Raw genomic sequence first — 54497 nt, 5'->3', positions numbered from 1 at the left:
GTGCGGCAAGCTGCGTGGGCGCGAGGCCCGACCGGGTCCTGGTAGCGAGGCGGAACTCGCTGTCCTTGAGCTTCAGGGTCACGCTGCGCCCGGCGAGCCCCGCCGCCTTCATGCGACGTGAGACTTTCTCCGAAAGCCGCCACAGGATGGGCTCCAGGTCTTCGAAAGAGCGCAGGTCCGTCTCGAAGGTCGTTTCGGCCGAAATGCCCTTCGTCTCCCGCTCCGGCGTCACCCGCCGCGTATCCTCACCCCAGGCGAGGCGCACCAGGCGCTGCGCATCACGGCCCAGCGCCTCGAACAGGACCTTTAGCGGTATATCCCTCAAATGGGCGATCTGCGTCACGTCGACTTTGGCGAGGCGCGCCTGTGCCGATGCCCCAATGCCCGGGATCATTCCGACGGGCTTTTCGGCTAGGAAATCCGCGGCCTCCTCGCGTCCGATGATGGAGAAGCCCCGCGGCTTCTGGAGGTCCGAGGCGATCTTGGCCAGAAACTTGTTGTAGGACAGCCCGACGGAAATGGTGATCCCGATTTCCTTCTCCACCTTGTGAGCGAAGCGGGCAAGCGTCAGGGCGGGACTGCCGTGATGAAGGCGCTCCGTGCCGGTGAGGTCCAGGAAGGCCTCGTCGATGGAGACTGGCTCCACAAGCGGCGTCAGCTCCAGCATGAGCTGGCGCACCTCGTGCCCGGCCTTTCGGTATTTCTCTCCATTCGGCTTGATGACCGTGGCGTGAGGACAGAGCTTGAGCGCCTGGAACATGGGCATGGCGGAGCGCACCCCGAAGGTGCGGGCGACATAGCAGGCAGTTGACACGACGCCCCGTTTGCCGCCGCCGATGATGACGGGCTTGTCCGCAAGGCTAGGATCGTCCCGCTTCTCGACAGCCGCGAAAAAGGCGTCGCAGTCCACGTGGGCGATGGAGAGCGTGTCGCGCTCCTTGTGCCGCAACAGGCGAGGGGAGCCGCAAGCCTTGCACCGGCTCGCCAGGGACTCGGCGGCCGGCGTCAGGCAGTCGCGGCAAAAGGGGGCCTCGCTCATGGATTGTGTTACTCGAACTCGGTTGGCGAAAGGGTTCGGTGCGCCTCCATGATGCGCTCGGGCGTCGTGTTCATCGCTTCCGCCAGGACCAGAAGCAGCGGCTCGTCGGCAGCAACATAATCGAGGATTCCTGCCAGGAAGCCCGGCGCGGCAGCGGCGGAGCGGATCGTGTCCGGCTGCAGGCCGGAAATGGAAAGGAACCGGGTCAGGGCTTCTTCATTGCTTGTGATGTAGGAAAACGCACCTAAGGCGACGTTTTCCGCCTCATCCCGGCTGATTCTTTTGGGGGTAAGTCTCATGTTGGGAGTTTGCTTTTCGTCAATAGGTTCAATCTAGATTCATCATCCGACGAATATACGGGCCGGTGAAGTCGGTTTTTGGGGCCCTGGGACAGAGGCTATGAAGAAGACAGTGCTTATTGTTGAGGACAACGAACTCAACATGAAGCTCTTCAACGATCTGCTCGAGGCTCACGGCTATGCCACCCTCAAGACGGGCCATGGCATCGAAGCCATGGAGCTGGCAAGAGAGCACAAGCCGGACCTGATCCTCATGGACATCCAGCTTCCGGAGGTGTCGGGGCTGGAGGTCACCCGCTGGCTCAAGGCAGACGACGACCTGAAGGCGATTCCCGTCATCGCCATCACGGCCTTCGCCATGAAGGGGGACGAGGAGCGGATTCGCGAGGGCGGCTGCGAGGCCTATCTTTCGAAGCCTATCTCGGTCGCCAAGTTCATCGCGACCGTGAAAACCTATCTGGAAGAAGGCAGTTCGGCAGCCTGAGGGGCTCCCGAGGCCGCTTCTGCCGGAGGGCTTCGGGGCGATTCTCACCGTTGACAAGGTGTCGCATTAACTTTTTTTGGAAAATGAAGCTTTTGGGTCACAACGGTGCTTGCATCGTGCAAAGCTTCTAATATTGTTCAAGCCAAGTTTCCGCCCTAGCGGATCAGAAATGCCCTACGGATGCTCAGGTCCGCCGCATCTCCTGGGAGTTCGTGGGCTCGGCCAGCCTGGGAACGGATCGTTGCCTCCTCAACACCGTTCCCAGCTGGCCACCTTACAAGGATTGCTTGAAAACTTTTCAACAGGCGCCGCAGGGCGCCTTTTTTATTGGGTTGCCTTGTCCTGTGAGTGACCGCGCGAAGCGTCCGCGCATCTTCATCTTGTGTCCCCAACTTCGCCGGGCCTATCAATAGAAATAACGAGTGACGCTCGGGAAGTTCGAGGCGGCTCTGTCTCTTCCGATGATCGTCCGGGCGATCATTCTCCGGCCGCATGACGCAGCACAGCCAGACGGGATACGAACCATGGACCAGCCAACACCTTCGCTCCCTCCGAAATCTGCGCTGACGCGCTTTTCCGTGGCCCCGCTCTCCACCGTGACCCGGCATCTGGCCGATGTCGCCTCCGGACGGGCCCCGGCGGATCTCGTCATCACCGGAGCCTGCGTACTCTCGACCTACAGCGAGCGAACCGCTCCCGAGCGGGAAGTGTGGATCGCCGGCGGTCGCATCGCCGCGGTAAAGCCGGCGGGAGCCTATCGTCAGGCGGCAGGATCCCCCGGCCGTATCCATGATGCGAAGGGCGGCATCATCGCGCCCGGGCTGGTCGATCCGCACATCCATATCGAAAGCAGCATGATCACGGCTTGCGCCTATGCGGAGGCGGCGCTGCTCAACGGCACGACGACGATCTTCTGCGACAGCCATGAGATCGGCAATGTCATGGATGCTGAAGGCATCGAGATGATGCTGGAGGATGCCCGCCATGCTCCGCTTTCGATCTTTCTCACGGTTCCGAGCACGGTGCCGGCGACCTCTCCCGATCTGGAGACGGCCGGAGGAGACCTGACGCCTGCGAAAATCGCGGCCCTGTTCGACCGCTGGCCGGAGGCGGCAGCTCTCGGCGAGAAGATGGATTTTGTCCCCGTGACCATGGGTGACGAGAGGAGCCACGCCATCCTTGCGGCCGCTCTCGAGCGCGGCAAGCCGGTGTCGGGTCATATCTACGGCCGCGAGTTCGTGGCTGCCTATGCGGCGAGTGGCGTGACCGACACTCATGAGGCCATCGACCGGGACATCGCCGACGACCTGCTCGACGCCGGCATCTGGATCTTCCTGCGCGGCGGACCGCCCACGACTCCGTGGCACTCGCTTCCGGAAGCCATCAAGACCATCACGGAGCTGCGCGCTTCCCACAAGCGCATCTGCGTCTGCACCGATGACCGCGACGCGGATGACCTGATGATGTTCGGCATGGACTGGGTGACCCGGGAGGCTCGCCGCGCCGGAATGGGCCGCGAGCAGGCCTGGAGCATGGGGTCCCTCCATCCCGCCACGCGCTTCGGGATGGAAGGCGAGATCGGTGGTTTGGGTGGCGGACGCCGGGCCGACGTGGTGCTCCTGAACGACGATCTGGAGGTGCAGAACACATGGTATGGCGGCGAGCTCGTCGTCGAGGACAAGAGGGTTACGCCCGTTCTCGACCAGGCCCTGTCCAACCGCTATCGCTATCCGGATAAGGCCTATCGGACAGTGCACGTCCCGAACCCGCCGAAGCTGATTCCTGACCTGCCAGCGGAGGCATGCACGGCCAATGTGATCCGGGTCGCGCTGCCGGGCATCGTGCTGTTCCATGACAAGGTGAAGCTCGAGAAAGAGGAGGGCTGGGAGGCTCTGCTCTCGAAAAACGATCTCACTTTCGTGACTGTCATCGAGCGTCACGGCCGCACGGGCGGCGCAGGCGTGGCCCATGGCTTCCTCAAGGATTTCGGCCTGAAAAGCGGCGCCGTCGCGAGCAGCGTCGGTCACGATTCGCACAACCTCATCGTCGCCGGCACCAATGAGGCCGACATGCGGGTCGCTCTCGACGCGATCATCGAGGCTCAGGGCGGCGTCTGCGTGGTGGACCAGGGGCAGGTCATCGCCATGGTGCCTCTCCCCATCGCAGGCCTTCTCTCCGATAAGCGCGTGACGGATGTGGCGGCTGAGACCCGCGTCCTGAAGGAGGCTTGGGAGAGGGCAGGGTGCAAGATCCCCTACATGGGCTTCAACCTCATCCCGCTCTCCGTGATCCCAGAGATCCGCATCACCGACAAGGGATTGGTGCTGGTGCCGGAGATGAAGCTGGTGCCGCTTTACGACGAGTAATGCTTCAACGTGGGGCTCCTTCGATCCGCCCCAGAGCCTCTCTCATGGCGGCGGCGAAGGCGGGCTGCCCGTAGAGGTCATTGTGACCTGCCTCGGGGATGGTGCGGTCCAGGATCAGATTCGGAACCGCCTGGCGCAGGGGCTCGGTGCGCCGTGCCGGCACGATGGTGTCTCTGCCAGCCGCGATCAGGGCCGCTGGCGTCCGGGTGTCGCGCACGAGTTCGATCACCGGCATCTGATGGCGCAAAAGCAGGCCGACGGGCGCCCACGGGAAGTGCTCCTTCGCCAGACCAGCCAGAGTGTCGAAGGGTGTGACCAGGATCGTCCCCTGGACCGGGCGGTGACGTGCCAGGTCGGCCGCGACGCCGCTGCCGATGCTGAACCCGACCGCCACCGTGGGCCGGGTGCGCTCCGCATTCAGGTAATCGAAGATAGCGAGCGAGTCCGCCAACAAGGCCCTGGCGCTCGGCTCTCCTGTGCTGGGCGGGTAGCCTCTGTAGTGGAAAGCGACGACTTCATGATCGGGAAAGAGGTCGTGCAGGTAGAGAGCCATGGCCTCCGCATTCCAGGCATTGCCGCCGAAGCCCAGAAGGAGAGGCGGTGACACGGCTTGGGAGGATTGAGGTTTCAGGCGCACACCGACGAGGCGTTCGCCGTCCGCGGTTGCGAGTTCAAGTCGCTCGGCGGAGGTCGGAAGCGTGGGGCGGTTGGCTGCCGCGATCTGGGTTGGAAACAGCAGTCCGGTCTGCCAGAGAAACACCATTCCAATGAGGCCGGCGAAGATAAGGGCGCCAGACGCCAAGACCATCATCAACATCTTCCAGCCCTGGCTCATGCCCTGTTCAACGCTCCGCATCCGAGCTTTTCTGCCGCGCCAGATCCTGCCCGCGGGCTAACAGGTCCTCAAGGTCCTTGCGGAACTGCTCGAATGCGAAGCGGAGCGCGAAGATCTGGCCGAAAGCCTCACTCGACAAGGACCGCACGGAGGGCTCGGACCGCAGGACTTCCGTGCAGCTCACGAAAGTCTGCAAGGCGGTCCTGAAGGCATCCGGGCTCGGAGGCGGGATCCGATCCTTCAGCGACTTGGCCAGATCTGCGAGCAGCCTGTAGGTCTCTTCGCGCAAGACCGTCAGCGAGGGGGTCAGCCTGTCCCGGAGGGGGGCGGGAAGGGGATTGGCGGCGGCGCGGCCGATCATCACGAGATCGTGCCGCACCCGGTACAGCGTGCGGATGAGGGGTTCGGGATCCGCCTCGTCGGTCAGGTGGCTCCGGCGCTCGCGGGCGGCCTCGTCGGCCGCATTCTCCGCCTTCTTCAGGGCCGAGCGGATCTGCGGGTGGAGCCTCTGCAGGGCCGAACGGCCTTTCGGACCCGCTGTCAGCTCATCCATGAAAATGGTGACCAGCTCAGCATTGAGCGAGACGACCTTGGCTGCGGCCTCTGTCATGAGGCTATGCGCCCGGGCCGGAAGGACGAAAAGGGCGACGGCCACGCCGACGACATTGCCGAGCGTGATTTCGGCCACTCGACCCAGAGCCGCGGCGAGGGGGCCGATGTCCTGGCCCAGAGGCGGCAGAAGCATGATGAGAGACGTGACCGGGGCGACCCGGAAGCTCGGGTTGACGGCAGCCAAGAGAGCGAGCGGGAAGAGGGCGGCGACGACTGCAAGGCCGAGGTCCATGGCCGTGCTGTGCGGGATCATGGCTGCGACGGCCCCGCCGTAGATCGCCCCTGCAAGGGTTCCGGCGAACCGGTCGAGCGCCGCCTTCAGGGAGCCGCCGATACTGGCCTGCATCACGATGACGGCGGTGATTGCCGCCCAATAGCCCTGAGGCAGGTCGAGGGCGCGGGTGATGGCGAAGGCTACGGCCCCAGCAATCGTAACCCGCAGCGCCAGCTTCATCTCCGCCTGGCGCCCGCCGATCCGGTCCGCCGCCTCTCTGAGCCGTGCAAGGGAAGGCATGTGATTCTCCAGGCGAGGATCATAGCCGGTCGCGGCCCGTGCGGTGGCGCACGGCAGACGTGCCATTTCGCCGTACTGCAGTTTCTTGTAAAAGCGATTAGAGGTCCGGTTTCGACCAATAATAAATTCCCGCTTGGGGGCCTGCCAGTGACCGATGTTCTCGAGAAAGCAAGAAAGCTCTTGGCCCGAAAGGGCGTAGCCCTGGCGGCAGCGCTTCTGGTCCTTGCCATCGTGGCGGCCTCGATCGCGCTGCCGAAGCTCCTGGCGGAGTCCGTTCCCGAGATCACCTATTCCGCATTTTCGCGCGAGCTGGCCGAGAAAAAGGTTACGAAGGTCCTGGTCGAGGGGAAGGGGCTCTCGGTTACGATTGGCGACAGGACGGCCTTTGTCCGCCTGCCCAGCGGACTGGTGAGTACCGAGACCATCGACCGGATGACGGCAGCCGGCGCGGAGGTGGATTTCACGAAGCCCGGATTCGATCCCGCCCATGTGGCTAGCATCCTGGTTCCGTTGGTTCTGGTGGGAGCGGTGCTGGTGCTTCTCGCCGTCCAGACGGATTTCAAGCCGGCCTCACGATGGCCTCGGGTGATCCGGAACATTCCCGATCGTTTCGACAATGTGGCAGGTCAGAACGAGGCCAAGGCGGAGCTGCAGGAGGTGATCGCCTTCCTGAAGGACTCGGAAGCCTTCACTAAGGTCGGGGCGCGCATTCCCCGCGGCCTCCTGATGATCGGTCCGCCCGGAACCGGCAAGACCCTGATCGCGAAGGCGCTTGCCGGAGAAGCGGGCGTGTCTTTCCTCGCAGTGTCGGGCAGCGACTTCTCCGCGCCGCTCGTGGGTGTTGCGAAGGGGCGTGTTTCCAAGCTCTTCCAGCAGGCCCGCAAGCGCGCGCCCTGCCTCATCTTCATCGATGAGATCGACGCCATCGGCCGCAAGCGCGGTGGCGGGGGCTCATCGGCGGCGGATCGCGAGTTCGAGGGAACGCTCAACCAGCTGCTCGTGGAGATGGACGGCTTCAACACGACCGAGGGCGTGATCGTCATCGGAGCCACCAACCGGGTGGATGTGCTCGATCCTGCCCTCCTTCGTCCGGGCCGCTTCGACCGGCAGGTCCATGTCGGGCTTCCCGATATCGCCGGCCGCGAGGCGATCCTCGAAGTGCATGCGAAGAACGTGAAGCTCGCGCCGGGTATCGATCTGTCGACCATCGCAAGGGGAACTCCAGGTTTCTCGGGCGCCGATCTCGGCAATCTCCTCAACGAGGCCGCGATTTTCGCTGCCCGTGAGAACGCCGCAGCGATCACTCGCGATCACCTGGAGGCTGCTCGCAACAAGATCATCATGGGCTTGGAGCGGCGTACGCTCGCGATTTCCCCGGAAGAGCGCCGCCTCGTCGCTGTGCACGAAGCGGGCCACGCTCTCTGCGCCTGTCTCGTCTCGGGATCCGACAAGGTTCACAGCGCCACCATCGTGCCCCATGGCCAGGCGCTTGGTCTGGTCATGAGGCTGCCGGAGCATGACCGCTTCTGCATCCCGGTCGAGAAGCTGGAGGCCGACCTTGTCGTCGCTATGGGCGGCCGCGCGGCGGAGGAGGTGGTGTTCGGCCCGAAGAAGGTCACCACGGGTGCGGCGAGCGATATCGCCCAGGCCACAGATATCGTGACGCGCATGGTCACGGAGTGGGGCATGAGCCCCGCGATCGGCATGGTCCGAGTCGCGCGCCAAGGCGAGAACCTGCCGCGCGAGGTCGAGCAGGAGATCCGTCGCATCATCGAGGAGATGTACGACGCGGCGAAGGCCTGTATCGAGGAGAACCGGGACCGGCTCGATGCCCTTGTCGATGCGCTTCTCGAGCACGAGACCATCGACGGCGACGAGGTTCGCCGTATTGTGGCGGAGCAGGTCGAGAGGCTTGCCGCCTGAAGCGGCCCGTCAAGCCTCTTGCGTGCTCAGTACCTGCAGTGCCGATCCACAATCGGCGCAGGTTCCGAGTTCCGGTGAAGCGATGATCTGCGACGTGCCGCATTCCGGGCAGCCCTTGAGCGCCATCCGAAGGGAGCTTTGCATGCGCGTTGCACTCTCACGGAACGCCTCACTGGCCTGAACGATCTGTTCCATCACGGCCGCCTCCTTCCGAGGAGCTGTGATGGTGCGCTTGCGAGGACGTGCCGTCAATCGGGCAGGGCGTCTTCACGGATCGGAATGCGGGGCAGTCCGGAAGGGGTGGTGCGTTCGGACACGCGGCCCTAGGATTCGACCATATTCTGGCGAAGCCACTGAACGATGTCGGCACTCTCCAGCAGCGGCCGGCCGTCGATCACGAGGCAGGGTACCTGCGATTTCCCGGTCAGATCGGCAAGCTGGTCCTGCGCCCCGTCTACTTCGGTGATCTCGATATAATCGATCCGGTCCCTCAGCCCGTTCGCGTCGATGAAGTCGCGCACTTGAGCGGAATAGGGGCATTGCCACCGATGGAAGAGCTGGAGGTCCAAAGCAGGATTCCTTTCAGGGGAGGGATTGTGCCCGATCACTTGAGCGAGCGTCGGCGCCAGCGCAGGAAGGCGGCGATCCCGACGATAATCGCGGCGAGGACGATGATCCCGGCGATGATGGTCAACCAGATCAGGCCGCCTTCCATGGATGATCTCCGCTCAATGTCCTTCGCCAACGCCCTTCGTCGGCGGCCTGTTCCTTGCACGCTCTGCAGCTTGTGACCCTGGATGTTTCCCTTAGATATCGAGAAAGCGAAACGGCAGAGCGCGAGATGAGCAGGATACGATGGCAGCAGGACGGTGTGGCCGGCGTGCCGCTCAACCGCCATATTGGATCCGTTGGTGCGGTGGAGGTAGGAAGCGTAGCCTATGACGGCTCCAACCGCTTCTGGATCTGGTCCACGCCCCTGCAGGAGGACGCCTGGGGCTATGGCCAGACGGAACAGGCTGCCAAGGCCGCCTTCGAGGCGTGGCTCACGCCATGGTTGGGAAACTTCAGGGACTTCTTCTAGACGCCCGAACGGTGAAATCCGGCTGATCGTCAGGTCCGCATTCTGTTGCGTCTGCTTGAACTTAGTGCCCGTTTGAAAATAGGCGCCTACCCCAACATGCAGGGAGAGCGGCCGATCCGGTGCGCTAAATGTTGTGCCATCGGGCAATTCTCAAACGGGCTCTAAGACCAGTCCGGTCCCGCTGCTGGCATTGCGCGAAGCCCGGAACAAGCGGCGCTGCTGTCATGTTGTCGCCGGGCGGAGTTTGGAGGCTCTATGAATCATGTCGTTCTCCTAGGAGACAGCATCTTCGACAACGGGGCTTACGTTCGGCGCGGCGAGCCCGACGTGGTGACCCAGGTGCGGGCGAGGTTGCCGCGTGGAGGACAGGCGACACTGGCCGCCGTCGATGGAGCCGTTACGGCAAATGTTGCAGGCCAGCTGAGCAGGATGCCACCGGATGCGACGTATCTCGTTGTGAGTGTCGGCGGCAATGACGGGCTCGGGAACCTGTCGGTCATGCGGGAAGGTGTGCGCTCCGTGGCGGAAGCCATGGAGCGCCTGTCGGCAGTGCGGGAGGCATTCGCCGCCGACTATCGGAGGATGATCGATGCCGTCCTGGCGCGCCGCCTGCCGGTCGCGGTCTGCACCATCTACAATGCCCGCTTTCCCGACCCGCAGGAACAGCGCCTTGTCCTGACGGGCCTTGCCATCTTCAACGATGTCATCACTCGCGAGGCCTTTGCCCGGCGGCTTCCACTCATCGATCTACGGCTGATCTGCAACGAGCCCGACGATTACGCTAACCCCATCGAACCCTCTGCCAAAGGCGGTGATAAAATCGCCGCGGCGATCGTTCAGGCGACCGCCGGGAATACGACCCTGCCGAGATCTCAGGTCTTTGCAGAGTAGCGCCCTCAGAGCGCCAGCAGAGCGGTGATCAGCAATGCAAGGGCAACGACGCCGCCTGCGAAGCCGAGAACGGTCAGAATATTCGTGCGGTGATCCGGGTCCATTATGCCTCCGTAAAGATTGTGAGCCCGTTCAACGCCGGAAAGCCTGGATGGTGTCCGCGTGACCGGATTTCAACGGATCCTATGCGCTTGGGCCACAGGCTCGTGACGATGTATTCTCAGGCTCCGGACAGGCATGGAGGGTAGGATGAAGGCTGAAGCAAGGCTTAAGGAGCTCGGGTTGCTTCTGCCCAAGCCGCTGCAGACGCCTCCGGGAATCGTTCTGCCGTTTCCCTGGGTTCATGTGCGCGGCGACCGCGCTTTCGTCTCGGGTCACGGCCCTCAGGATGCCGATGGCTCTCTGGCTGGACCGTTCGGAAAGGTGGGAGACACGATCTCAATCGAACAGGGGCGGGAGATCGCAAGGAAAGTCGGCCTGTCGATGCTCGGCAGCCTCAAGCGCGAGCTGGGCAGCCTCGACCGGATCACAGGCTGGTGCCGGGTCTTCGGCATGGTGAACTGCGCGCCGGGCTTCGACAGGCCGCCGACCGTTATCAACGGCTTCTCGGAGCTGATCCTCGACGTCTTCGGGCCGGAAATCGGTCGGCACGCCCGTTCCGCTATCGGCGTTGCGGGACTGCCGTTCAACATCGCCGTCGAGGTCGAGGCGGAAGTGGCGATCTCAGTCTAGCGGTCTCGATCTATCAGGCCGGCTCCGTATCGATCCCGGCTTCCGCGAGATCCTTGAAGCCGCCGATATTGAACACGGCGGTGTAGCCCATGTCCTGGAGGGTCTGGCCGGCAAGGGCGGAGCGCCCTCCGGATGCGCAGTGCAGCAGGACCGTCTTGTCCTTCTGGAAGGCCGGATTGTGGTACTGGCTTTCCGGATCTGCCCGGAATTCCAGCATCCCGCGCGAGACGTTCAGCGCACCCTTGATCCGGCCCGTCTGCTGGACCTCCGTCGGGTCGCGGACATCCACGACGAGCACATCCCCGGAGCGCATCCTCTCGGCCGCTTCGGCAGGGGACAGCTTCGGAACGGCAGAGTTTGCCTCCGCCAGCATATCTTTGACGTTTCTGGGCATCCGCTCTCTCCAGCTTGCGCAGCAACAAGAGGGAGGCTCCGTCCGCCGCGGATTCTTGTCAACGGCGCATAAGGGAGGGGGGATCTGCCGGAAGAGCAAGAAGGCTGTTCCCCGATGGGAGGATGCATGCGAAGCAGCTTCCAGGCGCATAAAAAGCCTGTCCTGGCTTGCGGCCCTAAATCGTTGCATTCGAACGAGAATTGATTGGAGTACGGGAAACTTTCCGGCAGCAGCGGAATTGATCGAGCTGAAGGGTAAGCCCCCTTCATGCGAGGTCGCCCATGAAAAAGCTCACACTGCTTGCCGGCGCTGCTCTCATCACCTTTGCAAGCGTTGGTTCGGCTCATGCCCAACGGGCCTATTACGGCCATGGCTGGCGCCACGGTTATCACCACCACTATTATCGCGGAAATCGCTGGAACACCGGCGGCGCGCTGGCCGCAGGCCTGATCGGCGGTGTCCTGCTCGGCGGGCTTATCAGCGCAGCGACAACCCCGGCCTATTCCTACCCGGCCTACTACAGCTATCCCACCTATAGATACGGCTATGCTTACCCGGCCTACGGCTATTCCTATCCGGCCTACCCTTACAGGGCTGCTTATTACGGCTACGGCCGAAGCTATGGTTACGGTCCCTACTACGGCTACCGCGCTCCGGTCGTGAGGCGGGTGGTCTACCGCCCACGGGTCGTCTACCGCGCACCTGTCGTCTACCGTCCCGTCCGGGCCTATCGGGGCCGCGTCGTTTACAAGCAGCCGCGCGCCGTTCGCGCCCTGTATCACCAGCGCAGCCCGCGGGGTCGCATCGTTCGCACCGTCCGGCGTGATGTGGTCACCACCGGCGCCATCCGCGGCAAGCGCAAGGCGGTGAGGGCGCATTCTCGCCGGTAGCAGGCTTGAATTTTTCGGGACGGGCTTCTCTCGTCTCGAAAAGGAACCGCCCCAATGGGGGCGGTTTTTATTGGGGCCAACGGGTGTTCCGACATCCCGCTGCGGCATGCGCATTCAGGCGATCATGATCGCCGAGGCGGTCATGGACGAGAACTCATCCATCGCCAGCGCCGATGCTTGAAGATCGATATATGTGTCGTCGCCATAAGCCTGGAGACCCGCATCGACCAGTGCCAAGTTGCCGTCGGTCATTCCTGCGATAAGGTTGGCGGAACCCGCCCTCTCATTTGGGTTGAGGACAAGCCCATGATCGGCATCCAGTAGAACGGGCCCGCAGATCCACCAGCCTGTTCCCCAACAAAAAACCGCCCCGATAAAGAGGCGGTTTCTCAATCTCAGGCCGTTTGGCTCGGAAGATTTACTTAATCTTGGCTTCCTTGAATTCGACGTGCTTCTTGGCGACCGGGTCGTACTTCTTGAAGCTGAGCTTCTCAGTCATCGTGCGCGAGTTTTTCTTCGTCACATAGAAATAGCCCGTGTCGGCGGTGGAGACGAGCTTCACTTTGATCGTTGCGGCTTTGGCCATGGCGGACCTCTTTGTTCGGTTAAGCGGTTCCGGTTGGCTTGAGCCTTGGCCGAAACGCAAAGGCCGGGCGAACCCGGCCGGAAAATCGTGACGATCCCATGCCCCATTATGCCGGGTTCGTCAAGGGTGAATGGTGCGGGAGAGGGTGCTCCGCGTAGCTGCCGCCTCGGAAATTCGGTGGGCGCGGGCATCCGTGTTTACGGGCATTCCGGCGTCGGATAGGCCTAGTCGATCCATGATTGGGATGGAAAAGCCATGATCGAGATCGCTGCTACCTTTATTGGGGTCCTCCTGGCCCAGATCTCGCCGGGCCCGAACCTGATGGCAGTCTCGTCCGCCGCGCTCGGCAGCGGGCGCGGAGCCGGAATCGCAACGGCGGCCGGGGTCGCCACAGGCGTGGTCATCTGGGCGATTCTCTTCGCTTTCGGCGTCGGAGCGCTGCTCCAGGCCTTTCCGCAGACGCTCACGGCCATGCGCTTCCTCGGTGGAGGCTATCTGATTTACCTGTCCCTGAAGGCCTTGCGTACGGCCTTTCACGGGTCCGGGGGCGGTCCGCGGCTAAGCAAGCCGAAATCCGGCTGCAGGCCGCCTATCGGCGGGGCCTTCTGGTTGTCATGACCAATCCCAAGGCCGCGATGATGTGGGTAGCTGTCTCCATGTATCTTGCAGCCTCCAGCCTCTCGACACCGCAGTTCCTGGCCTTCGGGCTAGCTGCTTCCGCCTCGGCCATGACGATCTACGGCGCTTATGCGCTGCTCTTCTCGACGGGCTTCGCCATGCGGGCCTATGCCCGATTCTTCCGGTTCGTCGAGGGTATCTTCGGGGCGGTTTTCGGGATGATCGGCGCCAAGCTCGTCATCGACGGAGTGCGCGAGGTCAGGGGCTGACGCTTACAGCTCTTCCCGCACGAAGCGGCTGCGCTTCTGGTAGAAGAAGGGCACCGGAAGATGGTGTCCGAAACCCGCTGCGATGCGGGCCTCCAGCTCGCCCAGGATGATTGTCGTGATCGGAGGCAGGTCCAGGGCCTTGGCCTGATCGATCGTCACCCATGTCAGCTCAACGAGTTCGGCTTCCGGGCTGACAATGCCGTCGACCTCTTCGGCGATGGCAGTGCGGTCGACAGCGAAGAATCGGGTATCGAAGCGCCTCACGCGTTTCGGGGGCGTAATGGCGCGGCCGATGAAATGGAGCGCTTCGAGGTCGGGGTAGACGCCCCGCTCCAGAAAGGATGCCCAGGCGGTGCCGTCTGGCACGCTCTCCGGGTTGCCATACTCCTTCGTGCCGAGAAGCAGCCCCGTTTCCTCGAAGGTCTCGCGGATCGCGGCCAGAGCCAGCGCGCGGCAGCGCTGCGTCGAGGGGCGGGTCACCCGCGCCATGAGCGCCTGCTCCGCCCGTGGGTGGAGCGCGCCGGTCACCGTCATGGACCGGTCGCCGACCTCGATCCGCCCTCCGGGGAAGACGAACTTGCCCGGCATGAATTTCAGGCCCGCATGGCGCTTGCCCATGAGAACCTTCGGGGTCTTGGGCTTGCGGTCGATGATGATGAGGGTAGCGGCGTCGACGGGACGAAGGGCCGGTGCCTTGGGGTTAGACTCTGCGGAAACGAGGCGATCCATCCTCGCCAAGGTCTCGATATCCGTCACGTGCGTTGTCCTCGTCGGCGTTCTTTTTGGCTCGGGCTGCTTCGAACCCGTGCATACCTAGCGCGTATTGGAGCCCCACGACAGCGCCTTTGACGGGCTGGAGCAGGAGAAGACATAGGATCAGCGTCAAGGTCGGCCAGATCGCGAGATGCGCCCACATGGGCATCTCGAATCTCGTCTCGGTCACCAGGATTCCGTAGCCGATCAGGTGGCCGACAATGAAGATGACGAGGTAGGGCGGAAGATCGTCGGCCCGGTGGTGGTGGAACTCGGTGCCGCAGGAATCGCACTGGTCTACCACCTTGAGAAAACGTCCGAAGAGGCGACCCCGGCTGCAGGCAGGGCAGTGGCCGGCCAACCCTCGCCGCATGGCGGGGATGGCCTTCACGTCGCCAGAGGTCGTTTCACGGGTCTGAGGCATCGTCGTTCCTTACCGGCCGTGGCTCTGCCGCCTGGCCTTCACTTTCACCGAAGTGCGGCGGCTTCTGTCCGCCGTCTTCTGTCCGCCGCGCATCTTCTGGGATCCTTTCTTGGAGCCGGAGGGACTGCCTGTGAAGCGGCCCTTCGTCAGCAGCTCGAAGCGCAGCGCACCTGCGACGGGGGCAGCCTCGACCAGCCTGACCTCGACCCTATCGCCGAGACGGTACGTCTCGCCCGTGCGCTCGCCCTGCATGGAATGGGTGCGCTCGTCGTAGCGATAATAATCGTCTCCGATGGTGGAGGCCGGCACGAAGCCGTCCGCCCCGGTCTCGATCAGCTTGATGAAGAGACCCGCCTTCGACACGCCCGAGATCTGCCCCTCGAATGTGGCCCCGATCCGGTCGGCGAGGAAGTGGGCGATCAGGCGGTCGATTGTCTCACGCTCTGCCGCCATGGCCCGTCGCTCGGCGGCCGAGATACGGGCGCTGACCTCGATCAGATCCGCGCGGGTGGTGTCGGGCGGAAGGCCGTCCTTGCCGAGCTTCAGCGCCGTAATCAGCGCCCGGTGCACGACGAGATCGGCGTAACGGCGGATGGGGGAGGTGAAGTGAGCATAGCGGCGCAGGTTCAGACCGAAATGGCCATAGTTCTCCGCCGAGTATTCGGCCTGGGATTGGGAGCGAAGCACGACCTCGTTGATGAAGAGCTGGTGCTCCGAGCCCTCGACGCTACGCAGGATCCGGTTGAAGAGCTCAGGTTTCAGGGCTCCCTGTGCGGGGAGCTTCAGGCCGATGGAGGCCAGCACTTCGCTCAAGGCCCGCATCTTCTCGAGCGACGGCTCGTCGTGGACCCGGTAGATCAGCTCGGATTCAGCCTTTTCCAGGCTCTCGGCCGCAGCGACATTGGCGAGGATCATGAACTCCTCGATGAGCCTGTGGGCTTCCAGCCGCTCGGGCACGAAGACCCGGTCCACCGTCCCGTCGGGCTTGAGCACGATCTTGCGTTCGGGGAGATCGAGGAAGAGCGGTTCGCGGACGTCGCGCGCATTGCTGACTGCGGCACAGGCTGCCCAGAGCGGCTTCAGGATCGGCTCGAGGATCGGTTTTGTGGTCTCGTCCGGCCGTCCGTCGATGGCGGCTTGTGCTTGGCTGTAGGAGAGCTTCTCGGCCGAGCGCATTATTACCCAGTGGAACGTATGGCTCTTCTTGCGGCCGTCTGCGCCGATCACCATCCGGACTGCCAGGGCAGGGCGGTCCTCACGCGGTCTTAAGGAGCAGAGGTCGTTCGAGATCCGCTCCGGCAGCATGGGCACCACGCGGTCCGGGAAATACACGGAATTCCCGCGCTCCAGTGCCTCCCTGTCCATCGCCGATCCCGGGCGCACATAGGCCGCCACGTCGGCAATGGCGACCGTGACGATGAAGCCGCCCTCGTTCTTCGGGTCGTCGTCAGGGACCGCATGGACGGCGTCGTCGTGGTCCTTGGCGTCGGGCGGGTCCATGGTGACGAGGGGAAGATCCCGCCAATCCTCGCGGTCGGCCATGGAAACCGGCTTCACGCTCTCGGCCTCGTCCAGCACCGCCTTCGGGAACTCGTTCGGGATGTTGTGAGCGTAGATCGCGATGAGGCTGACGGCCTTCTCCGACTTCACCGACCCCAGGCGCTCCACGACCTTGGCCGTCGGCAGGCCGAAGCGGCCGTGCTTCGTGACCGAGGTGGCGACGAGATCGCCATCCTGGGCTCCGGCCTCGTCGCCGGGCCTGATCTGGAGCTCCTGGTCCCGGGCCTTCTTGTCGGTGGGCACGAGCCGACCGCCGCCTTCGGGCAGGGCACGAAAGATGCCGAGAACCTGCGCCGGTTTCTTGGCGATGATCTTCGTCACCCGGCCCGCGTAGCGATGGATGTCGCCTTCCTTTAATGGGTCGACCCGAAGCAGCGCCCGGTCGCCGACACCCGCCGTCGGCATGCCGGGGCGCGGCTTGCGGGACGGCATGATGATGATGGTGGGAATGGAGCCGTGCTCTTCCTCGTCCCACTCGGTGGGCACGGCGATGAGTTCGCCATCCCGGTCGCGCTTGACGATGTCGGCCAGCACGACGGGGGGCAACTGGCCCGCCTTGTGCATCGTCTTGCCCCGGCGGTCGAGGACGCCCTCGATCTCGAGGTCCTTCAGCAGCTGCTTGAGCCAGATCCGATCGCTGCCCTTGATGTGGAAGGCCTGCGCGATCTCGCGCTTGCCGACCTTGCCCTGTGCATTGGCGATGAAGGCAACGACCTCCTCGCGCGAGGGAAGGGCGGCGGCTGGGTCTTTAGAGCGTTTGGCCAAGAGAGAATGCCTGTCGAATGTGTCACGCCTTGTCGCATGCAAGCTTGGCCGCGGCTAGTCCGGGCCGCTCACCTTCTGATGACGCATGGGCGGGGCGAGGGATCCATGCGCCCTTGCACGAACTGCGCAAGGCAAAAAAAAGGCCCCCTTCCGGGAGCCTTTGAGGGACCGGCCCGTGGGGGCAGAATGGACCGGTGATGCCTTGTCAACGAGCGGGATCAAGGAAGGTTCCAGAAAAAATCAGAAAATTTTTCGATTTTTTTAGGCAGGCTCGTAAGCTATTGAATTCAAAGACAAATGGGTTGGGCGGGCATCGGAAGAAGGCGGCAGGAGTTTCCATGCCGCCTTCTTCCACGTCTCAAATGTCCAGGTCCGCCTCGTCGGCGAAGGCGGCGCGCTCCTGAATGAAGGCGAAGCGGGCTTCAGGCTTGTTGCCCATCAGGCGTTCGACCGTGTCATTGGCCTCGGGCTTGTCGTCGGCCGCGACCACCACCTTCAGGAGCAGGCGCTTCTTCGGGTCCATGGTGGTTTCCTTCAACTGGGCCGGAAGCATCTCGCCGAGGCCTTTGAAGCGGCCGATCTCGACCTTGCCGCTGCCCTTGAAGACGGTCTTCATCAGCCGTTCCCGGTCCGCATCGTCCCGGGCATAGGCCGATTTCGTACCCTGGGTCAGGCGGTAGAGGGGCGGAACCGCGAGATAAAGGTGCCCGTCATCGATCAGCTTCGGCATCTGCCGATAGAAGAAGGTGATGAGCAGCGAGGCGATATGGGCGCCGTCCACGTCCGCGTCGGTCATGATGACGACCTTCTCGTAGCGCAGGTCGGCGGCCTTGTAGTGGGAGCCCGTGCCGCAGCCCAGCGCCTGGACGAGGTCCGCGAGCTGCTGGTTCTGGTGCAGCTTGTCGCGACCGGCGGAGGCCACGTTCAGGATCTTGCCGCGTAGGGGGAGCACGGCCTGGATCGCGCGGTCGCGAGCCTGCTTGGCGGAGCCGCCGGCCGAGTCGCCCTCGACGATGAAGAGCTCGGAGCCCTTCGCGCCGGCATTGGAGCAATCCGCCAGCTTGCCGGGCAGGCGCAGCTTGCGGGTTGCGGTCTTGCGGGCGACTTCCTTCTCCTGGCGGCGGCGCAGGCGCTCCTCGGCCCGGTCGATCACCCAGTCGAGGAGCTTGTTGGCCTGCTGGGGCGCAGCCGCGAGCCAGTGGTCGAAGGTGTCCCGGATCGCGTTCTCGACGATGCGGCCGGCTTCCACGGTGGCCAGCTTGTCCTTGGTCTGGCCCTGGAATTCCGGTTCGCGGATGAAGACCGAGAGCATGGAGGCGCAGGTCGCCATCACGTCGTCGGTCGTCACCGCCGCCATGCGCTTCTGCTGGCCCACGCGCTCGGCGTGGTCGCGCAGCGCGCGGAGGAGGGCGATGCGCAGGCCGTTCTCATGCGTGCCGCCTTCCGGCGTCGGGACCGTGTTGCAGTAGGAGGTGGAGAACCCATCCTCATTCGTCATCCAGGCGACGGCCCATTCGAGGGAGCCGTGGCTGCCGGGCTTGGTGATCTTGCCGGAGAAGATCTGGTCCGTGACGAGCTCCTTCCCCTCGATGTCGTGGAGGAGATAGTCCTTCAGGCCGTTAGGGAACTTGAAGGTCGCTTCCGCCGGAACGTTGTCGACGCCTTCGACCAAGGAGGGAGCGCATTTCCAGCGGATCTCAACCCCGCCGAAGAGATAGGCCTTGGAACGCGCCATCTTGAACAGGCGGCGGGGCTGGAAATGGGCATCCTTGCCGAAGATCTGATGGTCGGGCTTGAAGCGCACCTTCGTGCCGCGCCGGTTGAGCACGCGGCCGACGGTCTCGAGTTTGCCCTGCGGAGTGCCGCGGGAGAAGACCTGCCGGTACAGGGTCTGTCCGCGGGCGACCTCGACCTCAAGGATTTCTGCCAGCGCGTTCACGACAGAGACGCCGACGCCGTGAAGGCCGCCGGAGGTCTCGTAGACCTTCGAGTCGAACTTACCGCCTGCGTGCAGCGTGGTCATGATGACCTCGAGCGCCGACTTCTTCGGAAATTTCGGGTGCGGGTCGACCGGAATGCCGCGCCCGTTGTCGGTCACGGAGAGCCAGCCGCCTTCCTCCAGCTCCACCTCGATGAAGGTCGCGTGGCCCGCCACCGCCTCGTCCATGGAGTTGTCGATCACCTCGGCGAAGAGATGGTGCAGGGCCTTCTCGTCCGTGCCGCCGATATACATGCCGGGCCGGCGGCGGACGGGCTCCAAGCCCTCCAGCACTTCGATGGCGGAGGCGTCGTAGCCGGCCTCGCCCGGCGTTCCCTGCGGAGCCGTCCGGGCGACCTTTACCGCCGCATTTCTGGCCGAGGCGGCCGCTGCCCGTTTCACGGGTGCGGCGCCGCTGCCCCCGAAGAGATCGTCATTGTCGGTCATTGGGACCTTGGTCCGTCGTGATGATTCGCGTTGCTGTACTTTATATCCCATACCGTTTTTATACGTGAACAAAACGGAAACGGAAAGAAGTGTTCGAGGTCAAAGGCCACAAAAAATCGCTCCTGGGAAGCCCTCCTGCCGCCACACCCTCATCCTGACCGGGAAAGGTGAATCAATCGGAACGAAGCGGCGCCAGAGGTTTCGGCCGAAGGTTGGGGGCCGAGACGATGGCAAGCCCCCAGACCGCGCCGGTGATCAGTTCGGCGAGGGGAACGGGAAAAATCTCCTGCAACTCCCAGGCGGCGACATAGGCCAGCCAGATGGCCGTTCCGAGGCCCAGCCAGATGACGAGCAGGGTGCGGAGGCGGGCGCGCAGCAGCCCGTGGCGCAGGAGCCAGAGGCTCAGAACGGCTCCGGGCAGCAGCCCCACCACCATCCGGATCCACAGATCGGCGTAGTCATCACCGGTAATGAAGAACAGCCGGCCGAAGGGCGAGCGCGGCTCCTCGTCCGGCAGGTTGCCGAGATCGAAGACCATTCCCCATTCGAAAGTTCGCCATATGGCGTAGGAGACCGCAATCCAGAGCGGAATCCTCCATGTGGGCCAGCGCCACCACGAGAGGGACAGGATGCTGACCAGAAAGACCGCAAAGCTGGCATAGATCATTGCCCGGCCGGGAAGCTCGGTGACATAGGGCAATCCGCCGCCCGCAACCCGGTTCAGGACGCCGCAAGCGGTGATGACGACGGCCGCCAGAAGGAGGTCGCCCGAACGGCGGGCCCATTTTCGAGAATGCGCTGGGTTCATGCGGGACTAACGCCGGCGGGCGCATATCGCCGAAAGACTAATCTCCTAAATATCGTCTTTCGTAGGGGGGGCTGGAACCGTTTAGTTCCTATTCACGTTGGGAAGTTAAGCTTGCGGCTTAATGGGAGACGGGCTGACGATGACGACGCGCACGACCTTGCAACCAGCAAAGAAGCTCCATCTGGACCGTGCCGCGCGCCACGCGGGCGAGGCCTTCGCCTTCGACGAACCGGATACCGCTCCCGCCGTCAAAAGCACCTTTGGGTCGAACATCCTCTGGCTGTCCATGGCCGTGACCGCTGCCCTGGGGCTTTGGCTGGCCTTCTAGCTCACCGGATGTGAGGCTTTGGAAGTTTTTAAGGCCGGTTGAGCCCTGCTCAACCGGCTGATGCTTTCTTGGCAGCCTTCTTTGCCGTGGAAGCTTTCTTCGCAGGGGCCTTCTTGGCTGGCGCCTTCTTGGAAGCGGCCTTCTTGGCCGGAGCCTTCGCCGCTGCCTTCTTCGCAGAAGCCTTGCGGCCCCGGGCGGACTTCTTGGAGGGACCGGCAGCGCGGCGCGCGTTGAGGAGCGCGAGAGCCTCCTCCAGCGTCACCGCCTCCTGCGACACAGTCTTCGGCAGGGTGGCGTTGATCTCGCCATCGGTCACGTAGGGGCCGAAGCGCCCGGCCTTCACCACGATGGGCTTGCCCGAATCCGGATCCTCGCCCAGCGGGCGTCCCGGATCGGCCGCGCCACGGCGCGCGCCGCCTCCGCCGCTTTCCTTCGTCACGATGAGATCGATGGCCCGGTTTGCGCCGATCTCCAGCACGTCGTCGCCTGCACCCAGGTTGGCGTAGGTCTTGCCGTGCTGGACGTAGGGGCCGTAGCGCCCGATGCTCGCGAGGATAGGCTCGCCCGTTTCGGGATGGGTTGCGACCTGCCGCGGCAGCGACAGGAGCTTCAGGGCCTTCTCGAGATCGACTTGGGCAGGCGACATACCCTTCGGCAGGGAGGAGCGCTTGGGCTTCTCGCCTTCCCCGAGCTGCACGAAGGGGCCGAAACGGCCGTCCCGGAGCGTCACCTGCTGTCCGGTGTCAGGATCCTCGCCCAGCACCTTCACGCCAGGCTGGCCGCCGTTCTCCGTCGAGCCCTCGCCGTCGCCCTCGACACCGCTGGCAGCAAGCTGGCGGGTGTACTTGCACTCGGGGTAGTTCGAGCAGCCGATGAAGGAACCGAACTTGCCGAGCTTGAGCGAGAGCTGGCCGCTGCCGCAGCTCGGGCACGTGCGCGGGTTGGACCCGTCGCCCTTGTCCGGGAAGATGTGGGGGCCCAGCAGTTCGTTCAGCGCGTCCAGCACTTCCGTCGTGCGCAGTTCCTTCGTCTCGCCGATGGCGGTGGAGAAGTCCTGCCAGAACTCGCGCATGACCTGCTTCCAGTCGATCTCGTTGTTCGAGACCCGATCGAGCTGCTCCTCCAGATCCGCCGTGAAATCGTATTCCACATAGCGGCGGAAGAAGCTCTCCAGGAAGGCGGTGACGATCCGGCCCTTGTCCTCGGGGACAAGCCTTTTCTTCTCGATCTTCACGTATTCGCGGTCGCGCAGGGTCTGGAGCACGGCGGCATAGGTGGAGGGGCGCCCGATGCCGAGTTCCTCCATGCGCTTGACCAGCGAGGCTTCCGAATAGCGCGGCGGCGGCTCGGTAAAGTGCTGGGTCGCATTGATGCGGCGGCGCTCCAGGGAATCGCCCGCCTTCATGGGCGGCAGGCGGCCCTCGTCCTCGTCCCCCTCGTCGTCCTTGCTCTCGTTGTAGAGCGTGAGGAAGCCGTCGAACTTGACAACTTGGCCGGTGGCGCGCAGGTCGAGCTTGCGCGGACCCACCTGGGCCGTGATGTCTGCGGTGGTGCGCTCCAGCTCCGCCGATTCCATCTGGCTCGCGATAGTGCGGGTCCAGATGAGGTCATAGAGCCGGGCCTGCTCGGGCTCGAGATACTTCGCCACGTATTTCGGCAGGCGGCTCATGTCCGTCGGGCGGACGGCCTCGTGGGCCTCCTGGGCGTTCTTGGCCTTGGTCGTGTACTTGCGCGGCACGCCCGGCACGTAGCGGTCGCCGTATTCCTTGCCGATCACCCGGCGGGCGGCCTGTACCGCCTCCGGGGCCATGTCGACGCCGTCGGTACGCATGTAGGTGATGAGGCCGACCGTCTCGCCGCCGATATCGACGCCCTCGTAAAGCCGCTGCGCGATGCGCATGGTCTGGGCAGGTGCGAGCCCCAGCTTGCGCGAGGCCTCCTGCTGCAGGGTCGAGGTGGTGAAGGGCGGGTAGGGGTGGCGCTTGGCGGGCTTGGCCTCGATGTTCGCCACCGAGAAGGTCGCAAGCTCCAGGTCCTTCTTGAAGGCTTCGGCGTCTGCTCCGTTGCCGATGTCGAGGCGCTGGATCTTCTTGCCATCCGCGCCGACGAGGCGCGCGTCGAACACGCCGCCATCCTTCGTGGCGAGCGTGGCGATAAGCGACCAGTATTCCCTGGGCTTGAAGGTCTCGATCTCCAGTTCGCGGTCGCAGACGAGGCGAAGCGCCACAGATTGTACGCGGCCGGCCGAGCGCGCCCCGGGCAGCTTGCGCCAGAGCACGGGGGAGAGGGTGAAGCCGACGAGATAGTCGAGAGCGCGGCGGGCGAGGTAGGCATCCACCAGCGCCTGGTCGATCTGGCGCGGCTGGCGAAGCGCCGCCTGCACGGCATCCTTGGTGATGGCATTGAAGGTCACGCGCTCGACGGGCAGGTCCTTCAGCGCACGCTTCTCACGCAGGGCCTCGATCACGTGCCAGGAAATCGCCTCGCCTTCGCGATCCGGGTCGGTGGCGAGGATGAGCTTCTCGGCACCCTTGATCGCCTTGGCGATCTCGGAGACCCGCTTCGAGCCCCTGTCCTCGAGCGTCCAGATCATGCGGAAATCGGCCTCGGGGTCGACCGAGCCGTCCTTGGCGGGCAGATCGCGGATATGCCCAAAGGAGGCCAGGACCTCGTAATCCTTGCCGAGATACTTGTTGATCGTCTTGGCCTTTGCAGGCGACTCGACGACGAGGACTTTCATGGACGATTTCCCGTAAATGGCCGAGAACGGATGCCCCGCTGCACAGGCAGGGAATACCTGCCGAGGGGAGCAGCCGTGGGGCGGGATAAGTGGTTGATGATTGCGGACAAGTCAAATCGAACTTGTTCGCGCCAGTGTCATATGGTGGCGAAACCCCTGTCCAGCAAGGGTTTGAGGGCTGCCCCCGGATCATTCGCGCCGATCATCCGGGCAGGCGATGCGAGGCGGGTGAGGGCGTAGGCTTCGCTGATTTCAGGGGGCGCGGAACGGGACAGCGCCGCGGCGGCGGCAAGGGTGAAGAGCCGGTCGGCGATGAATCTTGCCTTGCTTGCCGCCTCGGGCGAGCGGAGCGCCAGGGCGATATCCCGGGCCGCGTCCGTGGCTCCCGGAAGTCCGCCCGCTTCCGCCGTGAAACGTTCGAGAACGGAGGCCGCCACCTCCGGTTCCCGGCCCGCGGCGCGGAGGATGTCGAGGGCGATCACGTTGCCCGAGCCCTCCCAGATCGCGTTGACCGGAGCCTCCCGGTAGAGCCGGGGCAGAGGGCTTTCCTCCACATAGCCATTGCCGCCCAGGCATTCCATGGCCTCGTAGAGAAGGCGGGGGGCGGCCTTGCAGATGCCGAACTTGGCCGCGGGCGTCACGATCCGGGCGAAGGCTGCCTCGCGCCCGTCCTCGCCGGCGCGGTCGAAGCTCCCGGCCGTCCGCAGGGCCAGAGCCGTCATGGCCTCGTTCTCAAGGGCGAGGTCCGCCAGCACCATCCGCATGGCGGGCTGATCGATCAGCCTCTTCTGGAACACGCTGCGGTGGCGGACGTGATGGAACGCGAGCGCCAGCCCCATCCGCACGAGCCCGGCGGAAGCCACGGCGCAGTCGAGGCGGGTCAGCTGCACCATCTCGATGATGGTGCGCACGCCCCGGCCTTCCTCGCCGATGCGCCACGCGAAGGCCCGGTCGAATTCGACCTCGGACGAGGCATTCGAGCGATTGCCGAGCTTGTCCTTCAGACGCTGCAGGCGAAGGGCGTTGAGCGATCCGTCCGGCCTGAAGCGAGGCACGAGGAAGCAGGTCAGCCCGCCGGGTGCCTGCGCGAGCACCAGAAAGGCATCGCACATGGGTGCGGACATGAACCATTTGTGTCCGGTCAGGGCATATTCATCTCCGACCGTGCCTTCCGCCCGGGTCGTATTGGCGCGCACATCCGTTCCGCCCTGCTTCTCGGTCATCCCCATCCCGAGGGTGACGGCAGATTTCTCCCAGAAGGGGATGAAGCGCGAATCGTAAGTCCGTGAGAGGATCCTCGGCAGCCACTCCTTCAGCCGCTCCGGGGCGGATGCCAGGGCCCCCACAGAGGCGTGGGTCATGGTGATGGGACAGACATGGCCGCTCTCAACGCCCGCCACCGTATAGATCCGCGCCGCCCGGGCCACATGGCCTCGGCTTGTCAGGCGGCCGGGTTCGGAGGCATCCCAGGTCGAGGAGTGGAGCCGGTCCGCCATGCTGGCCCGCATCAGCGCATGATAGCCCGGGTGAAACTCCACCGCATCGATCCGGTAGCCCCGCGCGTCATGCGTGCGCAGCTTCGGCGGGTTCTCATTGGCGAGCCTGCCGAGGTCGAGGCGCTCCGCGCTGCCCCAGGCCGCGCCGAACCCGATCAGCCCCTCGGCCTCCGGCTCGACCCCGTTGGCCTCGAGCGCATCGAGCAGCGGCCGGTCGCCTGCGACGAGATTCACGTCGCCGAAGGGCGGGGTCTGGTTGAAGATCTCGTGGGTGTCGAACGGGGGCATGACAATCGGTCCGGGAGCACAGTCCTTATTATTCTAGACCGCCGGAGCCCGTTGCGAAGAGAGCCCGCTTGCCGCTCCCTGAAAGACCGCCTATAGCCATCGCTTTAAGATGACAGACGCGCCCCGATCCGCTTTTCCCCACCGCCATCTCCTCGGAATCGAGGGGCTCTCCCCATTGGATATTCAGGCGCTCCTCGACTTGGCCGACGCCCAGGTCGAAGTGAGCCGGCAGGTCGAGAAGAAGAAATCGACTCTCCGGGGACGGACCCAGATCAACCTCTTCTTCGAGCCCTCCACCCGCACGCAATCCTCGTTCGAGCTCGCCGGCAAACGGCTCGGGGCCGACGTGATGAACATGTCGGTCGCCTCCTCCTCCGTGAAGAAGGGCGAGACGCTGATCGACACGGCGGCGACGCTCAACGCCATGCGGCCGGACCTCATCGTCGTACGTCATCACGCGGCGGGCGCGGTGCATCTCCTGGCGCAGAAGGTCGATTGCTCGGTCGTGAATGCGGGCGACGGCGCGCATGAGCATCCGACCCAGGCGCTTCTCGACGCGCTCACGATCCGCCGCAACAAGGGGCGCATCGAGGGACTCACGGTCGCGATCTGCGGCGATATCCTGCATTCGCGGGTGGCGCGTTCCAACATGATCCTTCTCGCCGCCATGGGCGCGCAGGTGCGCCTCGTCGCGCCGACGACCCTGCTTCCGCCCGGTATTGGGCGTCTCGGCTTCCCGACCTTCACCGACATGCGCGAAGGACTGAAGGACGCGGACATCGTGATGATGCTGCGCCTCCAGCGCGAGCGCATGAACGGCTCCTTCGTTCCCTCCGTGAAGGAGTATTTCCGCTTCTACGGCCTCGATCAGGAAAAGCTCGGCTTCGCCAAGCCCGATGCCCTCGTCATGCATCCCGGCCCCATGAACCGAGGTGTGGAGATCGCCTCCGAAGTGGCCGACGGCGCTCAGTCGCTCATCCGCGAACAGGTCGAAATGGGCGTGGCCGTCCGTATGGCGGTGCTGGAAGCGCTCGCAAGCCACCTGCCGAACAGGTGAGGGGAAAGAAAAGCATGACGACGCCTCTCATGATCCTTGTCGCCGGTCCATATCGTTCCGGCACAGGCGACGACCCGGTGAAGATCCAGGCCAATGTGGACGCCATGATGGAGATGGCCCTGCGCCTGTTCCGGGCCGGACACCTCCCGGTTCTCGGCGAATGGTATGCGCTGCCGCTGATCGAGTTCGCCGGCTCCGAGCGGATCGGCGATGCAGTGTTCGATGAGATCTTTCACCCGATTGCCCGCCGTCTCGTCGCCAAGTGCGATGCCTGTCTGCGGATCGGCGGACCCTCCGCAGGGGCGGACGAGATGGTCGCCCTGGCGAGGGAGAACGGCAAACTCGTTTTTCACCGATACGAAGACATTCCAGGCTGCGCGTAATGACCTCTGACCGCCCTCTGCTGTTCAAGAACGCCTGCCTCGTCGATCCCGCCAGCGGGCGAGAGGAGACGGGGGGGCTGCTCGTTCGCAACGGCCTGATCGCCGATGTTGGAGCCCAGCTCACGAGTGTCGCCGATGCGCAGATCGTCGATTGCGAAGGCCAGGTGCTCTCGCCCGGCCTCATCGACATGCGTGCCTTCATCGGCGAACCTGGCGCCGCCCATCGCGAGACCCTCAAGAGCGCGGGCGAGGCGGCGGCGGCAGGCGGCGTGACCACCATCGTGTCCATGCCGGACACGAACCCGGTTCTCGACGATCCGGCCATTGTCGATTTTGTGCGGCGCCGCGCCCGCGACAACTGCCTCGTCAACGTGCGGCCCGCCGCGGCCCTGACCAAGGGCCTGAAGGGCGAGGAGATGGCGGAGATCGGTCTGCTTAAGGACGCGGGGGGCATCGCCTTCACCGACGGCGCGCGCTCCGTCACCAACGCACAGGTCATGCGCCGGGCGCTGACCTACGCCCACGATTTCGACGCGCTGATCGTCCATCATGTGGAAGATCCCGACCTCGTGGGGCAGGGCGTGATGAACGAGGGCGAGTTTGCCGCCCGCCTCGGCCTCCTCGGCATTCCGCGCGAGGCGGAGACCGTCATGCTGGAGCGCGACATCCGCCTGGTGCGCCTCACCGGCGGGCGCTACCACGCCGCCATGATCTCGACCGCCGATTCGGCGGAGATCGTGCAGGCTGCGAAGGCAAGGGGACTTCCGGTCACCTGCGGCGTCTCCATCAACAACCTGGCTCTCAATGAGAACGACATCGGCGATTACCGCACCTTCCTGAAGCTCTCGCCCCCCTTGAGGCACGAGGATGACCGGCAGGCCATGATCGAGGCGCTGGCCGATGGGACCATCGACGTGATCGTCTCCGACCACAATCCACAGGACGTTGAGACCAAGCGGGTGCCTTTCGCCGAGGCGGCCGATGGAGCCGTGGGGCTCGAAACCCTGCTCTCGGCCGCCCTCCGCCTCGTCCATTCGGGCCGCCTTTCGTTGCCCAAGCTTCTGCGCGCCCTGACCTTGAGACCCGCGGAAATCCTTGGGCTTCCGGGCGGTCGGCTCTCGATCGGCGCGCCCGCCGATCTCATCGTCTTCGATCCGGATGCGCCTTACGTCGTCGACAAGCGCCAGCTCCATTCGCTGTCCAAGAACACCCCGTTCGACGAAGCCCGTCTCGAAGGGCAGGTGACGTTGACAATGGTTGCGGGCAGGATCGTATTCGACCGCCATACGATGTAACGAGACAAGAATGACCGATTCCGCAATCGTCCCCGAAGCAACAATCTGGGTCACCATCCTGCTCGCCTGGGTGGTGGGCTACCTGCTCGGGTCCATCCCGTTCGGCGTGATCCTGACCCGCATGGCGGGGCTGGGCGACGTGCGCAAGATCGGCTCCGGCAATATCGGCGCCACGAACGTCCTGCGCACGGGACGCAAGGGGCTGGCCGCAGCGACCCTGCTGGGCGATGCCCTCAAGGGTACGGCTGCGGTGCTGATCGCCTATGCCCTCTGGGGCGAGCAACTCGCCACCATCGCGGCTTTGGCCGCCTTTATTGGCCACCTGTTCCCGATCTGGCTGAAATTCAAGGGCGGCAAAGGCGTTGCGACCTTCATCGGGGTGCTGATCGGTCTCAAGCCCCTGGCGGCGCTGATCTTCGCCGCGGTCTGGCTGGGGCTCGCCTTCACGACGCGCTACTCGTCCCTGTCCGCCCTCGTCGCCAGTGCTGCGACCCCTGTCGTCCTTTGGCTTCTCGGTGAGCCCAGCATGGCCGGCATGGCGGTGATCCTGGTGGCGCTCCTGTGGTTCAAGCACTACGAGAACATCAGCCGCCTCCTCGCCGGCACCGAGGGCAAGATCGGGCAGAAGGGATAAGCGGGATGCGCCTGACGGACGAGCAGCGGCTCGACTGGCTCCGCCTCATCCGGTCGGAGAATGTCGGTCCGCGCACTCATCAACCAGTTCGGTGGAGCCTCCGCCGCGTTGGACGCCCTGCCGGACCTCGCCCGCCGGGGCGGGCGCCTGCTCCTGAAGGTGACGAGCCGCGCCGAGGCCGAGAAGGAAATCGCGGCCGCATCCAGGCTCGGCGTCCGCTTCATTGCCATGGGCGAACCGTTATCCGAAGGCGCTCCAGGCCACCGACACCGCGCCGCCGCTGATTGCCGTGCGCGGCTCGGCCGAGTCCCTCTCGAAGCCTTGTGTCGCCATCGTCGGCTCGCGCAACGCCTCCGCAGCAGGGCTGACCTTTACCGAGCCTTTCGCGGCAACTCGGCGAGGCAGGGTTCGTCGTAGTGTCGGGCCTTGCCCGCGGCATCGATACGCGGGCGCACAGGGCGACGCTCGGAACCGGCACCGTCGCGGTGCTCGCGGGCGGGCATGACCGGGTCTACCCGTCTGAGAACGAGCCTCTGCTGCACAAGATCGTGGAGGAGGGTGGGGCAATCGTCTCCGAGATGCCCTTCGCCTGGGAGCCTCGGGGGCGGGACTTCCCGCGCCGTAACAGAATTGTCTCCGGCCTGTCCTACGGCGTCGTCGTGGTAGAGGCGGCGCGGCGCTCCGGCTCCCTCATCACGGCCCGCTTCGCTCTGGAACAGGGGCGGGAGGTTTTTGCCGTTCCGGGATCACCTCTGGATCCACGAGCGGAAGGCACGAACGACCTCATCCGTGAGGGCGCGACGCTCTGCGCCGGGGTTGAGCACGTCACCTCCGTGCTGGAGCCTCTCATCGCTGCCGGGCCGCGCCTCGACAGCAGGGCCGAGGAGCCCTCGCATCCTGCTGGAGCCGAGGAGCTTTGGGACGAACTCGACCTGCCTGACATCGGCCGGGCTCCGGTCGGACAGGTCGCGCCTGACGAGGCTTTCGCCCAAGGCGGGAATGATGCCGCTACGGACCTAATCGGCCTCCTCGGGCCATCGCCGATCGCCATCGACGATCTCGTGCGCCAATCGGGGCTTCCGATCCGAATGGTGCAGATGATCCTGCTCGAGCTTGAGGTTGCGGGACGCCTCGAACGGCACGGCGGAAACGCCGTCTCCCTGATCGCCGGCCGGTGAGACCGGAGTCAACGGAAAGCTGGAGCAGGTTGTCCTAGGGAATGTCCTAGCGGTCCCTCTCATCGCTCTGGACAGCCCGAATCGCCTCAAGCCGCGCCATGTCGAGGAGGTATGCCAAAAGAACGAGCTGGGCCCGGCGCGCCAGATAGGACAGCTCCGCCGAGAACTCCGCGACGTACTGGGCCGTTTCCGCCGAGGACATGCCAGTCGCACCCGAATCGTCGGTCCGTTTCGCCGTGGCTCGGTCACAGGGTGGCGAGGCTTTGATGGAGCGGCGCGGGGCTTTGGACATGGAGGGCCGAACTGTCTCTATGTTTCACTCCGCCTAGTTAGCAGCACAACCAAACATAACACAAGGCTGGCTTCTTAACTGGCAGTTGCAAAATCTGCCCTCACTCCACCAACACGGCGATCAGGAGTGGCATCGAGACCAGGGCCAGCAGTGTCTGGAGGGTGAGGATCTCGGCCATGAGGGCGGCATTGCCTCCCATCTGGCGCGCTAGGACATAGGCGGCGCTCGCCGTCGGCACGGAGGCTGCGATGATGGTCACGACGATGTCGTCGCCCCTGACCCCCAGGTACTGGGCGAGAGCGACTGCCGTAACGGGAAGGAGAACGAGCTTGAGTCCGCAGGTGAGGACGTGCGGAATTCCGGGCCGGGCGAGGCGGCGGATATCCAGTCCCGCACCCACGATCAGAAGGCCGGCCGCGAGCGCAGCGCGCCCGATGATCTCGATATAGTTGGCCAGAGGCTCCGGCAGGGGCGGCGCGAGGAGATTGAGCGCGAGGCCCACAGCGCAGGACCAGATAAAGGGGTTGGTCACGAAGGAGCGCAGGATATCCCAGGGGCTTCGCTTCGGCTGGCCCGCATAGCGGATGAAGACATAGAAGGCGAGAAGGTTGAGCAGCGGCACCATGGCTGCGATCGCCACCGCGATCAGGGCAATGCCCCGCTGCCCGAACAGGCTTCCCGCCACGGCGAGCCCGACGAAGGTGTTCCACCTGGTCGAGCCCTGGAACACCGAGGTAAAGCTGGGCCCGTCGATGCCGAAACGGCTCTCCAGGAGCGGTCTCAGCGCCAGCACGAGCACGGACATGCCGAGGATGGCTCCGACCAGCGCGCCACCGACCCCGAGGACCGGCACGGAGGTGAGATCCGCGCGGGAGAGCGTGTCGATGATGAGGGCCGGGAAGAAGATCACATAGGTGCCGCGCTCGATCCCGACCCATTGCTGGTCGTTCACGAAACCCGTGGCGCGGCAGAGCCAGCCGGTGGCGATGATGAGAAAGGTGGGGATAAGGCTGGCGAAGACAGCGGACATGGGGATGAAGCCGGATGAGGAGACCGATATCCGCTGGAAAGAACTCAATCTGCAGAATACGGGCGGGCAGGAGGCGATTAGACCGGATTATCCCGGGCGACAAGCCAAGGTTCGGCTTCCATGGACAAGTCAGGCGCTCCGCCCCAATTTTAACCTTCGCTTCCCGACCGAGGCCCTATGATCCAGGTGACGAATTCGATCGCGCTCGACGAGGCGGAGCTTCAGGAGAGCTTCATCCGCTCATCCGGTCCCGGCGGCCAGAACGTCAACAAGATCGAATCGGCCGTGCAGCTGCGTTTCGACGTGCGCAATTCGCCTTCCCTGCCGGAAGACGTGAAGATGCGTTTGGAAAGGCTTGCCGGGAAAAGGCTTACGAGCGAGGGCGTCTTGATCATTACGGCCCAGCGGTTCCGCACGCAGGAACGTAACCGTGAGGATGCGCTCCAGCGCCTTCTCGACCTGATCCGGCAGGCGACCGAGCGGCCAAAGCCGCGACGCCCCACCAGACCCACGCTTGCCTCCAAGCGGCGTCGCCTGGAGGCAAAGGGTCGCCGCTCGGAAATCAAGAAAGGCCGCAGCGGAAAGCCGGGTCTCGATTAGGAGAGCCGGTTGCCGAGCGGACGGTCAACCATAGTGCCGCCGCGCGCCGACCTCCGCCGTGTCGGGTGTCGTATGCGTCGTCAGGGCGACGCCGATCTCCATGAGACCGATGATGACGTGCGGCCAGAAAACGAAATCCGCAAAGCCGAACAGCCAGGGGGATACAAGCAGGAGCAACCCGCCGATCGCATCGACGCCAAGATGGACGGGCAGGGGGATCAGGTGAGCCAGTGACAGCTCGTAATCCGTCATCAGGCTCATGATCAGGATACCGGCGCCGACGATCATCGGGACCCACTGGGCAGCCCCTCCATCGGCGAAACCGAGGACGAACGGCGCGGCGATAAGCAAGAGGCCGGTGAGATAGTCGATTACGCCGTGAACGCGGGTTGGAATGAAACGCATGGCAATCCTCGCTCGTCTCGCTCAAGTGTTGACGATCTCGTACGGGAATAAAGGCCAGCCAAAATGATTGTTCCAAAGATCTCGTGGGGGACGCCTCTTTTACCGTCGCTGAGCGTACAAATGTAACCTATGTTAGGCTTTGCTGTTCTCAGAATTAGCTTAACGGGCAGAGTATACTGCTGGATTCGAGCTCTTCAGCGGTTATGAAACAGCTTCTGCGAAGCCGCACACAACGAAAACCTCTACCCCTCTGGACAGCGGTCCCTCCCAGAGGGCATGCACTCCTACACTGGGCTGTTTCTCGATGCCGGGCTGTCAAACCCGGACGAGCCGGGCTCGGCGTGTTCCGGAAAGGGTCATCTTGGCGTTTCGACGTACAATTCAGCATCCGGCGAGATTGGTGCCCCTGTCCTTCCTGACGGCCATTGCCGTGGGAACCATTCTTCTGATGTTGCCGGTAGCCAGGGTCGGGCCTGATGGGGCTCCATTCCTGACGGCGCTGTTCACCGCAACGTCGGCGGTTTGCGTCACAGGACATATCGTGGTGGATACGCCGACCTACTGGACCGGCTTCGGTCAGGCCGTGATCCTGGCGCTGATCCAGGTCGGCGGCTTCGGAATCATGACCGGCTCGACCCTCCTCGGACTCCTCATCAGCCGCCGTCTGCGGCTTACGAGCCGCCTGCTCGTCCAGACCGAGACGCCGAGCATGGCGCTCGGCGACGTGGCCGGGGTGCTGCGGCTCGTGTTCCTGGTCACCGTGGGTGTGGAACTGGTCACGGCGACCATTCTCTCTCTGCACCTACACCTGAAATACGGACAGGGCTGGGGAACGGCGATCTGGAGCGGCGTGTTCCACGCCATCTCCGCTTTCAACAACGCAGGCTTTTCGATCTATTCCGATAGCCTGATCGGCTTCGCGGTCGATCCGCTGTTCCTGGTGCCGATCATGATCGCCGTCGTGCTCGGAGGCCTCGGGTTTCCCGTTCTCTATGAGCTTTACCGGAAACCGGGATGGCCGGGGCGCTGGTCGGTTCACACGAAGATCACACTGTTCGTCACTGCCATGCTCCTCGTCGGCGGAGCGGCGGCATTCCTCGCCTTCGAGTGGAGCAATCCAGGAACTTTCGGGCCGCTCGGCTGGGGAGGCAAGGTGCTGGGCGCGATGTTCCACTCGGTCATGACGAGAACGGCCGGTTTCAACGCCGTCGACATCGGGCTCATGCGTCCTGAGACGCTAGCGGTCAGCGACGTGCTCATGCTGATCGGAGGCGGCAGCGCCAGCACCGCCGGCGGCATCAAGGTTACGACCTTCTTTCTGCTCGGCGTAGTGGTCTTTGCGGAGATCCGCGGCGAGCCGGACGTCAGCGTTTTCCGCCGCCGCCTGCCTGCGGACGTCCAGCGCCAGGCCCTGACCGTTGTGCTGCTCGCCGTCGGGCTCGTGGTGCTGGCGACGCTTGTTCTCCTCACCGTGACCAATTTCACTCTCGATGTGGTCCTGTTCGAGGCCATATCGGCCTTCGCGACGGTCGGCCTGTCGACCGGCATCACGGACGACCTGCCGCCCATAGGACAGCTCGTTCTCGTTGCCCTGATGTTCATCGGCCGCGTGGGAACGATTACCGCCGCCGCAGCTCTTGCCCTTCGCAGCAGGCAGACGCCATTCCGTTATCCCGAGGAGCGCCCCATTGTCGGATAATCTCAGATCATCCCACCACGACGGCGTGGTGGTTATCGGCCTCGGCCGTTTCGGCGGAGCGGTGGCCGAATCCCTCGTCCGCCTAGGCCATGAGGTTCTCGGCATCGACGAGAATGCCGACCTCGTCCAGCAATGGGCGGAGCGCCTCACTCACGTCGTCCAGGCGGACACCACCAACAGCGATACGCTCCGCCGTCTCGGCGTGCACGAATTCGGACGCGCCGTCGTGGGCATAGGCACCGATGTCGAGGCGAGCGTGCTGACCGTGCTGGCTTTGAGCGAAATCGACGTGCCGGATATTTGGGCCAAGGCGATGACGACGAAGCATGGGCGCATCCTGGAGCGCACCGGGGCGCACCACGTCGTCTACCCTGAAGCCGCCATGGGCGAGCGGGTGGCTCACCTCGTTACCGGCAAGATGATCGACTTCATCGAGTTTGATGACGGCTTCGCCATTGTGAAGACCCGGGCCCCGCGGGAGGTGACGGGCAGGACGCTTGCCGAATCCGGTCTGCGCAGCCGCTATGGCGTGACTGTCGTCGGGGTGAAGCGGCCCAGGACCGATTTCACCTATGCAAAGCCCGAAACTCGCATCGAAGCGGGCGACATCCTCATCGTCTCGGGTTCCACGCGACTGGTCGAGAAGTTCGCCGCGCTGACCTGAGCGTGGTCAATCCCCGCCGCCGGGCGGATAAGCGTGCTCTCCGCCCCGGAAATCCGAGACCGTGTAGCAGCCGCCATTCTCCCGGATCGCATCCGGCCCGATGACGGCCTTCCCGTGCCCGCCGGGAATATCGAGGATGTACGTCGGCTGGCAGAGCCCCGAGATCCGCCCGCGCAGAGCGGTGAGGAGCGCCCGTCCTTCCTCGATGGAGAGACGGAAATGACTGGTGCCCGGAGCAAAGTCCGGGTGGTGGAGGTAATAGGGCTTGATGCGGTTCTCCACAAAGGCCTGCATGAGGGCGGCGAGCGTCTCCGGGTCGTCGTTCACGCCCTTCAGCAGCACGGACTGGCTGATCATCACGATTCCTGCATCCACAAGCCTGGCGCAGGCCGCCCGGGCGCCGTCCGTCAGCTCGCGCGGATGGTTGGCGTGCAGGGCCACATAAGCCGTTTTCCCGCTCGCCTTCAGGGCTTCGATCAGGTCTGCATCGATCCGCTCCGGCGCGACCACGGGCACACGAGTATGGAAGCGGACGACCTTGACGTGGTCGACGGGCGCGAGCCGCCGCATGATCTCGGCAAGGCGGCGCGGCGACAGCACCAGCGGATCTCCACCGGTAAGGATCACCTCCCAGATTTCCGGATGGTCGGCGATATAGGCGAAGGCCTTCGTTATGGCCTCCGGAGACAGGGTGCCGAGCCCCTGCGGGCCGACCATCTCCCGGCGGAAGCAGAAGCGGCAATAGACCGGGCAGACATGGACGGCCTTCAGCAGCACCCGGTCAGGATAGCGATGGACGATGCCCTCGACGGGGGAATGGGCGAGGTCGCCGATAGGGTCGTCCCGCTCCTCCGGTTTCGTCACGAGTTCCGCCGCATCCGGCACGAACTGGCGGGCAATCGGGTCATCGGGATCGTTCCGGTCGATCAGCTCCGCCATCGCCGGACTGATCGCGACGGCGTAGCGCTCGGCCACGCGCCCGATTTCGGTCATGCGCTCAGGCGCCAGAAGTCCTGCCTCGACAAGCTCCGCCGGGGTGCGGATGGGGCGCGGCGCGTTCATGCCGACGTCTCCGGGACGGGGGCCCAGAGCACCTGCTCGATGCGCGAGGCGCCGGTCGCCAGCATGACGAGACGGTCGAAACCGAGGGCGATGCCGCTGGCCTCCGGCATATGGGCGAGCGCCGCCAGGAAATCCTCATCCACCGGGTAGTTTTCCCCGTAAACCCGCATTTTCTCGGCCATTTCGGCCTCGAAGCGGCGGCGCTGCTCCTCCGGATCGGTCAATTCCCCGAAGGCGTTGGCAAGTTCCACGCCGCAGGCATAGAGCTCAAACCGCTCCGCAACGCGCGGGTCGCGGGCGGTCGGGCGGGCAAGCGCCGCTTCCGCGACCGGGTACTCGTCCAGGATCGTGGCGCGCCCGAGGCCGAGATGGGGCTCGATCCGCTCGACGATGACGCGGCTGAAGAGATCGGCCCAGGTGTCGTCCTCGGCCACCCGCAGGCCTGCCTGCCTTAGGCTCTCGGCCAGCCGGTCCCGGTCCGTTTCTCCGCTCCGACAGATGGAGGAGAGGAGGTCGATGCCGGCAAAACGCTGGAAGGCTTCCGCCACGCTCAGCCGCTCGGGCTCCTTGAAAGGATCGGTCTCCCGGCCCCGAAAGGCGAGGGTTCGGGTGCCGGCCGTCTCGGCGGCGAGGGCAAGGATACTCCCGCAGTCGCGCATGAGGCTCTCGTAACTCTCACCGGCCCGGTACCATTCCAGCATCGTGAATTCAGGATGATGCAGGGGGCCGCGTTCCCGGTTGCGGTAGACATGGGCGAAGCACACTATCCGGCTCTCTCCGGCAGCCAGCAGCTTCTTGGAGGCGAATTCCGGCGAGGTGTGCAGGAACAGCGGCGTTCTCGATCCGTTGAGCCCGATCGCTTCGGTGGCGAAGGCGTGAAGATGGGCCTCGTTGCCGGGAGAGGTCTGGAGCGTGGCGGTATCTACCTCGACGAAATCATGGCCTGCGAAAAAGCCGCGCAGCGCCCCCTGGATCCGGTTGCGCGCCAGGAGAAACGGCCGTCGGTCGGCATGGACATGCGGCGTCCACCAGGGGGAAGGGGCTTTCAGAGGCTTGTCCATTCCAAAGGGTTCCGTGAGGTCGGACTGGCGATTTGCGCCGATATAGGCTACTTGCGGCACCGAAACCGTTTTCCCGCATCGGCGGGGCTGGAGAGACCAGCCCTGCGGTGCGCCCCTATCTGTCACAAGGAAGGCTTCCCGTGAAGGTCATCGCCTCTACGCTCCGCAAAGGCAATGTCGTCGATATGGACGGCAAGCTCTATGTCGTGCTCACCGCCCAGAATATCCACCCCGGCAAGGGCACACCGGTCACCCAGCTTGACATGCGCCGTATCTCCGACGGCGTGAAGGTCTCCGAGCGCTACCGCACCACGGAGCAGGTGGAACGCGCATTCGTGGAAGACCGCGAGCACACCTTCCTCTATGAGGATGGCGAAGGCTTCCACTTCATGAATCCGGAGACCTACGACCAGGTGGTCGTGCCAGAGGACATCATCGGCGATCAGAAGCCCTACCTCCAGGAAGGCATGGCCGTAATGCTCTCGACCCACAACGGCGTGCCGATCGCCATCGAGCTGCCCGCTCGCGTGACCCTCGAGATCACCGAGACCGAGCCGGTCGTGAAGGGCCAGACGGCTTCCTCCTCCTACAAGCCCGCCATGCTCTCCAACGGCGTGCGCACCATGGTGCCTCCCCACATCCAGGCCGGCACCCGCGTCGTCATCATGACCGAGGACGGCTCCTACGTGGAGCGCGCGAAGGACTAAGGCCGGCTCGCCTGCTGTCTTCATATCTTTATTGTGATTGGCAGGACGGTGGCATCTGTCCTGCCAAATTGGAAGTTTTGCCTGATGCAGACTGAGTTAAAGAACAAATTATCCTCAGGGCATTACGACTTCATCGATTTCGGCTGCAGCAAGGGGGATTCTCTTGTTTTCGGGAGAGATCATCTAGGCGGACGGAACGGCCTTGGGATCGATATCGATCCCAAAAAGGTTCAGACGTCGATCGAAAGGGGCGAAGACGCTCTGGTCGTCGATGCAACGGAGGTGGGCAGCTACAAGAATGCCGTATCCTTCAGCATCATGGCCCATTTCCTGGAGCACCTGCCGGGCCTGCCGCTGGCCATGAAGTGCATCGAAAGTGCTGTCAGCATCTCGAGGGACTTCGTTTTCATTCGCCAACCATGGTTCGATGCTGATGGCCAGCTTCTCCAGAATGAACTGAAGCTCTACTGGTCGGACTGGGGCGGCCATCAAAACCCTATGACGACACTCGACTTCTACCGCGCTATCCGGCGCCTAAAGTCGAAAAAGCCCGTCTCATGGGCCATCGACGGAAGCAATCGAATCTACAGCAGCGCCAGCAAATTCGTTCTCCCGTTGAATGCGCCGGCCAACCGACATTTTTACGATCCTCAGAAGGACGGCAGGAAGCACTTCAGCCTATTCAACTACCCTGTTTATCAGGAAATTATTTGCGTCATACAGCTCTCCAACCGCGTCGGTACGGCTGAGATCATGAACTTTGCCCGGAATAATCGCTTTCCAAAGGGCTCATTGGCGTACCGCGTTGTGAATTCAAAACCTGTGCACCACAGAAAACTTCAGCTCATTGCTTCTTCGGAACAATGAGGAGAGCAGGGCTGCACGACCCGCGACTTGGTACTCGGGGGCTGACTGCTGCCAATTTGAATCTGTGGGTCAGGGGGTTAGGCTGGACCTTCCCTGGCTTCCCACTTTTTTCGTTCCCGAGGAGCTTGAGCTTTCGATGACCAGCGGCCCAGCGATCTCCATCAACTCTCTCGTCGCTGATGTCGGAAGTCCGCCGATCCCGGAAGCGCAGAGCTGGACGAAGCGGTATGACGGGGCCTTCGGTCCGCTCATCAACTTGTCCCAGGCCGTTCCTGGCAATGCGCCTCACGAGGAGCTCATGGAGCGGATGGCGTCCATGGCCGGTTCGCCGGCGGGCGCTCAGTATGGGCCGATCATCGGTGATGCGATGCTGCGCGAGGCCTATGCGGTCGAGCTCTCGCGCCTCTATGAGGGTCGGATCGAGCCCGCCGATACGGCGATGACCGCCGGCTGCAACATGGCTTTCTTTGCCGTAATGATGCTGCTCGCCCGGCAGGGCGACGCAGTGCTGCTGCCGACGCCGTGGTACTTCAATCACCAGATGAGCCTCGACATGCTGGGAATCGAGCCGCGCCCGCTGCCGTGCCGGCCCGAGGCGGGATTTGTACCGCGTCTGGAAGATGCGGAGGCACTGATCGACGAGAAGGTCAGGGCCATCGTGCTCGTCACGCCCAACAACCCGACCGGCGCCGTCTATCCCACCCATGTAATCGAGGCCTTCTCGGAGCTCTGCGGCAAGCGCGGAATTTATCTCGTGATTGACGAGACTTATCGCGATTTCCTGCCACAGGGCATGAATCGCGCCCACGGCCTGTTTTCCGAGGACAAGTGGCGCGATACGGCGATCCAGCTTTATTCCTTCTCGAAGTCCTATGCTATTCCCGGCCATCGGATGGGCGCGGTCACGGCGGATGCGCAACTCATCGGGCAACTCGCCAAGATTCTCGACTGTATCCAGATCTGCGCGCCGCGAACGGCGCAGGCCGCACTGCCCTGGGCCATCGAGGCCCTGAAAGGCTGGCGGGAGGAAAATCGCGCCGAGATCAACCGGCGTGCACAGGTTTTTCAGGATGCCCTCGCGCCACTGCCGGAGTGGCGGATCGAGTCCGTTGGGGCCTATTTCGCGTATCTGCGCCACCCGCTCTCCGGAGCCACGGCGCAGGCCGTCGCTGAGAGGCTGGCGACCGAACGCGGGGTGCTGTGCCTGCCGGGGAGCTATTTCGGCCCCGGTCAGGAGGGGCATCTGCGCGTGGCCTTCGCCAATGTGGGGGCCGACGTTCTCGCCGGCCTGACGGAGCGCCTGCGAGACCTGCGGGTCTGATCGCCGCCGAACACTAGCCGAATAAACGAGGGGCCGACCCTTGGCAGGACCATGGGCCGGTTGTTACTCTCGATTCCATAGATGGTCCCGGCTGGGGACCAGAGGACCGAAGCCTTGACCGTGAAAGTCGATGCGACAGAGCCAGGAGACAGACGAGCGGACCCGCTGACCGGGACCGTGAGCGCTCCCGCATGGCTGCCTGATCGCCCACAGACAACGGCAAGGAACGACATCCGCCGGCCGACGCGGAGCTATGCGGCGCTCGATCTCGGCACCAACAATTGCCGCCTCCTCATCGCGGAGCCGGCCCATTTCGGTTTTCGCGTCGTCGATGCGTTCTCGCGAATCGTCAGGCTCGGCGAGGGGCTCGGGCTCGGCAATCACCTGAGCGACGATGCCATCGAGCGCACCATCGACGCGCTGCGCGTCTGCCGCGACAAGATGATCGCCAAGGAGGTCCGGCGTGCACGGCTCGTCGCAACGGAGGCCTGCCGCCTCGCAAAGAACGGCCCGTCCTTCATCGAACGGGTGCGTAGCGACCTCGACCTCGAACTCGAGGTCGTCGACCGCAAGACCGAGGCCTACCTCGCCGTGACCGGCTGCGCCTCGCTCGCCGATCCGAAGGCCCATTCCGTCATCGTGTTCGATATCGGCGGCGGCTCGACGGAGATCGCTTGGCTCGACGGCCAGGCTCCCCATGCTTTCGCCGATCCCTGCAATCGGATCCGGGCCTGGGATTCGCTGCCCGTCGGGGTCGTGACCCTGGCCGAACGCCATGGTGGGGTCGACGTGAGCCGCACCAATTTCGAGGGGATGGTCGAGGAGGTCTCCGAACTTCTCCTCGATTTCACTCTTGCCGCGGCCGATGCCGGGCGGGCGCACAATTTCCATCTCCTCGGCACTTCGGGCACCGTCACGACTGTCGGCGGCATCCATCTGGGGTTGGCACGTTATGATCGTCGCCGCGTTGACGGCATGTGGATGCGAAACGGTGAGATCTCGACGGTGATCGAGCGCCTGCTGCACTCGAATTTCGAGCAGCGGGCCGAGAATCCGTGTATCGGACGCGAGCGCGCCGATCTGGTGCTGGCCGGCTGCGCGATCCTCGAAGCAATCCGCCGGGCCTTTCCGTCGGATCGCCTGCGCATTGCGGATCGCGGCCTGCGCGAAGGGATTCTGATGAACATGATGCGTGAGGATTCGGTGTGGCGGGAGGGAAGCCAGCGGTGAGTTCCAAATCCGGCTCTGGCGTCCGCAACCTCAAGCAGCGCGTGAAGACGGCCAATAAGCGGTCCCTGTCTTCGCAGAAATGGCTCGAACGCCAGCTCAACGATCCCTACGTCGCCCGCGCCAAGCGCGAGGGCTACCGCTCGCGTGCAGCTTTCAAGCTCCTCGAGATCGACGAGAAGTATCAGATTCTCAAGCCCGGCCAGCGGGTCGTGGACCTGGGCGCCGCGCCCGGCGGCTGGTCCCAGATCGCGGCCAAGAAGGTCGGGGCAAAGGGCAAGGTCGTCGGCATCGACCTCCTGCCCATCGATCCGATGGCGGGCGTCGAATTCATCCAGCTCGACTTTTTGGACGAGAGCGCTCCGGGCAAGCTGATCGAGATGCTGGGCGGCCCGGCCGACGTGGTCATGTCCGACATGGCGGCCAACACGACCGGTCACAAGAAGACCGATCACCTGCGGATCATCGGGCTGGCGGAAGCTGCTATCTATTTCGCCCGTGAGATCCTCGCTCCGGGCGGGGCGTTCGTCGCCAAGGTGTTCCAGGGCGGCACGGAGAACCAGCTTCTCGCTGACCTCAAGCGCGACTTCGCGGTGGTGCGCCACGTGAAACCTGCGGCAAGCCGGGCCGATTCGGCGGAACTCTATGTGCTGGCGACCGGTTTTCGAGGTGCGGCAGACCGGACGCCTTCGCCCTGACGGGCCTCCTGCGTGGTTGCCGCTCATGAAGGGACCACGCACATGACGACACATCGCATCGGCATCATCGGCCTCGGCAAGATCGCCCACGACCAGCATCTGCCTGTCATCCGTTCCAATCCCAATTTTGAGCTGGTCGCCGTGTCGAGCCAGCGCGGGATCTCGCCCGAGGATGCCGAATACACGTTTCAGGACTACCGCAAGATGCTCGCCAAGGTCCCGAACCTCGATGCGGTCGCCATCTGCACGCCGCCGCAGGTGCGCCACCGGATTGCCCGCGAGGCGCTGCTCGCAGGCAAGAGCGTGCTCCTGGAAAAGCCGCCTGCCGCCAGCTTAAGCGAGCTGGAGGATCTCAGGCAATTGGCCGACAAGGCCGGCAAGACCATCTTCACGACCTGGCACGCCCAGTACAACAAGGCCGTCGAGGAGGCGAAGAAGGCTCTCGCCGGATGGACCATCAAGCGCCTTCAGGTCACCTGGAAGGAGGACGTTCGCCACTGGCACCCTGGCCAGCAATGGATCTGGGCTCCGGGCGGCTTCGGGATCTTCGATCCCGGCATCAATGCGCTCTCCATCGTCACACGCATCATGCCGGAACCGGTCTTCATCAAACAGGCGACCCTGGAATGCCCGGCGAACCGCGATGCGCCGATTGCGGCCAATCTCCAACTCGCCACCGGTCACACGGACGGCAACCTCCAGGCCGAGTTCGACTGGCGTCAAACCGGGCCGCAGACGTGGGACATCGAGGTCGAGACGGAGGCAGGCTTTGGCCTGAAGCTCGTCCGCGGCGGAAGCTGTCTCGAGATCGACGGGCGTCTCGTGGTGAACGAGGAGCCGAAGGAGTATGAAGGCATCTACAGACGCTTCGATGCCCTCCTGACCATCGGAAGATCGGAGGTGGACGCCGCCCCGTTCCGCCTCGTCGCCGACGCCTTCATGGTCGGGAAACGGGTCGAGGTCGAAGCGTTCGAGGATTAACTCCCGCCCATTCACCCCACGTGCTTCTTCAGGAAATCCACCGTGCGTTTCCAGGCGAGATCGGCGGCTTCCTTGTCATAGCGAGCAGCATTGGTGTCGTTGTTGAAGGCGTGGTTCACGCCCTCGTACATGTGGATTTCATAGGTCTTCCCGGCTTCCTTCAGGGCCGCTTCATATGCGGAGATCCCTGCGTTGATGCGCTCGTCCTGGCCCGCATAATGGAGCATGAGCGCCGCCTCGATCTTCGGCACGTCGACAGGATCCGCCTGCCGGCCGTAATAGGCGACGCCGGCGTCGAGGTCGGGTTCATTGACGGAGAGAGTATTGACGGCCCCACCGCCCCAGCAGAAGCCGACCGCCCCGACCTCGCCGTTGCCGTCCGGCAGGCCCTGGAGGTAGTCCACAGCGGCCTTACCGTAGGAAATCACGTCCTCCTGCTCCAGCTGGCCGATCATCTCGCGGCCCTTGTCCTCGTCGGCGGGCGTACCGCCCATGGGCGAGAGGTAGTCGAGGCCGAGCGCGATGAAGCCCTCGGTCGCCATGCGGCGGGTCACGTCCTTGATATGCGGGTTGAGGCCGCGGTTTTCGTGGATCACGAGAACGGTCGGAAGGTCGTCGCCGCTTGTCGGCTTGGCGAGATAGCCTTTCAGACCGGAAGCGCCGGGAATGTCGACCATTTCGGTCGTGATCCGCGGATCGTTCTCCGGCACGGTCTGCGCGTGGGCATAATTGTTCTGGAGGATCGGAAGGAGCGCCGTTGCGCCTGCCGCACTTCCCACCAGCGCTGCGAGGCGGTCGAGGAAGGTCCGGCGGTTCATGCCGCCATGGGTGAAGTCGTCGTAGAGGTCGATGATGCGCTGATCCATGGTGGCCTCCTGGTCCTGGAGACAGGATCGTAGCGCAGGCTCAGCGGCGTTCCACTTCCTCACCAAGATTTGTAGTGCCGTCTCCTAGACCTGTGGAGGGAGGCTTGCTCTCGACGGCTTGGTGGCCCGACATCTCCGCGCCTGCCGTGGGAGACAGGTGGGCGAAGATGAAGCCGGACAAGGCGGAGACGGTCGCAACGGCCCAGAAGGCAGGCCCGAAGTCCACTGCGCCGATGGCTTCCGCGCCCCGGAAATGGGCTGCAGCCTCCACCACATAGGCCCCGAAGGCCACGCCGATGCTCAGCGCCACCTGCTGGGCGGCGCTTGAGAGGCTGGTGGCATAGCTCATGTCCCGCTTCGAAATCTCCGCATAGCCGATGGCATTCAGGCTGGTGAACTGGAGCGAGCGGAAGCAGCCGCCCACGAAGAGGATCGCCATGATGAGCCAGTAGGGCGTCCAGGGCGTAAAGAATCCGTTCAGGGCGATGAAGAGCGCGCCGATGAAGGCGTTGACGGTCAGCACCCGGCGGAAGCCGAACCGCTCCAGGATGCGCTTCGCCATGGTTTTCATGAACAGCGCGCCCACCGCCGCAATGAAGGTGAGCGAGCCGGAGGCGAGGGGGGAAAGCCCGAATCCGATCTGCAGCATGAGCGGCAGCAGAAAGGGGATTGCCCCGACGCCGATGCGGAAGAGCGAGCCGCCGACCACGCTGATCCGGAAGGTCGGGACCTTGAGAAGGCTTAGCTGCAGCACGGGATGCGGCGTCCGCCGGGCATGGAACATGTAGAGGATCACGCTCGCCGCCCCGACGATGATGCAGCCGGCCGAGATTTCCGCCGGGATGAGGTGCCGTCCGCCCGAGGCGAAGCCCAGCATCAGGAGCGCGAGGCCGATTCCGGAGAGCAGGAAACCCACGATATCCAGGGGCGGGGTATCCTCCTCCCTGACATTGGGAACGAAGATCGTGGCGAGAATGATGCCAAGGATCCCGATGGGAATGTTGATGAAGAAGATCCAGCGCCAGTCGAAATAGGTGGTGATGAAGCCCCCGAGGGGCGGACCAACGACGGGGCCTATCAGGGCCGGGATCGTGAGGGTCGCAAGCGCCTGCACGACCTCGTTGCGCGCGACGCTACGCAGGAGAACGAGGCGGCCGACCGGCACCATCATGGCGCCCCCGGCACCCTGCAGGAAGCGGGCGATGACGAAGCCTTCGAGGGAATTGGCTCCGGCGCAGGCCAGGGAACCCGCCATGAACACGCCGATAGCGGCGGTGAAGATGGTCCGCGCCCCGAACTTGTCCGCCATCCAACCCGAGATCGGGATGAAGATGGCAAGGCTCACCAGATAGGAGGTCAGGGCGAGTTTCAGCGCGATCGGATCCGTCCCCAAGTCCTGCGCGATCATCGGCAGGGACGTCGAGATCACCGTCGAGTCCATGTTCTCCATGAAGAGAGCGGTGGCGATGATCAAGGGAAGGAGGCGGGATTGGCGCATGACCTTTGGCACTTAACGCTATGCCACGAGGTTGCAAAGCGCTTTGCTGCACGGCAGATCTTCGGTGAATGCGCTCCTTCGGCGCTTTGCGAAAAGGAAAGCCCGTGCTACGGACCCGTGCCAACTCGCCAAAGCGTTATGCTTCACCCGACCGCGACCACTAAAGGAGTTGGCCATGGCCTCTGTACTTGCCGATAAGATCATCGAAGGACTGACCTTCGATGACGTGTTGCTCAGGCCGGGCCGCTCAGAGGTCCTGCCCGGCGATGTGGATATCGCCACCCGGCTCACCCGGACAATCCGCCTCAACATGCCTATCGTTGCCTCCGCCATGGACACCGTGACCGAGGCCCGCATGGCCATCGCCATGGCCCAGAACGGGGGGCTCGGGGTCATCCACCGCAACCTGGAGCCCGAGGTTCAGGCCGAGCAGGTCCGCCTCGTGAAGCGCTACGAGTCGGGCATGGTGATGAACCCCATCACCATCTATCCGGACGAGACCCTCGCCGATGCGCTCGCCATGATGAAGCATCACGGCATTTCCGGCATTCCGGTGGTGGAGCGCGGCCCCAACGGTATTAAGGGCAAGCTCGTCGGCATTCTCACGAATCGCGACGTGCGCTTCGCCAATAATCCCGGCCAGCCCGTTTCCGAATTGATGACCAAGGACCGGCTCATCACCGTGCGCGAGGGCGTCAGCCAGGACGAGGCGCGCCGCCTTCTCCACCAATTCCGCATCGAGAAGCTTCTGGTCGTGGACGACCATTACCGCTGCATCGGCCTGATCACGGTCAAAGACATCGAGAAGCAGGTGGCTTACCCGAACGCGGCCAAGGACACGCAGGGGCGGCTTCTGGTCGCCGCCGCGACGACTACGGGCGAACAGGGCTTCGAGCGCTCCGAGCGCCTCATCGACGCGGGCTGCGACGTGATCGTGGTCGATACCGCCCACGGTCACTCGGTGAAGGTGCTGGAGAGCGTCACGCGGGTGAAGAAGCTCTCCAATGCGGTCCAGGTCATCGCCGGCAACGTGGCGACGCGGGAAGGGGCCAAGGCCCTGATTGATGCGGGCGCGGATGCGGTGAAGGTCGGCATCGGCCCAGGCTCCATCTGCACCACCCGTATCGTGGCGGGCGTGGGCGTGCCCCAGCTCACCGCCATCATGGAGGCCGTCGAGGCGGCGTCGGAGGCGGACGTGCCGGTGATTGCAGACGGCGGCATCAAGTTCTCGGGCGACCTCGCCAAGGCTCTCGCGGCGGGTGCCTCCTGCGCCATGGTGGGCTCTCTGCTCGCCGGGACCGACGAGACGCCGGGCGAGGTCTTCCTCTACCAGGGGCGCTCCTACAAGTCCTATCGCGGCATGGGCTCGGTGGGGGCCATGTCCCGCGGCTCGGCGGACCGCTACTTCCAGGCGGAGGTGCGCGATACCCTGAAGCTGGTGCCCGAAGGGATCGAGGGGCAGGTCGCCTATAAGGGCCCGGTCTCGGCTGTTCTCCACCAGCTCGCCGGGGGGCTGCGCGCCGCCATGGGCTATGTGGGTGCGCCGACCCTGCCGGAATTCCGCGAGAGGGCCCAGTTCATCCGCATCACGAGCGCGGGCCTGCGCGAGAGCCACGTCCACGACGTAACGATCACGCGGGAAAGCCCGAACTATCCGACCCGTAGCTGAGCCGTCCCATGAGCCTGACCGCCATTCTTCTGCCCGTCTTCCTCCAGATCGGGCTGACCTTCGTCCTGATGGCCTGGATGGGCCGGTCGCGGGTGACCCACATACGCAAGGGGGAGGTCAAGGTGGGCGAGATCGCGCTGGGCGAGCGGAACTGGCCGAGGCGCACGCTGCAGATCGCGAACGCCTTCCACAACCAGTTCGAGCTGCCGGTACTGTTCTATGTGCTGGTGGCGCTGGCGCTGATCACCCGCAAGGCGGACCTCGCCTTCGTGATCCTCGCCTGGCTGTTCGTGGCGGCCCGGCTCGCCCATGCCTACATTCACGCCACGTCCAACAAGGTGGCCCGGCGCTTTCAGGTCTTCCTGATCGGCGCGATGGTGCTCATGCTCATGTGGCTCGTATTCGCGCTGCGGGTCCTCTTCACGGAGGCCAGCATCTAGCGCATCTGCCCTGCATTGCGGGCGGAAAAGAAGAAGGGGATGGGCGTTGACCCATCCCCGGCGCCTTAGAAGCGCTTGCCGCTCTCGAGCTGCGTCTTGGCGTCATAGGCCTTGCGCGGCGGAGGCGTCAGGTCCGCGGCGGGCGGCGTGCTGGCGCAGGCCGCGATGGCAAGGGTGAGGCCGACAGCGACGAGGCGGGTCAGACGGGAGAACATGAGGTCAAGACTCCGGAAAGAATGCGTGCGATGTGCAAGCGCTTCCTGAATCCACATCGGATCGGGCCGGAAAATAGGAAACAATGTGTCGTTTCTACGGCCAAGCTTAAGTGTGCTTTTTCGATGACACCTGCCGCCCGCCTTTCCGCCGCCATCGAGGTCCTCGGGGACATCGAAGCCCGCCGCCGCCCGGCGGCAGACGCCCTCAAGGATTGGGGCCTGTCGCACCGCTTCGCGGGCTCCAAGGACCGGGCGGCGATTGCCAGCCTCGTCTACGATTCTCTGCGCCGGAAGGCTTCGGCCGGTTGGATCGTGGGGGAGACGACGCCCCGCGCCGTGGTGCTCGGCATGCTGCGCCTGCAGCGGGATCTGTCCGTGGATGCCATCGCCCGCCTGTGCTCCGGGGAGCGCTTCGCTCCCGAGCCGCTTTCTGACGAGGAGTGGACGAGGCTTGAAGCCGCCGAGCTCTCCGGCGCTCCGGCCCATGTGGCCGGCGACTTCCCGGACTGGATCGAGCCATCCCTGCAGCGTCTCCTTGGCGGTGACCTTGTTCCCGAAATGCAGGCGCTTTCCACCCGCGCGCCGCTGGACCTGAGGGTGAACACGCTGAAGGTCTCCTCCCGTGACGAGGCGCATGATGCCCTGCCGCATCTTGGGGCCGTCGAGACTCCGCTCTCGCCCCTGGGCCTCCGGATCGCGCCGAGCGAAGACGGGCGGGGACCTGCCGTGCAGGCGGAGCCCGAATTCCTGAAAGGCTGGATCGAGATCCAGGACGAGGGCTCGCAACTGGCGGCGCTCCTGTCCGCCGTGAAGCCCGGCGAGCAGGTGGTGGACCTCTGCGCCGGCGGCGGCGGGAAGACCCTCGCGCTTGCCGCCATGATGGAGAACCAGGGCCAGATCTATCCCACCGACAACGACGCCCGCCGCCTGGCCCCGATCCATGATCGTCTGACAAGGGCGGGGGTGCGCAACGTCCAGGTCAGGACACCGCGTGCCAAGGCGGATGCGGTCTCGGATCTCGACGGCCGCATCGATTGCGTGCTCGTGGATGCGCCCTGCACCGGTGTCGGAACCTGGCGGCGCAACCCGGATGCGAAGTGGCGGCTTCGCCCCGGAAGCCTGGAGACCCGGCTGAAGGAACAGGCCGCCGTTCTCGACCGGGCGGCGGCTCTGGTGAAGCCGGGCGGGCGGATCGTCTATATCACCTGCTCGGTTCTGCCGGAGGAGAACGACGATGCCCTCTCCGTCCTGATGGAGCGCAACCCCGCCTTCTCGCCCGTCCCCGTCGACGAGGTCCTGAAGCAGGCGGGATTCGCCCATCTGAAGGACCGGGCTCGGCCAACCGCCCACGGCCTCCAACTGACGCCGCTCACGACCGGTACCGACGGCTTTTACATTGCCGTCCTGAGGCGTAAAGCATGACCGGGCCTCACATTGTTATTGCTGTCTCACCTCTCAAGGCCGTAAGCACCTCGCCATGACCCAGACCCACGACAAGATCCTCATCGTCGACTTTGGAAGCCAAGTGACCCAGCTCATCGCACGCCGTGTGCGCGAGGACGGCGTCTATTCGGAGGTCGTGCCCTTCCAGAAGGCGGCGGAAGCGATCCGCACCATGAAGCCAAAGGGCGTGATCCTGTCGGGCGGGCCGGAATCGGTGACCACGGACGCCTCGCCCCGCGCCCCGAAGGAACTGTTCGAAGCGGGCCTGCCGGTCTTCGGCATCTGCTACGGCCAGCAGACCATGGCGGCGCAGCTCGGCGGCGAGGTCGAGGGTGGCCATCACTCCGAGTTCGGCCGGGCTGAGATTGAGGTTCTGACCGAGAGCCCGATCTTTCAGGGCGTCTGGCAGGTCGGCAAGAAATATCCCGTCTGGATGAGCCATGGCGACCGGGTGACGAAGCTCCCCGAAGGCTTCCAGGTGCTCGCGGCTTCCGAGAACGCGCCCTTCGCCGTGGTGGCTGACGAGGAGCACAAGTTCTACGGGGTCCAGTTCCACCCGGAGGTGGTGCACACGCCCCAAGGGGCGCAGCTCATCCGCAACTTCGTCCGCGACATCGCGGGCTGCCGGGGCGACTGGACCATGAAGGCCTTCCGCGAGGAGGCCATTGAGCGCATCCGCGCCCAGGTCGGAAAGGGCAGGGTGATCTGCGGCCTCTCCGGCGGCGTCGACTCCGCTGTGGCGGCGGTGCTCATCCACGAGGCCATCGGAGACCAGCTCACCTGCGTCTTCGTCGATCACGGGCTTCTGCGCGCCTCGGAGGCCGAGCAGGTCGTGACGCTTTTCCGCGACCACTATAACATCCCGCTCGTCCACGTGCAGGCGCAGGATCTCTTCATCGGTGCGCTGGAAGGCGTGTCGGACCCTGAGGTGAAGCGCAAGACCATCGGCAAGCTCTTCATTGACGTGTTCGACGAGGAGGCCAAGAAAATCGGCGGGGCCGACTTCCTGGCGCAGGGGACGCTCTATCCGGACGTGATCGAGAGCGTCTCCTTTACGGGCGGCCCCTCCGTCACCATCAAGAGCCATCACAATGTGGGCGGTCTCCCCGAGCGCATGAAGATGAAGCTCGTGGAGCCCCTGCGCGAGCTGTTCAAGGACGAGGTCAGGGTGCTCGGCCGCGAGCTCGGCCTGCCCGACGCTTTCGTCGGACGCCATCCGTTCCCGGGCCCTGGCCTCGCCATCCGCGTGCCGGGCGAGATCACCCGCGAGAAGCTCGACATCCTGCGCAAGGCCGACGCCATCTATCTCGAAGAGATCCGCCATGCAGGCCTCTACGACGAAATCTGGCAGGCTTTCGCCGTGCTGCTGCCCGTCAAGACTGTTGGCGTCATGGGAGATGCGCGCACCTACGACCATGTCTGCGCACTGCGCGCGGTGACCTCGATCGACGGCATGACGGCGGATTTCTATCCCTTCGACATGACGTTCCTGGGTCGCGTCGCCACCCGCATCATCAACGAGGTGAAGGGCATCAACCGGGTGACCTACGACATCACATCGAAGCCGCCCGGCACCATCGAGTGGGAGTAGGGGTAAATATTCCTATTACCTCTAGGAAACCTCATAATCGAAGCATGTATTGAGAGCTAAGCCCACGGTTTCGTGGGCTTTTTTCTTGCCGGAGACGATAGTTCTGAATCGTTGAATCGGCAGGTTAAAACCAGCAAAAGCCGAAGGAGCGAAAGTTTTTCTTGGTACTTCTGAGGGTACGGACTTCGGCTACTCATCAAGAACGCTCTGATACCATAGCTCTCCAAAGTAACACGGTCATGGTATCGCGGACGGGCGAACCCTTTAGACTCAACGGATTCAGCCCGATTTTCGCGCGCCTTTTGATCATGGTATCGAGATGAATCAGGACTACTGGGGAATCCTGGAATAGCTAAGCTTCAATAGCTACTTAGGGCGCTTTCGGAACTTTGTTGCCGTTGACGATGTATTCGCATCGTCAACGAGCATTGGTTTCCAAATCGAACCACAATTTCCGATAGCCAAAATCAATCACGAGCCCGGCTCGGCAGCGGTACAATTCTCTCCATCAACAATCACCAAACGAAGGAGAGGTATGGAAACCGACAAGCTGAAGGTTCACAGTGGGAAGTGCTGCCTGTGCGACGTGGGTATAGCGCTCGGCTATCAGGACGATACTGGCAATGAGCTGCACACGGGCGACATCGTCGTGATCTGGCACGGTAGCTACATCGGGACAGAAGCTGAATTCTGGGATGGCGGCGACAGCCTCACCGTCGTGGTTATGAATCAGTATCAGTCCTACTCGGACGGCACGGTAAAGATCCAGGACGGCCCGCATGTGCCGTTTGTGATGGGCATCCGGGGCTGCGGCTTCAACGACCCCGAGTGGCGCGTTCGCATCGTCAAGAAGTTCCCAAACGTCGTCGCAGGCGAGCACTGGCCAGCCTACGGCTTCAGCTACGCCAAGAACGCGAATGCTGACAGCGCCGCCATCGCCGCAGCAGGTGCAGCATGATCACCAATCCTGAGACTACCAGAGTGACTGATTGAGCTGAGGGACCACTGAGTATGACCTGAACGCCAGGCGCGCCTTGCAGAGTGACACGCTACTCGCCTGGTCTCCTAGCGCAGCCTTTAGGTGGTCCCTGGTCAACGTTGAACGGTGCCCGACGATGACCTCCCGCAAGGCAATCTCGTCGGAGAAGTTCGTGAAGTGGCGATCTTCTTCGTCCGGCTTCTCGCCTCTGAGGTCCACGTAGACGCGTACTTCGTTCTCGTATTGCCAGTGAACGTACTTGGTCGAGATGATCTGCTTGAAATGCTCCCAACGATCATCTCCCGCTTTCCGAAGCAGGGCGTCACTCGGCTCGGTCAGTGTTTCGCTATATATTACTGGGTCCAGTCGTTCGTCAGGGATATCGAATCCGAGGCAGAGCCCTCGATGTCGGTCAGCGTAGTGCGCCCACTGGACTGGGTTCTTCCAGTCTCGGCTAAAGCACAGAATTCCGATGGACTCGTGTAGCCAGTCCTTCACCGCTCTGAACGCTTTGCGCACTTCTCTATCAGCGGTCGCGATCTCGAACTCGAAAGGGTCGTTAAGGTCGTGAACGCGAGCGACCTTGAGATGCCGCTTGCGGATGTCATCCAGCCCCCACTTTTGATCTATGAAGTGATAGACGCGCAACTCAGCCTCTCCCGACAATAAGCCCCTATTGAGTACCTTCTAGCGGCCGGCTAAACCACCTCAGAATCGCGTTTTGAGGTCATGGCATTTTTCATGGTAGCTTATCCACAAGCAGCACGTAAGGCATTGAAAAGAATGATCAATTTCTGTCCGGAAACAATCGAGTGGGAGTGAGGTTAATACTCCTAATAATGTCTAGGAAGCCTCACAATCGAAGCACGTATTAGGAACTAAGCCCACGGTTTCGTGGGCTTTTTTCTTGTCGACGACGATAGTTTTAGGATGATGAGTCGCGACGCTCAAACCGAGTAAAACTCGAAGGAGAGTGAGTTTTTCTTGGTACTTCTGAGGGTACGGGATTCAGCTATTCATCAGACGCGCTCCGATACCATAGCCCGTCAAAGTATTAGCATTATGGTATCGCAGCAGAGCAACGCCTTTAGAGTCAACGGATTTGGCCGATTTTTATGGCACTTTTTGTTCATGGTATCGCGGCGAATTCGAATTTCTAAGGAAACCCGGAATAGACAGCTTCTATAGGCACTTAGAACGATTTTCTTGCTCCGCCCTTATTGATGATGCAGCCACATCATCAATCGTTCAGCCGAAGTGATCGAGGGCAATAGTCAGGTCGGCACGCTGTCGCGGCGAGAACTCGGCTTCGTATGCTTTCAGGTCGGCCAGGAGGCTGCCTCGGCTTGCCGGTGCGTCCTTGTTGGTGATGTAGATCGTGAAGTCCGGGCTGCGCTCCAACTCGGCAAGCAACCGCAAGACCACCGCGCTCTCAATGATGACTGGGCGTGGTGAGTACGCGTCGACCCGCTTGGCGATGATCCTGGCGATCTCGTCGTTGCGGTACACGAGCCGACCCTGCCGCTCGATCAGGAATAGGTCGGACTCGATCAGCGACACGTTGAACCGATAGGCCAGGTAGCGTCCCATCTCGGTCTTGCCGACACCCGGCAGCCCGTCGATCGCCACGATCTTACCTGGCAGTCCGTGCAGGATCGGGCTCAAGGCTTCGACGACAGGCCGATAGTCATCTACATTTCTCAAGGCATCACCCAAAAGCCACTTTGGGGACGCGCCGGGCCCAGCGCGCCACCGCCGAGGCGGCTCCCCTTATCCCTAGGGCCAAAGTGAGTGGAAGGTCCGGCCACGATCGAATGCGCAGTCTGGGACTGCCCCTCATCTAACGTCCGAAACGCCTTGGCCGGCACCTTCCGATTTCTATCCTAGCGCGGACACGGATAATGCCAAGCACAGACGAGCGCATGGTATAGTGCGGGCTGCATTGAGGGGCTGGAATGGACGAAATTCTGCGCGTCGGTTCCGACGACATCCTCTACCGCTTGCGCCAGGAAGAAGAGGTGCGGGCCGACGAGATCCGGCGGTGGCGCCGGAATGCCTGCGGCGGGAGCATCCAGGAAGCCGACCACTACCACGACCTAGCCGGCGACGCCGCGCGGGAGATCATTCGGCTCCGTCTGAAGCTGAAAGAGGTGGGGATTGAGTACCTGCCTGGGCCGCAGGCTTAGGTTCTCAACTCCTCCCGGTAGCTATCCAGCCTATATTGCCAGTCCTTCATCACTTCGACCGTCTTCTCAATGTAGCCGAGTAGGACGGTTAGATTAATCAGGCTCCATTCCTTCAAGTGCTGCCTGTCTTTGCGATCATCCGAAAACCGGAAGGTTTCGCCATTCGGGTCGATCTCGTGGACGCACTTGATAGCAAGTCCCATCAGATCCAACTCCTCCGGCTTTGCGAGCCGCGCAGGAAGCTTTCTGAAGCCTGCCTGAGCGCGTTCCCAGTTCTTAGTGAGGTCGTGAACTTTCGCCGCCTTCATCTCCTCGTCGCTTAAGGCCAGCCCCATTTCATTCACCAGCCATTTCATGAACAACTCAAGGTTGTGCCGATAGCTGTAGCACGCAGGATAGACTAGCGTGTCAACTATGGCGCCGGGCTGCTGTGCCGCTCGGAGCAGGATTAGCGTGGCATCGAAATAGCCGAGCGCGTAATCGAAAAGATCGTATCGGCCACCATTGTCGCCGACACACGCATTCTTGCTAGAATTTTGTGTGTCGCCTCGGAATAACTCATTCTGGCGGAACTTGGATTCGGTCATCGGATCGACATACGGTAACTGCCAGGATCAGTCTACGCGTAGGGCTCCTCGGCACCCTAAAATGCGGCACTTTTTGCCATGGCATAGCTCATGGTATCGTATCCACAGGCAATCTTTAAGTGCTGGAAAACATGAGCTTTTTCTTGCAAGAAACATTTGAGTGGGAGTAGGGGTGAGTTGATCCAACTCGGTCAGGCCACCAAATCGCTGTGGGAAGCGGGGTGACTTCTCGATGACAGTCAGCAACCGCATCGTGCTCTCCAGCGACCACACCGCCATTCAGCTCCGACAGGCCATCGCCGCTCATATCGCAGCGCATGGCTGGGTGGTGGTCGATATCGGACCGACGACGCCGGAGAGCACACACTATCCTAGGTACGGCGAAGCGGCGGCGCGGCTCGTCGCGTCCGGTGATTACCGCTTTGGCATTATTCTATGCGGCACCGGCCAGGGCATCATGATGGCGGCAAACAAGGTAAAGGGCATCCGTTGCGGTGTCTGCGTCGACACATTCTCCGCCCGCATGATCCGCCAGCACAATGATGCCAACATGCTGTCAATTGGCGTGCGCGTAGTGGGCGAAGGGCTGGCGTTTGATATTGTGGATGCGTTCCTGACCGCACAGTTCGAGGCCGGCCGGCATGTGACGCGGGTAGAGATGATTAGGGCACTGGTGGGTTAGCGCCGTTCTTTGCTTCTTCACTAGGCTCAGGACCTATTAATTTGGGCTGAGGTGTGATTC

58 protein-coding genes and 2 pseudogenes (1 of these 60 running past the window's edge) are annotated in these 54497 nt (G+C 63.5%); 33 read left to right on the top strand and 27 right to left on the bottom strand.

The window, feature by feature from the left end; translation table 11 throughout:
- Together LG661_RS12105 and LG661_RS12100 are read right to left on the bottom strand one after the other, a co-directional pair.
- Nucleotides 1–1039, bottom strand: partial view of a DNA polymerase IV gene (locus tag LG661_RS12105; protein ID WP_230532155.1) — the 5' portion only. It extends 236 nt beyond the left edge of the window; the window shows 1039 of its 1275 coding nt (coding positions 1–1039); its start codon is at nucleotides 1037–1039; its stop codon lies off the left edge, out of view.
- An 8-nt stretch (nucleotides 1040–1047) separates the two neighbouring features.
- Nucleotides 1048–1338, bottom strand: coding sequence for a DUF3572 domain-containing protein (locus LG661_RS12100; RefSeq protein WP_230532154.1), 291 nt, complete (start codon nucleotides 1336–1338; stop codon nucleotides 1048–1050).
- A 100-nt stretch (nucleotides 1339–1438) separates the two neighbouring features.
- On the opposite strand from LG661_RS12100, the gene LG661_RS12095 reads away from it, so the two are divergent.
- Complete coding sequence (locus LG661_RS12095) at nucleotides 1439–1822, top strand: response regulator (RefSeq protein WP_230532153.1); 384 nt, start codon at nucleotides 1439–1441, stop codon at nucleotides 1820–1822.
- Between the two features lie 524 nt (nucleotides 1823–2346).
- The gene (locus LG661_RS12090; protein ID WP_230532152.1) at nucleotides 2347–4188 is read left to right on the top strand and encodes an adenine deaminase; all 1842 of its coding nucleotides are present in this window, start codon (nucleotides 2347–2349) and stop codon (nucleotides 4186–4188) included.
- Nucleotides 4189–4192: 4 nt separating this feature from the next.
- Here the strand turns inward: LG661_RS12090 and LG661_RS12085 are convergent, their stop codons facing one another.
- Nucleotides 4193–5023, bottom strand: coding sequence for an alpha/beta hydrolase (locus tag LG661_RS12085; protein ID WP_230532151.1), 831 nt, complete (start codon nucleotides 5021–5023; stop codon nucleotides 4193–4195).
- Between the two features lie 7 nt (nucleotides 5024–5030).
- Nucleotides 5031–6149 carry an FUSC family protein gene (locus LG661_RS12080; protein WP_230532150.1) on the bottom strand — a complete coding sequence of 373 codons (1119 nt, stop codon included), beginning with the start codon at nucleotides 6147–6149 and terminating at the stop codon, nucleotides 5031–5033.
- A gap of 147 nt (nucleotides 6150–6296) precedes the next feature.
- On the opposite strand from LG661_RS12080, the gene ftsH reads away from it, so the two are divergent.
- A complete protein-coding gene (gene ftsH / locus LG661_RS12075; RefSeq protein WP_230532149.1) occupies nucleotides 6297–8072 on the top strand; it encodes an ATP-dependent zinc metalloprotease FtsH in 1776 nt (591 codons plus the stop codon).
- A 9-nt stretch (nucleotides 8073–8081) separates the two neighbouring features.
- Here ftsH and LG661_RS12070 read toward each other — a convergent pair whose 3' ends face one another.
- Both LG661_RS12070 and LG661_RS12065 read right to left on the bottom strand, forming a co-directional pair.
- Nucleotides 8082–8267 (bottom strand): hypothetical protein, encoded by a 186-nt coding sequence (locus LG661_RS12070; protein ID WP_230532148.1) that lies wholly within the window; start codon nucleotides 8265–8267, stop codon nucleotides 8082–8084.
- Nucleotides 8268–8395: 128 nt separating this feature from the next.
- Complete coding sequence (locus tag LG661_RS12065; protein ID WP_230532147.1) at nucleotides 8396–8641, bottom strand: glutaredoxin family protein; 246 nt, start codon at nucleotides 8639–8641, stop codon at nucleotides 8396–8398.
- 272 nt (nucleotides 8642–8913) lie between these two features.
- On the opposite strand from LG661_RS12065, the gene LG661_RS12060 reads away from it, so the two are divergent.
- From LG661_RS12060 to LG661_RS12050, 3 genes are all read left to right on the top strand, one after another.
- On the top strand, nucleotides 8914–9153 hold the full coding sequence (locus tag LG661_RS12060) for a hypothetical protein (RefSeq protein ID WP_230532146.1): 240 nt from the start codon (nucleotides 8914–8916) through the stop codon (nucleotides 9151–9153).
- Nucleotides 9154–9408: 255 nt separating this feature from the next.
- On the top strand, nucleotides 9409–10044 hold the full coding sequence (locus LG661_RS12055; protein WP_230532145.1) for an SGNH/GDSL hydrolase family protein: 636 nt from the start codon (nucleotides 9409–9411) through the stop codon (nucleotides 10042–10044).
- Between the two features lie 249 nt (nucleotides 10045–10293).
- Complete coding sequence (locus LG661_RS12050) at nucleotides 10294–10776, top strand: RidA family protein (protein ID WP_230532144.1); 483 nt, start codon at nucleotides 10294–10296, stop codon at nucleotides 10774–10776.
- 13 nt (nucleotides 10777–10789) lie between these two features.
- Here LG661_RS12050 and LG661_RS12045 read toward each other — a convergent pair whose 3' ends face one another.
- Nucleotides 10790–11170, bottom strand: a complete 381-nt coding sequence (locus tag LG661_RS12045) for a rhodanese-like domain-containing protein (protein ID WP_230532143.1) — start codon at nucleotides 11168–11170, stop codon at nucleotides 10790–10792.
- Nucleotides 11171–11451: 281 nt separating this feature from the next.
- Between LG661_RS12045 and LG661_RS12040 the strand changes: the two genes are divergently transcribed.
- Nucleotides 11452–12060 carry a hypothetical protein gene (locus LG661_RS12040; protein WP_230532142.1) on the top strand — a complete coding sequence of 203 codons (609 nt, stop codon included), beginning with the start codon at nucleotides 11452–11454 and terminating at the stop codon, nucleotides 12058–12060.
- Nucleotides 12061–12174: 114 nt separating this feature from the next.
- On the opposite strand, the gene LG661_RS12035 is transcribed toward LG661_RS12040, so the two are convergent.
- On the bottom strand, nucleotides 12175–12312 hold the full coding sequence (locus tag LG661_RS12035) for a hypothetical protein (protein WP_230532141.1): 138 nt from the start codon (nucleotides 12310–12312) through the stop codon (nucleotides 12175–12177).
- 166 nt (nucleotides 12313–12478) lie between these two features.
- Complete coding sequence (gene rpmG / locus LG661_RS12030; RefSeq protein WP_027317288.1) at nucleotides 12479–12646, bottom strand: 50S ribosomal protein L33; 168 nt, start codon at nucleotides 12644–12646, stop codon at nucleotides 12479–12481.
- A 255-nt stretch (nucleotides 12647–12901) separates the two neighbouring features.
- Here rpmG and LG661_RS25090 point away from each other — a divergent pair, with 255 nt between their 5' ends.
- Both LG661_RS25090 and LG661_RS25085 read left to right on the top strand, forming a co-directional pair.
- Nucleotides 12902–13264 carry a LysE family translocator gene (locus LG661_RS25090; RefSeq protein ID WP_268995454.1) on the top strand — a complete coding sequence of 121 codons (363 nt, stop codon included), beginning with the start codon at nucleotides 12902–12904 and terminating at the stop codon, nucleotides 13262–13264.
- Nucleotides 13261–13533, top strand: a complete 273-nt coding sequence (locus tag LG661_RS25085; RefSeq protein ID WP_268995453.1) for a hypothetical protein — start codon at nucleotides 13261–13263, stop codon at nucleotides 13531–13533. The genes LG661_RS25090 and LG661_RS25085 overlap by 4 nt, the downstream gene beginning before the upstream one ends.
- Nucleotides 13534–13536: 3 nt before the next feature.
- Here LG661_RS25085 and LG661_RS12020 read toward each other — a convergent pair whose 3' ends face one another.
- From LG661_RS12020 to LG661_RS12000, 5 genes are all read right to left on the bottom strand, one after another.
- Nucleotides 13537–14262, bottom strand: a complete 726-nt coding sequence (locus LG661_RS12020) for an NUDIX hydrolase (protein WP_230532179.1) — start codon at nucleotides 14260–14262, stop codon at nucleotides 13537–13539.
- Nucleotides 14234–14710 carry a DUF983 domain-containing protein gene (locus tag LG661_RS12015; protein WP_407666702.1) on the bottom strand — a complete coding sequence of 159 codons (477 nt, stop codon included), beginning with the start codon at nucleotides 14708–14710 and terminating at the stop codon, nucleotides 14234–14236. Before LG661_RS12015 ends, LG661_RS12020 begins: the two co-directional genes overlap by 29 nt.
- 9 nt (nucleotides 14711–14719) lie before the next feature.
- A complete protein-coding gene (gene rnr / locus LG661_RS12010) occupies nucleotides 14720–17035 on the bottom strand; it encodes a ribonuclease R (protein ID WP_230532140.1) in 2316 nt (771 codons plus the stop codon).
- 358 nt (nucleotides 17036–17393) lie between these two features.
- Nucleotides 17394–19460, bottom strand: coding sequence for a DNA topoisomerase IV subunit B (gene parE / locus LG661_RS12005; RefSeq protein ID WP_230532139.1), 2067 nt, complete (start codon nucleotides 19458–19460; stop codon nucleotides 17394–17396).
- Nucleotides 19461–19632: 172 nt separating this feature from the next.
- Nucleotides 19633–20268, bottom strand: a complete 636-nt coding sequence (locus LG661_RS12000; RefSeq protein WP_230532138.1) for a hypothetical protein — start codon at nucleotides 20266–20268, stop codon at nucleotides 19633–19635.
- Nucleotides 20269–20407: 139 nt separating this feature from the next.
- Between LG661_RS12000 and LG661_RS11995 the strand changes: the two genes are divergently transcribed.
- Entirely contained in the window at nucleotides 20408–20596 is a 189-nt protein-coding gene (locus tag LG661_RS11995) for a hypothetical protein (protein ID WP_230532137.1), read from the top strand.
- Nucleotides 20597–20645: 49 nt separating this feature from the next.
- Here LG661_RS11995 and topA read toward each other — a convergent pair whose 3' ends face one another.
- Complete coding sequence (topA, locus tag LG661_RS11990) at nucleotides 20646–23336, bottom strand: type I DNA topoisomerase (protein ID WP_230532136.1); 2691 nt, start codon at nucleotides 23334–23336, stop codon at nucleotides 20646–20648.
- A gap of 137 nt (nucleotides 23337–23473) precedes the next feature.
- On the bottom strand, nucleotides 23474–25120 hold the full coding sequence (locus tag LG661_RS11985; protein WP_230532135.1) for an isovaleryl-CoA dehydrogenase: 1647 nt from the start codon (nucleotides 25118–25120) through the stop codon (nucleotides 23474–23476).
- Nucleotides 25121–25229: 109 nt separating this feature from the next.
- On the opposite strand from LG661_RS11985, the gene LG661_RS11980 reads away from it, so the two are divergent.
- The 7 genes and pseudogenes from LG661_RS11980 to LG661_RS25390 all read left to right on the top strand — a co-directional run bounded on the left by LG661_RS11980 (nucleotide 25230) and on the right by LG661_RS25390 (nucleotide 29667).
- Complete coding sequence (locus tag LG661_RS11980; protein WP_230532134.1) at nucleotides 25230–26177, top strand: aspartate carbamoyltransferase catalytic subunit; 948 nt, start codon at nucleotides 25230–25232, stop codon at nucleotides 26175–26177.
- A gap of 14 nt (nucleotides 26178–26191) precedes the next feature.
- Entirely contained in the window at nucleotides 26192–26560 is a 369-nt protein-coding gene (locus LG661_RS11975) for a DUF4406 domain-containing protein (RefSeq protein ID WP_230532133.1), read from the top strand.
- Nucleotides 26560–27855: a dihydroorotase gene (locus tag LG661_RS11970; protein WP_230532132.1), complete on the top strand. Its 1296-nt coding sequence runs from the start codon at nucleotides 26560–26562 to the stop codon at nucleotides 27853–27855. Before LG661_RS11975 ends, LG661_RS11970 begins: the two co-directional genes overlap by 1 nt.
- 10 nt (nucleotides 27856–27865) lie before the next feature.
- Entirely contained in the window at nucleotides 27866–28489 is a 624-nt protein-coding gene (plsY, locus tag LG661_RS11965) for a glycerol-3-phosphate 1-O-acyltransferase PlsY (RefSeq protein WP_230532131.1), read from the top strand.
- Between the two features lie 5 nt (nucleotides 28490–28494).
- Nucleotides 28495–28627 (top strand): annotated as a pseudogene (locus LG661_RS25400) (DNA-processing protein DprA); the annotation flags it as partial.
- Nucleotides 28628–28712: 85 nt separating this feature from the next.
- Nucleotides 28713–29238: pseudogene (dprA, locus tag LG661_RS25395) on the top strand (DNA-processing protein DprA); the annotation flags it as partial.
- A gap of 84 nt (nucleotides 29239–29322) precedes the next feature.
- Nucleotides 29323–29667, top strand: coding sequence for a DprA-like winged helix domain-containing protein (locus LG661_RS25390; RefSeq protein ID WP_407666703.1), 345 nt, complete (start codon nucleotides 29323–29325; stop codon nucleotides 29665–29667).
- A gap of 46 nt (nucleotides 29668–29713) precedes the next feature.
- Here the strand turns inward: LG661_RS25390 and LG661_RS11955 are convergent, their stop codons facing one another.
- Complete coding sequence (locus LG661_RS11955; RefSeq protein WP_230532130.1) at nucleotides 29714–29869, bottom strand: hypothetical protein; 156 nt, start codon at nucleotides 29867–29869, stop codon at nucleotides 29714–29716.
- Nucleotides 29870–30059: 190 nt separating this feature from the next.
- Nucleotides 30060–30989: an AEC family transporter gene (locus LG661_RS11950; protein WP_230532129.1), complete on the bottom strand. Its 930-nt coding sequence runs from the start codon at nucleotides 30987–30989 to the stop codon at nucleotides 30060–30062.
- 177 nt (nucleotides 30990–31166) lie between these two features.
- On the opposite strand from LG661_RS11950, the gene arfB reads away from it, so the two are divergent.
- Nucleotides 31167–31589: an alternative ribosome rescue aminoacyl-tRNA hydrolase ArfB gene (gene arfB / locus LG661_RS11945; RefSeq protein WP_230532128.1), complete on the top strand. Its 423-nt coding sequence runs from the start codon at nucleotides 31167–31169 to the stop codon at nucleotides 31587–31589.
- A gap of 24 nt (nucleotides 31590–31613) precedes the next feature.
- Here the strand turns inward: arfB and LG661_RS11940 are convergent, their stop codons facing one another.
- On the bottom strand, nucleotides 31614–31994 hold the full coding sequence (locus LG661_RS11940; protein WP_230532127.1) for an SPW repeat domain-containing protein: 381 nt from the start codon (nucleotides 31992–31994) through the stop codon (nucleotides 31614–31616).
- Between the two features lie 400 nt (nucleotides 31995–32394).
- Between LG661_RS11940 and LG661_RS11935 the strand changes: the two genes are divergently transcribed.
- Both LG661_RS11935 and LG661_RS11930 read left to right on the top strand, forming a co-directional pair.
- A complete protein-coding gene (locus LG661_RS11935; protein ID WP_230532126.1) occupies nucleotides 32395–33693 on the top strand; it encodes a TrkH family potassium uptake protein in 1299 nt (432 codons plus the stop codon).
- Nucleotides 33683–34357 carry a potassium channel family protein gene (locus tag LG661_RS11930; protein WP_230532125.1) on the top strand — a complete coding sequence of 225 codons (675 nt, stop codon included), beginning with the start codon at nucleotides 33683–33685 and terminating at the stop codon, nucleotides 34355–34357. The genes LG661_RS11935 and LG661_RS11930 overlap by 11 nt, the downstream gene beginning before the upstream one ends.
- A gap of 6 nt (nucleotides 34358–34363) precedes the next feature.
- On the opposite strand, the gene LG661_RS11925 is transcribed toward LG661_RS11930, so the two are convergent.
- On the bottom strand, nucleotides 34364–35419 hold the full coding sequence (locus tag LG661_RS11925) for a lysine-2,3-aminomutase-like protein (RefSeq protein ID WP_230532124.1): 1056 nt from the start codon (nucleotides 35417–35419) through the stop codon (nucleotides 34364–34366).
- The gene (gene epmA / locus LG661_RS11920) at nucleotides 35416–36480 is read right to left on the bottom strand and encodes an EF-P lysine aminoacylase EpmA (RefSeq protein ID WP_407666701.1); all 1065 of its coding nucleotides are present in this window, start codon (nucleotides 36478–36480) and stop codon (nucleotides 35416–35418) included. The genes LG661_RS11925 and epmA overlap by 4 nt, the downstream gene beginning before the upstream one ends.
- Before the next feature lie 185 nt (nucleotides 36481–36665).
- Here epmA and efp point away from each other — a divergent pair, with 185 nt between their 5' ends.
- The 6 genes from efp (at nucleotide 36666) to LG661_RS11890 (ending at nucleotide 42281) form a co-directional block, all read left to right on the top strand.
- On the top strand, nucleotides 36666–37187 hold the full coding sequence (gene efp / locus LG661_RS11915) for an elongation factor P (RefSeq protein ID WP_230532176.1): 522 nt from the start codon (nucleotides 36666–36668) through the stop codon (nucleotides 37185–37187).
- 84 nt (nucleotides 37188–37271) lie between these two features.
- Entirely contained in the window at nucleotides 37272–38054 is a 783-nt protein-coding gene (locus tag LG661_RS11910) for a hypothetical protein (protein WP_230532123.1), read from the top strand.
- 136 nt (nucleotides 38055–38190) lie between these two features.
- The gene (locus tag LG661_RS11905) at nucleotides 38191–39375 is read left to right on the top strand and encodes an aminotransferase (RefSeq protein ID WP_230532122.1); all 1185 of its coding nucleotides are present in this window, start codon (nucleotides 38191–38193) and stop codon (nucleotides 39373–39375) included.
- 114 nt (nucleotides 39376–39489) lie between these two features.
- Nucleotides 39490–40605, top strand: a complete 1116-nt coding sequence (locus tag LG661_RS11900; RefSeq protein ID WP_407666700.1) for a Ppx/GppA phosphatase family protein — start codon at nucleotides 39490–39492, stop codon at nucleotides 40603–40605.
- Nucleotides 40602–41300, top strand: a complete 699-nt coding sequence (locus LG661_RS11895; protein ID WP_230532121.1) for an RlmE family RNA methyltransferase — start codon at nucleotides 40602–40604, stop codon at nucleotides 41298–41300. The genes LG661_RS11900 and LG661_RS11895 overlap by 4 nt, the downstream gene beginning before the upstream one ends.
- Nucleotides 41301–41342: 42 nt before the next feature.
- On the top strand, nucleotides 41343–42281 hold the full coding sequence (locus LG661_RS11890) for a Gfo/Idh/MocA family protein (RefSeq protein WP_230532120.1): 939 nt from the start codon (nucleotides 41343–41345) through the stop codon (nucleotides 42279–42281).
- An 11-nt stretch (nucleotides 42282–42292) separates the two neighbouring features.
- On the opposite strand, the gene LG661_RS11885 is transcribed toward LG661_RS11890, so the two are convergent.
- The gene (locus tag LG661_RS11885) at nucleotides 42293–43147 is read right to left on the bottom strand and encodes a dienelactone hydrolase family protein (protein WP_230532119.1); all 855 of its coding nucleotides are present in this window, start codon (nucleotides 43145–43147) and stop codon (nucleotides 42293–42295) included.
- Nucleotides 43148–43187: 40 nt separating this feature from the next.
- Nucleotides 43188–44645, bottom strand: a complete 1458-nt coding sequence (locus LG661_RS11880; protein WP_230532118.1) for a DHA2 family efflux MFS transporter permease subunit — start codon at nucleotides 44643–44645, stop codon at nucleotides 43188–43190.
- Nucleotides 44646–44820: 175 nt separating this feature from the next.
- On the opposite strand from LG661_RS11880, the gene guaB reads away from it, so the two are divergent.
- Together guaB and LG661_RS11870 are read left to right on the top strand one after the other, a co-directional pair.
- Nucleotides 44821–46314, top strand: a complete 1494-nt coding sequence (gene guaB, locus LG661_RS11875; RefSeq protein ID WP_230532117.1) for an IMP dehydrogenase — start codon at nucleotides 44821–44823, stop codon at nucleotides 46312–46314.
- An 8-nt stretch (nucleotides 46315–46322) separates the two neighbouring features.
- On the top strand, nucleotides 46323–46754 hold the full coding sequence (locus tag LG661_RS11870; protein ID WP_230532116.1) for an MAPEG family protein: 432 nt from the start codon (nucleotides 46323–46325) through the stop codon (nucleotides 46752–46754).
- 65 nt (nucleotides 46755–46819) lie between these two features.
- On the opposite strand, the gene LG661_RS11865 is transcribed toward LG661_RS11870, so the two are convergent.
- Nucleotides 46820–46969, bottom strand: coding sequence for a hypothetical protein (locus LG661_RS11865; protein WP_230532115.1), 150 nt, complete (start codon nucleotides 46967–46969; stop codon nucleotides 46820–46822).
- Between the two features lie 123 nt (nucleotides 46970–47092).
- On the opposite strand from LG661_RS11865, the gene LG661_RS11860 reads away from it, so the two are divergent.
- The 3 genes from LG661_RS11860 to LG661_RS11850 all read left to right on the top strand — a co-directional run bounded on the left by LG661_RS11860 (nucleotide 47093) and on the right by LG661_RS11850 (nucleotide 50961).
- Nucleotides 47093–48391 carry an RsmB/NOP family class I SAM-dependent RNA methyltransferase gene (locus LG661_RS11860; protein ID WP_230532114.1) on the top strand — a complete coding sequence of 433 codons (1299 nt, stop codon included), beginning with the start codon at nucleotides 47093–47095 and terminating at the stop codon, nucleotides 48389–48391.
- Between the two features lie 55 nt (nucleotides 48392–48446).
- Nucleotides 48447–50003 (top strand): glutamine-hydrolyzing GMP synthase, encoded by a 1557-nt coding sequence (gene guaA, locus LG661_RS11855; protein WP_230532113.1) that lies wholly within the window; start codon nucleotides 48447–48449, stop codon nucleotides 50001–50003.
- Between the two features lie 535 nt (nucleotides 50004–50538).
- A complete protein-coding gene (locus LG661_RS11850; protein ID WP_230532112.1) occupies nucleotides 50539–50961 on the top strand; it encodes a hypothetical protein in 423 nt (140 codons plus the stop codon).
- 15 nt (nucleotides 50962–50976) lie between these two features.
- On the opposite strand, the gene LG661_RS11845 is transcribed toward LG661_RS11850, so the two are convergent.
- On the bottom strand, nucleotides 50977–51630 hold the full coding sequence (locus tag LG661_RS11845) for a DUF2971 domain-containing protein (protein ID WP_230532111.1): 654 nt from the start codon (nucleotides 51628–51630) through the stop codon (nucleotides 50977–50979).
- Nucleotides 51631–52230: 600 nt separating this feature from the next.
- Nucleotides 52231–52686, bottom strand: a complete 456-nt coding sequence (locus LG661_RS11840; RefSeq protein ID WP_230532110.1) for a hypothetical protein — start codon at nucleotides 52684–52686, stop codon at nucleotides 52231–52233.
- A 251-nt stretch (nucleotides 52687–52937) separates the two neighbouring features.
- On the opposite strand from LG661_RS11840, the gene LG661_RS11835 reads away from it, so the two are divergent.
- Nucleotides 52938–53168, top strand: a complete 231-nt coding sequence (locus tag LG661_RS11835) for a hypothetical protein (RefSeq protein WP_230532109.1) — start codon at nucleotides 52938–52940, stop codon at nucleotides 53166–53168.
- On the opposite strand, the gene LG661_RS11830 is transcribed toward LG661_RS11835, so the two are convergent.
- Nucleotides 53165–53755, bottom strand: a complete 591-nt coding sequence (locus LG661_RS11830; RefSeq protein ID WP_230532108.1) for a hypothetical protein — start codon at nucleotides 53753–53755, stop codon at nucleotides 53165–53167. The two genes, LG661_RS11835 and LG661_RS11830, sit on opposite strands and share 4 nt — an antisense overlap.
- 232 nt (nucleotides 53756–53987) lie before the next feature.
- Here LG661_RS11830 and rpiB point away from each other — a divergent pair, with 232 nt between their 5' ends.
- Nucleotides 53988–54437: a ribose 5-phosphate isomerase B gene (gene rpiB / locus LG661_RS11825; RefSeq protein ID WP_230532107.1), complete on the top strand. Its 450-nt coding sequence runs from the start codon at nucleotides 53988–53990 to the stop codon at nucleotides 54435–54437.
- The last annotated feature ends 60 nt before the right edge of the window (nucleotides 54438–54497 follow it).

The sequence above is a fragment of the Microvirga roseola genome (assembly GCF_020866965.1).
GTDB lineage: Bacteria > Pseudomonadota > Alphaproteobacteria > Rhizobiales > Beijerinckiaceae > Microvirga > Microvirga roseola.
The sequence above is the reverse complement of the archived record's forward strand: the minus strand, read 5'-3'. Positions and strand labels throughout refer to the sequence as shown.

Coding starts and splice junctions, on each gene's coding strand:
- LG661_RS12100 (WP_230532154.1), bottom strand. CDS start 1,338: ATGAGACTTACCCCCAAAAGAATCAGCCGGGATGAGGCGGAAAACGTC.
- LG661_RS12095 (WP_230532153.1), top strand. CDS start 1,439: ATGAAGAAGACAGTGCTTATTGTTGAGGACAACGAACTCAACATGAAG.
- LG661_RS12090 (WP_230532152.1), top strand. CDS start 2,347: ATGGACCAGCCAACACCTTCGCTCCCTCCGAAATCTGCGCTGACGCGC.
- LG661_RS12085 (WP_230532151.1), bottom strand. CDS start 5,023: ATGAGCCAGGGCTGGAAGATGTTGATGATGGTCTTGGCGTCTGGCGCC.
- LG661_RS12080 (WP_230532150.1), bottom strand. CDS start 6,149: ATGCCTTCCCTTGCACGGCTCAGAGAGGCGGCGGACCGGATCGGCGGG.
- LG661_RS12070 (WP_230532148.1), bottom strand. CDS start 8,267: ATGGAACAGATCGTTCAGGCCAGTGAGGCGTTCCGTGAGAGTGCAACG.
- LG661_RS12060 (WP_230532146.1), top strand. CDS start 8,914: ATGAGCAGGATACGATGGCAGCAGGACGGTGTGGCCGGCGTGCCGCTC.
- LG661_RS12055 (WP_230532145.1), top strand. CDS start 9,409: ATGAATCATGTCGTTCTCCTAGGAGACAGCATCTTCGACAACGGGGCT.
- LG661_RS12050 (WP_230532144.1), top strand. CDS start 10,294: ATGAAGGCTGAAGCAAGGCTTAAGGAGCTCGGGTTGCTTCTGCCCAAG.
- LG661_RS12045 (WP_230532143.1), bottom strand. CDS start 11,170: ATGCCCAGAAACGTCAAAGATATGCTGGCGGAGGCAAACTCTGCCGTT.
- LG661_RS12040 (WP_230532142.1), top strand. CDS start 11,452: ATGAAAAAGCTCACACTGCTTGCCGGCGCTGCTCTCATCACCTTTGCA.
- LG661_RS12035 (WP_230532141.1), bottom strand. CDS start 12,312: ATGACCGACGGCAACTTGGCACTGGTCGATGCGGGTCTCCAGGCTTAT.
- rpmG (WP_027317288.1), bottom strand. CDS start 12,646: ATGGCCAAAGCCGCAACGATCAAAGTGAAGCTCGTCTCCACCGCCGAC.
- LG661_RS25090 (WP_268995454.1), top strand. CDS start 12,902: ATGATCGAGATCGCTGCTACCTTTATTGGGGTCCTCCTGGCCCAGATC.
- LG661_RS25085 (WP_268995453.1), top strand. CDS start 13,261: ATGACCAATCCCAAGGCCGCGATGATGTGGGTAGCTGTCTCCATGTAT.
- LG661_RS12020 (WP_230532179.1), bottom strand. CDS start 14,262: ATGGATCGCCTCGTTTCCGCAGAGTCTAACCCCAAGGCACCGGCCCTT.
- LG661_RS12015 (WP_407666702.1), bottom strand. CDS start 14,710: ATGCCTCAGACCCGTGAAACGACCTCTGGCGACGTGAAGGCCATCCCC.
- parE (WP_230532139.1), bottom strand. CDS start 19,460: ATGACCGACAATGACGATCTCTTCGGGGGCAGCGGCGCCGCACCCGTG.
- LG661_RS12000 (WP_230532138.1), bottom strand. CDS start 20,268: ATGAACCCAGCGCATTCTCGAAAATGGGCCCGCCGTTCGGGCGACCTC.
- LG661_RS11995 (WP_230532137.1), top strand. CDS start 20,408: ATGACGACGCGCACGACCTTGCAACCAGCAAAGAAGCTCCATCTGGAC.
- topA (WP_230532136.1), bottom strand. CDS start 23,336: ATGAAAGTCCTCGTCGTCGAGTCGCCTGCAAAGGCCAAGACGATCAAC.
- LG661_RS11985 (WP_230532135.1), bottom strand. CDS start 25,120: ATGCCCCCGTTCGACACCCACGAGATCTTCAACCAGACCCCGCCCTTC.
- LG661_RS11980 (WP_230532134.1), top strand. CDS start 25,230: ATGACAGACGCGCCCCGATCCGCTTTTCCCCACCGCCATCTCCTCGGA.
- LG661_RS11975 (WP_230532133.1), top strand. CDS start 26,192: ATGACGACGCCTCTCATGATCCTTGTCGCCGGTCCATATCGTTCCGGC.
- LG661_RS11970 (WP_230532132.1), top strand. CDS start 26,560: ATGACCTCTGACCGCCCTCTGCTGTTCAAGAACGCCTGCCTCGTCGAT.
- plsY (WP_230532131.1), top strand. CDS start 27,866: ATGACCGATTCCGCAATCGTCCCCGAAGCAACAATCTGGGTCACCATC.
- LG661_RS11955 (WP_230532130.1), bottom strand. CDS start 29,869: ATGTCCTCGGCGGAAACGGCCCAGTACGTCGCGGAGTTCTCGGCGGAG.
- LG661_RS11950 (WP_230532129.1), bottom strand. CDS start 30,989: ATGTCCGCTGTCTTCGCCAGCCTTATCCCCACCTTTCTCATCATCGCC.
- arfB (WP_230532128.1), top strand. CDS start 31,167: ATGATCCAGGTGACGAATTCGATCGCGCTCGACGAGGCGGAGCTTCAG.
- LG661_RS11940 (WP_230532127.1), bottom strand. CDS start 31,994: ATGCGTTTCATTCCAACCCGCGTTCACGGCGTAATCGACTATCTCACC.
- LG661_RS11925 (WP_230532124.1), bottom strand. CDS start 35,419: ATGAACGCGCCGCGCCCCATCCGCACCCCGGCGGAGCTTGTCGAGGCA.
- epmA (WP_407666701.1), bottom strand. CDS start 36,480: ATGGACAAGCCTCTGAAAGCCCCTTCCCCCTGGTGGACGCCGCATGTC.
- efp (WP_230532176.1), top strand. CDS start 36,666: ATGGACGGCAAGCTCTATGTCGTGCTCACCGCCCAGAATATCCACCCC.
- LG661_RS11910 (WP_230532123.1), top strand. CDS start 37,272: ATGCAGACTGAGTTAAAGAACAAATTATCCTCAGGGCATTACGACTTC.
- LG661_RS11905 (WP_230532122.1), top strand. CDS start 38,191: ATGACCAGCGGCCCAGCGATCTCCATCAACTCTCTCGTCGCTGATGTC.
- LG661_RS11890 (WP_230532120.1), top strand. CDS start 41,343: ATGACGACACATCGCATCGGCATCATCGGCCTCGGCAAGATCGCCCAC.
- LG661_RS11885 (WP_230532119.1), bottom strand. CDS start 43,147: ATGGATCAGCGCATCATCGACCTCTACGACGACTTCACCCATGGCGGC.
- LG661_RS11880 (WP_230532118.1), bottom strand. CDS start 44,645: ATGCGCCAATCCCGCCTCCTTCCCTTGATCATCGCCACCGCTCTCTTC.
- guaB (WP_230532117.1), top strand. CDS start 44,821: ATGGCCTCTGTACTTGCCGATAAGATCATCGAAGGACTGACCTTCGAT.
- LG661_RS11870 (WP_230532116.1), top strand. CDS start 46,323: ATGAGCCTGACCGCCATTCTTCTGCCCGTCTTCCTCCAGATCGGGCTG.
- LG661_RS11865 (WP_230532115.1), bottom strand. CDS start 46,969: ATGTTCTCCCGTCTGACCCGCCTCGTCGCTGTCGGCCTCACCCTTGCC.
- LG661_RS11860 (WP_230532114.1), top strand. CDS start 47,093: ATGACACCTGCCGCCCGCCTTTCCGCCGCCATCGAGGTCCTCGGGGAC.
- guaA (WP_230532113.1), top strand. CDS start 48,447: ATGACCCAGACCCACGACAAGATCCTCATCGTCGACTTTGGAAGCCAA.
- LG661_RS11850 (WP_230532112.1), top strand. CDS start 50,539: ATGGAAACCGACAAGCTGAAGGTTCACAGTGGGAAGTGCTGCCTGTGC.
- LG661_RS11835 (WP_230532109.1), top strand. CDS start 52,938: ATGGACGAAATTCTGCGCGTCGGTTCCGACGACATCCTCTACCGCTTG.
- LG661_RS11830 (WP_230532108.1), bottom strand. CDS start 53,755: ATGACCGAATCCAAGTTCCGCCAGAATGAGTTATTCCGAGGCGACACA.
- rpiB (WP_230532107.1), top strand. CDS start 53,988: ATGACAGTCAGCAACCGCATCGTGCTCTCCAGCGACCACACCGCCATT.